Source organism: Streptomyces sp. NPDC058525 (assembly GCF_042719495.1).
Classification (GTDB): Bacteria; Actinomycetota; Actinomycetes; order Streptomycetales; family Streptomycetaceae; genus Streptomyces.
In genome coordinates this window covers 1-55412 of record NZ_JBHXNP010000041.1, presented here as the reverse complement: position 1 = coordinate 55412, position 55412 = coordinate 1, and the positions used below count along the sequence as shown (strand labels likewise).

Sequence of the window (55412 nt, the reverse complement as noted above, 5' to 3'; positions counted from 1 at the left end):
ATCGAGACGGTCCGGGGCTTCGGATACAAGCTCAAGGCATGAGACGGTTCACCCTCCGCACGGGGATCCGCTGGAAGATCACCATCGCCGTCGCCGCCGTGGGCGCCCTCACGGCCGTCGCGCTGAGCCTGGTGGTGCACAGCGCTGCCCGGGTGTCGATGCTGGAGAGCGCCCGCGACGTACAGCTGGACCGCGTGCAGTTCATCTCCCGCAACGCCGAGGCCGGGCGCAAGCCCCCCATGGGCGCCAAGCTCAACGACCCGGACCTGCCCGCCCCGCTGCGGGAGAAGGCGCGCTCCGGGCGGCGCGGCACCTACGTACAGGAGTCCGCGACGGGGGCGGCTCCCGAGGTGTGGGCGGCGGTGCCGCTCGAGAACGGGCAGGTGCTGTCGCTGCACACGCAGTTCCGGGAGAGCGCCAACATGGTGCGCGACCTGGACCAGGCGCTGGTCGTCGGCTCCCTGGCCGTGGTGGTCGGCGGCTCGGCGCTGGGCGTCCTCATCGGCGGCCAGATCTCCCGCCGGCTGCGCAAGGCCGCGGCGGCCGCGCAGCGGGTGGCGCACGGGGATCCCGAGGTACGGGTGCGGGACGCGGTCGGGGGCGTCGTACGGGACGAGACGGACGACCTCGCGCGGGCCGTGGACGCCATGGCCGACGCCCTCCAGCAGCGGCTGGAGGCCGAGCGGCGGGTGACCGCGGACATCGCGCACGAACTGCGGACCCCGGTGACGGGCCTGCTCACCGCGGCCGAACTGCTGCCTCCGGGCCGCCCGACCGAGCTCGTACGGGACCGTGCGCAGGCGATGCGCGCGCTGGTCGAGGACGTGCTGGAGGTGGCCCGGCTGGACAGCGCGTCCGAGCGGGCGGAGCTGCAGGACGTGGCGCTGGGCGAGTTCGTGAGCCGGCGGGTGACGGCGCTGATGCCGGAGGCGTCGGTACGGGTCGTCGCGGACGAGATCGTCAGCACCGACCCGCGGCGCCTGGAGCGGATCCTGGGAAACCTGCTGGCCAACGCCGCGCGGTACGGGCGTCCGCCGGTCCAGGTCGACGTGGAGGGCCGGGTCGTGCGGATCCGCGACCACGGGCCGGGCTTCCCGGAGGCGCTGCTGCGCGAGGGGCCGAGCCGGTTCCGCACCGGGTCGACGGATCGCGCGGGCGTCGGGCACGGGCTGGGTCTGACCATCGCGGAGGGGCAGGCGCGGGTGCTGGGCGCCCGGCTGACCTTCCGCAACGTGGCCGCCCCGGGCGGCTTCGACCGCGAGGGCCGGGCGGCGGGCGCCGTGGCGGTGCTGTGGCTGCCGGAGCACGCGCCGACGGCCACGGGCAGCTTCCCGGTGGTCAAGCCCCGGCAGTAGTCCGGTGGCGTGGAGGACCGGATCGGCACCGGGCCGTACGGCCGGGTAGGTCCGTGACTTAGCATCCGTGGAATGAGCGACGGCACGAATCCCCAGAGCAACCCGCAGCCCGAGCCCGCCCCGGGGAGCGGTGGCTACGGGTTCCCGCCGGGGCCCCCCGCCCAGGGCGGGTACGGCTTCCCGCCCGGGCCACCGCCCGCCCAGAGCGGCTACGGCTTCCCGCCCGGCCCGCCCGCGCAGGAGGGCGGCGGCTACGGCTACCCGCAGGCGGGCCCGCCGAACCCGTACCAGCCCGACGCGCACCAGCCGGACCCGTACCGGCAGGACGCCGGGGCGCAGCAGGCGCCGTGGTCGCCGGGACAGCCGGGCATACCGGGGCAGGGGCCGGGGCCGGGCGGTGACCAGCCGGACTGGGAGGCCATGGCCGACCGCTCCGCGGCAGAGCGGCGCAAGAAGCGGCTGTGGATGCTGGGCGGCGGCGTGACCGTACTGGCGCTGCTGGCCGGCGGCGGAACGTTCTTCCTGCTGGGCGGCGAGGAGGACCCGGAGGTCCCGACGGACGACCCCGCGGTCTCGGCGTCCGCCTCCCCGGGCGGCCCCTCGGGCTCGGCGGCACCGTACTCCCCCACCGTCGAGGGCGACGCGACGCTGCTGCGCGACAGCAACGGCAAGATCGGGATCCGGCTGGGCTCCGGCACGCAGATCGCCCCGGTGGGCAAGCGGTTCCAGATCGTCTCGAAGGGGACGTCGAAGTCCTACGCGCAGGCCTCCGAGGCGGCCGTGGACGTGACGAAGAGCTTCTCCGTCACGGCCCGCCTCTACAACTCGGCCGCCAAGGGCTCGCGGATCGCCGTGAGCCAGGGCGACGGCGAGTCGTTCTCGTTCGAGCTGGGCATCGACCAGGTGAACGGCAAGCAGGCCTGGATCTTCCGGGTGCAGACCGGGGACAAGGGCGCCGCGGCGACCACCCAGACCGTCGTCGCCGAGGGCCTCAACATGGTCAAGACGCCGACCACGGTGATCGGCGCCTACGACGCGGAGAAGAAGACGATCGCCCTCTACGTGGACGGCAAGAAGGCCGGCGAGGCCGCTGTGCCGGGCATCTGGCAGGCCCCCGGCCCGCTCCAGCTGGGCCGCTCGCGCCACCACGGGATCTGGTCCAGCGCGTGGCAGGGGGGCATGCACAACATCCGGATCTACGAGACGGCGTTCTCGCCCGAGCTGGCGGCCGCCTACAAGGAGGGCAAGATGCCCGCGGCGACGAAGCCCTCGCACTCCTGGCTGCTCTCTTAGGACCGGCCCTGGGCCGGTCCGGGACCCCGTCGGGTCAGATGGTGACGCCGACGGTGCGCAGGAAGGACACCGGGTTGACGGCCGAGCCGTAGTTCGGGGTGGTGCGGATCTCGAAGTGGAGGTGCGGGCCGCTGGAGTTGCCGGTGTTGCCGGACAGCGCGATCTGCTGGTCCACGGCGACCTTCTGGCCGATCTTGACCTGGATCTTCGAGAGGTGCGCGTACTGCGAGTACGTGTTGTTCGCGTGCTTGATCACGATGGCGTTGCCGTACGCGGGGCCGTCGCCGCCGCCGTTGGGGCCCGCCTTGACGACGGTGCCGGCGGCCACGGCGTCGACCGGGGTGCCGACCGGGACGGCGAAGTCCTGGCCGGAGTGCTTGCTGGACCACATGCTGCCGCCCTTGCCGAAGGTCGCGGACAGCGTGTACTTCTCGACCGGCTTGTCCCACAGGCCGCTCTTCGCGGCGGTGGCGGTCTTCGCCATCTCCGCGGTCTTCGCGGCGCCGGCGGCCTGGGCCGCGGCCTGCTCGGCGACCAGCTCGGCGGTCCCGGTGAGGGCGGTCTGCGTCGTGTCGGCGAAGGCGGCGGTCGTCCCGGCCCCAAGGGCCAGCGCCGCACCGAGAGCGGTTGCGCCGACGGCGATACGGGTACGGGTGGTGATGACGCGCTTCGCGGACATGAAGGAGACCTCCGGGGCCGGGGACAGGACGTGGTTCACGCCCGCCACGGGCATGAAGTGACCCGGCACGATCTGGCGTGTGCCGGGTGGGCTCATCCTTGGTAACCCGGGCCCCCGTACTTCCCCAAACCTCCCCATTACTACGCGAACTCGTAGACCTGGTGCGTGTGACGAACTCGTTTGACCAGGTCACCACTGGGTCACTGGTGGACAAATCGGGTGACTGGATCTACGAAACCTTCTAGTAGGTCCGATTTGCCCTGTGCGGCTTGTCACCGGCTCAGGACCTCCGCCCGGGCCCGTGCGGGTCCTTCGGCGGGCAACCGAAAGGGGCGGCCCTGGAACCTCTCGGTTCCGGGGCCGCCCCTTTTGTCCCGCTGTCGCTACCGCGCTTCGGCGGTCACGCGCCCTTCGACAGGTCCGGGCCGGAGCCCGTGGCCTCGATCGGGGGGAGGTCGGGCAGAGCCGACTTCTCCTCGCCGCGGAAGGTGAACTTGGCGTCCTCGCCCTCACCCTCCTTGCCGACGACCACGATGTGACCGGGACGCAGCTCGCCGAAGAGGATCTTCTCCGACAGGATGTCCTCGATCTCGCGCTGGATGGTCCGGCGCAGCGGCCGGGCACCCATGATCGGGTCGTAGCCGCGCTTGGCGAGCAGGAGCTTCGCGTCGCCGCTCAGCTCGATGCCCATGTCGCGGTCCTTCAGGCGCTCGTCCACCTTCGCGATCATCAGGTCGACGATCTGGACGATGTCTTCCTCGGTGAGCTGGTGGAAGACGACCGTGTCGTCGACGCGGTTGAGGAACTCGGGCCGGAAGTGCTGCTTGAGCTCTTCGTTGACCTTCGCCTTCATCCGCTCGTAGCCGGTCTTGGTGTCGCCCTGGGCCGCGAAGCCCAGGTTGAAGCCCTTCGAGATGTCCCGGGTACCCAGGTTGGTCGTCATGATGATGACCGTGTTCTTGAAGTCCACGACCCGGCCCTGGGAGTCGGTCAGACGACCGTCCTCCAGGATCTGGAGAAGGGAATTGAAGATATCCGGGTGGGCCTTCTCGACCTCGTCGAAGAGGACGACGGAGAACGGCTTGCGGCGCACCTTCTCGGTGAGCTGGCCGCCCTCTTCGTAGCCCACGTAGCCGGGGGGCGAACCGAAGAGACGGGAAACCGTGTGCTTCTCGCTGAACTCCGACATGTCGAGGGAGATCAGCGCGTCCTCGTCGCCGAAGAGGAATTCGGCGAGCGTCTTCGAGAGCTCGGTCTTACCGACACCGGACGGGCCGGCGAAGATGAACGAGCCACCCGGGCGCTTCGGGTCCTTCAGACCCGCACGGGTACGGCGGATCGCCTGCGAGAGCGCCTTGATGGCGTCCTTCTGGCCGATGACCCGGCGGTGGAGCTCGTCCTCCATGCGGAGCAGTCGCGAGGACTCCTCCTCGGTGAGCTTGAAGACGGGAATGCCGGTCGCGGTCGCGAGGACCTCGGCGATGAGCTCGCCGTCGACCTCGGCGACGACGTCCATGTCGCCGGCCTTCCATTCCTTCTCGCGCTTGGTCTTCGCCGCCAGCAGCTGCTTCTCCTTGTCACGGAGAGACGCCGCCTTCTCGAAGTCCTGGGAGTCGATGGCCGACTCCTTGTCGCGGCGCACGCCCGCGATCTTCTCGTCGAACTCGCGGAGGTCCGGCGGCGCGGTCATCCGGCGGATGCGCATCCTGGAGCCGGCCTCGTCGATCAGGTCGATCGCCTTGTCCGGGAGGAAGCGGTCCGAGATGTACCGGTCCGCCAGCGTCGCCGCCTGGACGAGGGCCTCGTCCGTGATGGAGACGCGGTGGTGGGCCTCGTAGCGGTCGCGCAGGCCCTTGAGGATCTCGATCGTGTGGGGGAGGGAAGGCTCCGCCACCTGGATCGGCTGGAAGCGGCGCTCGAGGGCCGCGTCCTTCTCGAGGTGCTTGCGGTACTCGTCGAGCGTCGTGGCACCGATGGTCTGGAGCTCACCACGGGCCAGCATGGGCTTGAGGATGCTCGCGGCGTCGATCGCGCCCTCGGCGGCGCCCGCACCCACGAGGGTGTGGAGCTCGTCGATGAACAGGATGATGTCGCCGCGGGTGCGGATCTCCTTGAGCACCTTCTTCAGGCGCTCCTCGAAGTCACCGCGGTAGCGGGAACCGGCGACCAGGGCGCCGAGGTCAAGCGTGTAGAGGTGCTTGTCCTTGAGGGTCTCGGGGACCTCGCCCTTGACGATCGCCTGCGCCAGGCCCTCGACGACGGCGGTCTTGCCGACGCCGGGCTCGCCGATGAGGACCGGGTTGTTCTTCGTACGGCGGGACAGCACCTGCATGACCCGCTCGATCTCCTTCTCGCGCCCGATGACCGGGTCGAGCTTGGATTCGCGGGCCGCCTGGGTGAGGTTGCGGCCGAACTGGTCCAGGACGAGCGAGGTCGAGGGCGTGCCCTCGGCCGGGCCGCCGGCCGTGGCCGACTCCTTGCCCCCGCCGGTGTAGCCGGAGAGCAGCTGGATGACCTGCTGCCGGACTCGGTTGAGATCGGCGCCCAGCTTCACGAGGACCTGGGCGGCGACGCCCTCGCCCTCGCGGATCAGGCCGAGCAGGATGTGCTCGGTGCCGATGTAGTTGTGGCCGAGCTGGAGGGCCTCTCGGAGCGAAAGCTCCAGGACCTTCTTCGCCCGCGGGGTGAAGGGGATGTGGCCGGACGGGGCCTGCTGCCCCTGACCGATGATCTCCTCAACCTGCTGGCGAACAGCCTCGAGCGAAATCCCGAGGCTCTCCAGGGCCTTAGCGGCGACACCCTCACCCTCGTGGATCAAGCCCAGGAGGATGTGCTCGGTGCCGATGTAGTTGTGGTTGAGCATCCGGGCTTCTTCCTGAGCCAGGACGACAACCCGCCGCGCGCGGTCGGTGAACCTCTCGAACATCGTTTATCGCTCCTCAGAGCGGTCGGGCAGTTCGGGGTCGGTCCCCGCCCTGTCCTTCCGCATGCTAGTCCCGCGGGGCGGGACAGCTCATTCCAACTGCCGACATCCCTCCGCGGCTCACCCCCGCATCAGCGGGGAAAACCGGCTTGCAGAGCCGACAACTGCTCCAACCCGATGGTGCGAGACGATGTTCCCGCAGGCCAGGCAGATACCCGTCATGCGTGTACGCCGATGGCGAACGGAAGCCCGTCAAATCAGCGTGTCGCCCCGATCCACTAGGAATGTCTTACCCGTAAGGACTGACACTCCATGCCGGTGGCACCGGTTCCCTCCGCTAAGGGCGAACAAGGTTCCGTCCCGAATGTGGGACTCCACCCCGCGGATGTTTACGTTCCGCATTGAACCGCGTGCGGTGCGTCATCCCCGCGCTCCCGCCGGGACGCGCCCCGGCCGTAACCAGGAGCCTCCGCGGAAGTTGCTCAGGGCATGGCCTCCAGCACCGTCGCAGCCCCCGCCGTCCCGCTGCCCCGCGTACCGGCCGGGGAGGCCGCGTACGCCGGGAGCGCCGCCCACGCCTCCTGGTACGAGCGCGTGCTCGGCTGGCCCGTCACGGGCGGCCCGCCGGTCCAGCTGGTCACCGGGGTCCGGTTCGACGTCCTGGAGCTGCCGTCCGATGCGGGGACGGCGCTCCTGCGCAGGCCGGTCGACACGGGCCCGGTCGCCCTCATGGGGCGCAGGATGCGGCTCCTGGTGGCCCCGGGGAGCGCGGAGGAGCTCGACGGGCTGCTCGACTGGCTGGAGTGGGGCGGGGTCGCCCTGGATCTGACCGCCCTGGGTGCGGGAGGCCGGATCACCGCCCCGGCTCCGCCGGGACCGCCCCCCGGCCCTCGGGAGGCCGCCGTGTGGCTGCGGCCCCCCGAGCAGGGGTGCGAGGCACTGCTGCCGGCCCTGCCGGGTCTCCCCGGGCCGGGCTCCGGGCCCGCCCGCGGGCCCGATCTCGTACGCCTCGTGGCGGCGGCGGCGACGGAATGCCACCGCGCGCGCCTGCGGCGCCGTGCGACGCGGTGCGGTCAGCCCTTGGCCTTCTCGTAGGCCTCGCGGATCTCGGCCGGGACGCGACCGCGGTCGTTCACGTTGTAACCGTTGTCCTTCGCCCACGCGCGGATCTCGGCGGTGTCCGGGTTACCGGTCGTCGCCGAGGCACGGCCCTTGGCGCGGGCCGCGGTCGCGCGCCCGCCGGTGCGGCGGCCGCCCTTGGTGTACGGGTCGAGCAGACCGCGGAGCTTTTCAGCGTTGGCGGTGGTGAGGTCGATCTCGTAGGTCTTGCCATCCAGAGCGAACGTCACCGTCTCGTCCGCCTCGCCGCCGTCGAGGTCGTCGACAAGAAGGACCTGAACCTTCTGTGCCACCGGGATTTCCTTTCATCGAAAAGCAGTACGCGGAAAGGAAACCGCTTTTGCCTGGAAAACACAAACCCCCGGGGAGAGGTTCAGGACGGCAACGGGGCGGGAAACGTGCGCGATTCGGACATAGGCCACAGGTGCGTGGAGCACCGGAAAAGCCGGGGCCATCGATCAGAGGTGCAGAAGCATCCGACTGTTGCCCAAGGTGTTCGGCTTCACTCGTTCGAGACCGAGGAACTCGGCGACACCCTCGTCATAGGAACGCAGGAGCTCCATGTAGACATCGGTCTCGACCGGGGTCTCCCCGATCTCGACGAAGCCGTGCTTCGCGAAGAAGTCCACTTCGAAGGTGAGACAGAAAACGCGGCTCACGCCGAGCTCGCGGGCCGTGCTCAACAACTGCTCCAGCACCAGATGACCGACGCCGGCTCCCTTGAGGTCGCGGTCGACGGCGAGAGTGCGTACTTCGGCGAGGTCTTCCCACATCACGTGGAGAGCTCCGCAGCCGACGACCTGGCCGCCGGACTCGCGTTCCGCCACCCAGAACTCCTGGATGTCCTCGTAAAGGACGACCGGTGCTTTGTCGAGCAGGATCCGCTGCTGCACGTACTGGTCGAGCAGGCGGCGCAGCGCGGGAACGTCACCGGTGCGGGCACGGCGGATCGTCACTGTTTCTGGATGTGCGGCGGAAAACTCTCCCATGGCCCGGACGTTATCGCCCCGGCCCCTCCGCACGCTCGCCGGACTCCCCTTCGGCCGGGGCCGACTCGGCCGGTGCGGCCGCTTCCGGCGCCTGCGCCGCGGCGGCGGCATCTGCGGCTTCGGGCGCCCCGGCCGCATCGGCCGCCTCGTCGTCGTGCTGGACGATCCGTACGGCGTCCCGGAGGGCTTCCCGCTGTTCCGCGGACATCATGCCGAAGAAGGCGACGAGGGCGGCCGCGGGGTTGTCACTGGTCGACCACGCTTCGTTCATCAGTGCGGCCGAGTATGCGGCGCGGGTGGAGACCGCCGTATATCGATAGGCGCGGCCTTCCGCTTCCCGGCGGACCCAGCCCTTCTGATGAAGATTGTCCATAACGGTCATGACCGTGGTGTACGCGATGGACCGTTCCTGCTGGAGGTCTTCCAGCACTTCCCGAACGGTGACCGGGCGGTTCCACTGCCACACCCGCGTCATGACGGCGTCTTCGAGTTCTCCCAAGGGGCGAGGCACAACAGCACGATAGTGCGGCTTGTGGTTAATTGCCCGACTATTCGCTCGGCAACGCGCGACAAAATCCGGGGCCCCGACGGGACCCCGGACGGAGCCGGTTACTTGCGCGGCTGGCGGGCGGCCTCGGCCCGGGCGATCACGGCGTCGACCGCTTCGTCCTCCTTGGCCTTGTTGGCGCCGCCCTGGGTCTTCACGATCGTCACGACGAGAGCGATGAAGAGCGCGGCCATCACGAAGGGGGGCACGAGCGCGGAAACGTAGTCCATGCCCCTCAGCGTAACTATCCGACCGCCCGGCCCTCCGCCGGGGGCGGGGTCGGCTTGCGGCGTGGCGGGAAGACCTCGCCGGGCGTCGGGATCGGCCGCGGCGGCTGGTCGGGCCGCGGCGGTTGCTCGGGCTGGGGCTTCGGGCCCGGCGCCGGCTCCTCCCGACCGCCGGCCAGGGCCAGCAGCCGGGTCCGCGGCGCGGGCGCGGTCGACAGCCGGCGGCGTACGGAGCGCTCCAGGGCGGCCTGGGCCCGGACCAGCAGCGCCGCGGCGACCGGGTTGGCCCGCAGGGCGCGCAGGGCCGCCAGATCGTCCGGCGCGGGCTCGTAGCCGGCGGCCAGGGCGTCCTGGAGCAGCTCCAGGTACCCGGAGAGGCTGCCGGGCAGGGCGCCCCGGTAGCGGGCCAGATCCTCCAGGAGGAAGGCTCTGAGCCGGCCCGCCTCCTGCACCACGTCGTCCACCGACTGCGCGAGGCGCAGGCAGTCCTGGACCTCCGAGGCCTTGAGGGGGGCCGAGGAGGACTGAAGGGCGTGGGCGAGCGAGCGCCTGAGCACGTGCAGCTCTGCGGCACTGAACGCCATGCCGCCGCGGGATCCGTAGGGCGTGGGCATGGGCCGAAGATACGCGCTAATCGGACAAAATCCCCTTTGGCGCGGCCGGTCGCTCAGCCGGACTCTTTCACCGCGGCAAGGAAATCGGCCCAGGCCGCCTGGGTCGTGGCGAGCACGAGGTGCGCGGGATCGGCGCGGTCGGCGACGCGCACGAGGGTGCCTGGGGCGGCGGATACATAGACGCAGGCGTCTTCCGCCTCGCCGCAGAACGAGGACTTCTGCCACTGGGGCCGAGCGGTCATGGTGTCTCCTCGCGGGTGTTTCCAGTGAGGGGACGGTATCTCCGTGTCCGCTCCCTGCCGGTGTCTTTAACGCAATTCGGCGATTCGCCGGTTCCCGCCGGGGGCCGTGTGCCACCGCGCGGGGACGTGGGGACGGCAGGGGCACGGACCTCGGCGGCGGCGCCCGGCCGGGGCTACAGGCGGGCGGCGAAGGCCGCCACGGCCTCGGCCACCTCCGCCCCGGTCCAGCTCAGCCCCGGCTCCGTGACCTCGACCTCGGTCACCGCGAGGCCGGGGACGGGCGCCGGCCACCAGCGGCGGAACAGCACCCGGCCCGTCTCCTCCGCGACGCGGACCGACACCTCCGTCAGGTGCTCCGGGTCGTACGGGAGCCAGACCTGGAACTGGTGGGTGTGCGGCGGCTCCGGATGGACCCGGGACCACGCGATCCCCGCCTCCGCGAAGGCCGGCCCCAGCGCCGCCGCGACCATCCGCGCCTGCGCCACGTACGAGGGCAGCCGCGGCAGCTCCCGCTCCAGCCCGGCCAGCGCGGCCAAGGCCTGCGGGAACTGCCGGAAGATCTGGCCGCCGTACCGGTGGCGCCAGACCCTGGTCTCCTCCACGAAGGCCCGCGGCCCGGCCAGCGCCGCCCCGCTCAGGCCGCCGAGCGACTTGTAGAACGAGACGTACACCGAGTCGGCGAGCCCCGCGATCTCCGCCAGCGGCCGCCCGAAGTGCACCGTGGACTCCCACAGCCGCGCCCCGTCGAAGTGGACCACCGCCTCCCGCTCCCGGGCCGCGTCGGCCAGCTCCTCCAGCTCCTCCCAGCTGGGCAGGAGGAAGCCCGCGTCCCGCAGCGGCAGCTCCAGCATCAGCGTGCCGAAGGGCTCCGCGAGCCCCGCGACCTCCTGCGCCGACGGCTGGCGCGCCTCCGTCGTCGGGTGCGCCACCCGCAGCCCCGAGACGGCCGAGAGCGCCCCGCCCTCCCACCGCTCGGGATGGCTCATCGGGTGCAGGGCCACCACCGGGTTCCCGGTCCGCCCCGCCCAGCAGCGCAGCGCGACCTGCTGGGCCATGGTCCCGCTCGGGAAGAAGGCGGCGTCCTCGGTGCCCAGCAGGTCCGCGACCCGCCGCTCCAGGTCGGCGACCACGCCGTCCCCGTAGAGGTCGGCCGGCTGGTCCATGTCGTACGGGGCCGCCGCGAGCGGTTCCAGCAGCTCCGCCACCGTGGCGTCGCGCAGGGAACGGGAGAGCATCCGCCCGGCCCCCCGCCACGCCGCCGCCTGCCGCTTCTCCCGCTCGGTGTCCTCGGTGCCCTCGGTGTCCTCAGTGCCCTCGGTGTCCTCGCTCATGGCACACGATCATCGCCGACCGGCAAAGGGGCCAGGAGCTAGCATGGCGGCGTATCGTCCGGTACCCCCCGCGGACTGGAACGGAAGGCCCTCCCCGCGTGAATCCATCACAGCAGCCACGCCCTGCCCGGCTGGCGGTCGGTGTCGTCGGAGCCGGCCGGGTCGGCCCCGCGCTGGCCCGCGCGCTCCAGCAGGCCGGGCACCTGCCCGTCGCCATGTCCGGCGTCTCCGACGCCTCGGTGCGCCGCGCCGCGCGGATGCTGCCCGACGTCCCCCTCGTCCCGGCCGAGCAGGTGTTCGAGAAGGCCGACCTGGTCCTCCTCACCGTCCCCGACGACGCGCTGCCCTCCCTGGTCGAGGGGCTCGCCGAGACCGGTGCGATCCGGCCCGGACAGCTCCTCGTCCACACCTCCGGCCGGTACGGGACCGCCGTGCTCGACCCGGCGCGCCGCGCGGGCGCCCTGCCGCTCGCCCTGCACCCCGTGATGACCTTCACCGGCACCGAGGTCGACGTGCAGCGGCTGGCCGGCTGCTCCTTCGGCGTCACCGCCCCCGAGGAGCTGCGGCTCGCCGCCGAGGCCCTGGTCATCGAGATGGGCGGGGAACCCGAGTGGATCGCGGAGGAGAACCGTCCGCTCTACCACGCGGCCCTCGCCCTCGGCGCGAACCACCTGGTCACCCTGGTCGCCCAGGCCATGGAGCTGCTGGGCAAGGCCGGGGTCGAGCACCCCGACCGGATGCTCGGCCCGCTGCTCGGCGCGGCCCTCGACAACGCCCTGCGCTCCGGGGACGCCGCCCTGACCGGCCCGGTGGCCCGCGGTGACGCCGGTACGGTCGCCGCGCACGTCTCGGAGCTGCGCAAGCACGCGCCCGGCACGGTCTCCGGCTACCTGGCCATGGCCCGCACCACCGCCGACCGCGCCCTCGCCCACGGACTGCTCAAGCCCGAGCTCGCCGAAGACCTGCTCGGCGTGCTCGCCGACACGGAACCGGAAGGGGGCACCGCCCCGTGAGCCGGCTGCTGCTCGACACCGCCGCGGAGCTCCGCGAGCTCCCCCGCACCGGCCGCCGGGCCGTGGTGATGACCATGGGCGCCCTGCACGAGGGCCACGCCACCCTGATCCGCTCGGCCCGCGAGCTGGCCGGGCCGCAGGGCCAGGTCGTGGTCACCGTCTTCGTCAACCCCCTGCAGTTCGGGGCGGGCGAGGACCTGGACCGCTATCCGCGCACCCTCGACGCCGACCTCGCGATCGCCGAAGAGGCGGGCGCCGACGCGGTGTTCGCCCCGGCCGCCGACGAGGTCTACCCGGGCGGCGACCCGCAGGTGCGGATCAGCGCCGGCCCCATGGGCGAGCGCCTCGAAGGGGCCACCCGCCCGGGCCACTTCGACGGGATGCTGACCGTCGTCGCGAAGCTGCTCCACCTCACCCAGCCCGACCTGGCCCTCTTCGGCCAGAAGGACGCGCAGCAACTGGCCCTGATCCGGCGGATGGTGACCGACCTGAACTTCCCCGTCGAGGTGGTCGGCGTACCGACCGTCCGCGAGGGCGACGGGCTCGCACTGTCCTCCCGCAACCGCTACCTCTCGCCCGCCGAGCGGCGCACCGCCCTGGCCCTGTCCCGCGCCCTGTTCGCCGGACAGGACCGGCTCGCCGCGCAGGCCGCGCTGCGGGCCCGCGCCGAGGCCGCCCCGGCCAGCGACGAGCGGGCCACCGCCCTGGCCCGGCTCGGCGAGGTCCGCGCCTCCGCCGACGCGCACGCCGTCTCGGCGGCGGGCGCCGGGCTGCCGGACGCCGTACGGGCCGCCGCGGGGCACGTCCTGGAGGAGGCGGGCCGCCACGAGCCGCCGCTCGTGCTGGACTACCTGGCGCTGGTGGACCCCTCGGACTTCACCGAGGCCGGACCCGGGTTCACCGGGCGGGCCGTGCTGGCCGTCGCCGCGAAGGTGGGCACGACCCGGCTGATCGACAACATCCCACTGGAATTCGGAGCACACTCGTGAGCACCCCAGGCAGAGGCCTCCCGTCGGGCGGCACCGGAGCGGGCCCGGGCACCGGCATACGGCTGCACGCACCCGCCCCCGGCTGGGCCGTCGACGCCGACGTCGTGGTCGTCGGCTCCGGCGTCGCGGGGCTGACCGCGGCGCTGCGCTGCGCCGCCGCCGGCCGCCGTACGGTCGTGGTCACCAAGGCCCGGCTCGACGACGGCTCCACGCGCTGGGCCCAGGGCGGCATCGCCGCGGCCCTCGGCGAGGGCGACACCCCCGAGCAGCACCTGGACGACACCCTGGTCGCGGGCGCGGGCCTGTGCGACGAGGCGGCCGTACGGCTGCTCGTCACCGAAGGACCGGACGCGGTACGGCGGCTGATGGCCACGGGCGCCGTCTTCGACACCTCCGCGGAGACCGGGGAGATAGAACTGACCCGCGAGGGCGGCCACCACCGGCGCCGGATCGCGCACGCGGGCGGCGACGCCACCGGGGCCGAGATCTCCCGGGCGCTCGTCGAAGCCGTGCAGGCCGCGGGGATCCGTACCGTCGAGAACGCGCTCGTCCTCGACCTGCTCCAGGACGCTCAGGGCCGTACCGCCGGGGTCACCCTGCATGTCATGGGCGAGGGCCAGCACGACGGCGTCGGCGCCGTCCACGCGCCCGCCGTGATCCTCGCGACCGGCGGCATGGGCCAGGTCTTCTCCGCGACCACCAACCCCTCGGTCTCCACCGGCGACGGCGTGGCGCTCGCCCTGCGCGCCGGGGCCGAGGTCTCGGACCTGGAGTTCGTGCAGTTCCACCCGACGGTGCTGTTCCTCGGCCCGGACGCCGAAGGCCAGCAGCCCCTCGTCTCCGAGGCGGTCCGCGGCGAGGGCGCGTACCTGGTCGACGCGGACGGGGTCCGCTTCATGGCCGGCCAGCACGAGCTCGGCGAGCTCGCCCCCCGCGACATCGTCGCCAAGGGCATCATGCGGCGCATGCAGGAGCAGGGCGCCCGGCACATGTACCTCGACGCCCGGCACTTCGGCGCCGAGATGTGGGAGCAGCGCTTCCCGACCATCCTCGCCGCCTGCCGGACGCACGGCATCGACCCGGTCACCGAGCCGATCCCGGTCGCACCCGCCGCACACTACGCCTCCGGCGGCGTACGGACCGACCTGCACGGCCGCACCACCGTCCCGGGCCTGTACGCCTGCGGCGAGGTCGCCTGCACCGGCGTGCACGGCGCGAACCGGCTGGCCTCCAACTCCCTGCTGGAGGGCCTGGTCTTCGCCGAGCGCATCGCCGACGACATCGCCGCGCAGGCGCGCTCCGGCAACGGCCCCGGCATACCGGTGCCCTCGACCGGCCCGCTGCAGCCCGCCGAGGCCCGGCACGAGATCCAGCGGATCATGACGGACGGCGCGGGCGTGCTGCGCTCCGCCGCATCCCTGCACACGGCCGCCGAGGCGCTCGAAGGCCTGTACGCCACCGCCCTGAACGCCCTCGAAGCCCACGGCAAGACCGCCGAACCGGGGGTGGACACCTGGGAGGCCACGAACCTGCTGTGCGTGGCCCGGGTGCTGGTCGCCGCCGCGCAGCGGCGCGTGGAGACCCGCGGCTGCCACTGGCGCGAGGACCATCCGGACCGGGACGATGCCGCCTGGCGCCGCCATCTCGTCGTCCGGCTGTCGGCGACCGAGAAGCGGGCGCTGGTCGTCACCCCCACCGACTCCGCGGACTTCCCGTCCGTGCACGTACCCCTCAGCACCCAGAGCCTGGAGCAGTGACCGTGAGCACCCCCGACGAACTTCCCCTGATCGACCAGCCCGCCGACAACGGCGTCGGCTGCGGCGACGACTGCGCCTGCGGCGACGGCGAGGAGACCGGCCTGGACCCGGCCCTGGCCCAGCTGCTCGCGGACGCCGGGCTGGACCCCGTCGAGGTCGAGGACATCGCCCACATGGCGCTCTCCGAGGACCTGGACGGCGGGGTGGACGTCACCACCGTCGCCACGGTGCCCGAGGAGGCCGAGGCGGTGGCCGACTTCATCGCCCGCGAGGACGGTGTCGTGGCCGGCCTGCGCATCGCCGAGGCGGTGTTCTCGGTGGTCTGCACCGAGGCCTTCGAGGTGGAGCGGCACGCGGAGGACGGCGACGCCGTCAAGGCCGGGCAGGTGCTGCTGTCCGTACGCTCGCGCACCCGCGACCTGCTGACGGCGGAGCGCAGCGCGCTGAACATCGTGTGCCGCCTGTCGGGCATCGCGACCGCCACCCGCCGCTGGGCGGACGTGCTGGAGGGCACCGGGGCCAAGGTCCGCGACACCCGCAAGACCACGCCGGGGCTGCGCGCGCTGGAGAAGTACGCGGTGCGCTGCGGCGGCGGCGTCAACCACCGCATGTCGCTGTCGGACGCGGCTCTGGTCAAGGACAACCACGTGGTCGCCGCGGGCGGCGTGGCGCAGGCCTTCAAGGCCGTACGGGAGACCTTCCCGGACGTTCCGATCGAGGTCGAGGTCGACACCCTGGAGCAGATCGGCGAGGTCCTCGAAGCGGGCGCCGACCTGATCCTGCTGGACAACTTCACGGTCGCGCAGACCGCCGAGGCCGTGGCCCTGGTGGCCGGCCGCGCGGTGCTGGAGTCCTCGGGCCGCCTGACGCTGGACAGCGCCCGGGCGTACGCGGAGACCGGCGTGGACTACCTGGCGGTCGGCGGGCTGACCCACTCCTCGCCGATCCTGGACATCGGCCTCGATCTGCGCGAGGCGGTGTAACCCGTGCTCCTCACCATCGACGTAGGCAACACCCACACGGTCCTGGGCCTGTTCGACGGTGACGAGATCGTCGAGCACTGGCGCATCTCGACCGACCCGCGCCGCACGGCCGACGAGATGGCCGTGCTGATGCAGGGCCTCATGGGCATGCACCCGATGCTCGGCAACGAGCTGGGCGACGGGATCCACGGCATCGCGATCTGCTCGACGGTGCCGTCGGTCCTGCACGAGCTGCGCGAGGTCACCCGCCGCTACTACGGCGACGTGCCGGCGGTCCTCGTGGAACCGGGCATCAAGACGGGCGTCCCGATCCTCATGGACAACCCGAAGGAGGTCGGCGCGGACCGCATCATCAACGCGGTCGCGGCGGTCGAGCTCTACGGGGGCCCGGCGATCGTGGTCGACTTCGGTACGGCGACCACCTTCGACGCGGTGTCCGTGAAGGGCGAGTACGTGGGCGGGGTCATCTCCCCCGGCATCGAGATCTCCATGGAGGCCCTCGGCGTCCGCGGCGCCCAGCTCCGCAAGATCGAGCTGGCCCGCCCGCGCAACGTGATCGGCAAGTCCACGGTCGAGGCGATGCAGTCGGGCGTGGTGTACGGCTTCGCGGGCCAGGTCGACGGGGTCGTGGGCCGGATGGCCAAGGAACTGGCCGGCCCGAACGGCGACCCGGACGACGTCCGGGTCATCGCCACGGGCGGCCTGGCCCCGATGGTCCTGGGCGAATCCTCGGCCATCGACGACCACGAACCCTGGCTGACCCTGATCGGCCTCCGCCTGGTCTACGAACGCAACGCCCCCAACTTCGAGTAACGGCACCGGGAGGGAGGCCGGGTCCCCGAGCACCGGCCGCCCCCTCCCGGTCAGGCCCGGAGTTCGACCCACAGCAGCTTCCCCCCGGTGTCCTGACCCGGCCCGGTCCCGCTGAGCGGGTAGCCGCCCCAGTTGGCGGCGAACGCCCGCACGAGAAACAGCCCGCGGCCTCGCTCGTCGTCCGCACGCGGTGTTCCGGTGACGGCGTCCGCGCCGAAGGGCGGGGGGATGTACGGGTTGCTGTCCCAGACGCTGATGCGCAGCCGCGCGGTCCCCATGGCCCGGAGCCGGAGGGCGTAGGGGCCGTCGGAGTAGAGGTAGGCGTTGGCCAGCAACTCTCCGGCCAGCAGCTCGGCCGTCTCGACGAGCGCGCCCATCGCGTGGGTGCGGAGCACGGAGCGCAGGGTCTGGCGGGCGAGGCCGGGGGCGCGGGGATCTTGCGGGAGTTGCAGGCCGTAGGCCCACGACGGAGATACGGTGGCGGGCATGGAAGTCTCCGATCACGGAGGGGGTTTGGTCGCGTTGCACGTGCTGCCCGGTGACCTTGCCGCTCCGTCGAGCGGGGTGCTTCCGGGTGAGGTGGCCTGGTCCCAGATTAGAGACAGTCAAAGATTCTTTGTATGAATCCAAGGAATTCGATGCCGAATTCCCTCGTGTGAGTGAGGAGTGAAGCGTGGTCACTCGCCCCGTGCCGACGGCCCGGCGTGCCCGGCTGGCGGCTGAACTGCGCAAACTCCGCGAGCGAGCCGGTATGACGGCAACCGAGGCCGCGGCTGCCATCGGCACGAGTTCGGGCCAGCTGAGCAATGTCGAGACGGCCAGATTCGGAGTAAGCCCTGAGCGCGTCCGTGCCATGGCACGCGTCTACTCGGTCTGCGACTCGCAACTGGTGGACGCGCTCGCCGCGATGGCTTCCGACCGGATGAACGGTTGGTGGGACCAGTACCGGGAGGTGCTGCCGCCCAGCCTCCTGGACCTGGCCGAGCTCGAACACCACGCGTTGGCGCTGCGCGCCGCCTACACCGCCCATGTGCCGGGCCTGTTGCAGACAGCGGACCACGCGCGGGAAGTCTTCCGACAGGTGGTGCCAGAGCTGACACCTCCCGAGGTCGAGCACCGGGTGTCCCACCGGATCAAGCGGCAGGACGTGCTCTACCGGAGCGACCCCATTCCCTACACCGCGATCATCCACGAAGCGGCCCTGCGGATGCAGTTCGGCGGACGCGCCGTCGTCAAGGGGCAGCTCGCCCACCTCATGGAAATGGGCCAACGGAGCCAGATCCGCATCCTTGTGATCCCGTTCGACGCGGGATCGTTTCCCGGTGCCGGACAGTCGATCTACTACGCCCACGGTCCCGTGCCGCAGCTCGACACGGTCCACCTGGACCAGTCACACGGCCCGGCACTGGTGGACGCCGAGGCCCGGCTGGACGGATACCGGCTCCTCCTAGGCCGTATGGAGGCCATGGCCCTCGGCCGCGAGGAGAGCAGCCAGTTCATCCACAGCATCCTGCGCACCCAGTGAAGGGAAGACCTCCATGTCCGTGCTCAGCTGGCAGAAGTCGTCCTACTGCGGCACCGGCGAAGCCTGCGTACACATAGCGACGGCCGGCCCCGACGCGGCCGTGAACGTATCCGGCGGCGCCGACCCCGGTGAGACGTACCTGACCGTCTCCCGGCCCGCCTGGTCGGCCTTCCTCCAGGCGGTCAAGTCCAGCTAGTCCAGGGCGGCCAGCACCTCGAACAGCGCCCGCCCCTCGGATGCGCCGCGCCGTAGCAACAGGCCAGCCACGGCGTGCAGTTCCCCCCAAGCGTGCGGTCGGCCCAATTCCGCGGCGTCAGGCACTGCCGCAAGCGCCGTCGTGAGAGCCGCCTCGGCCTCACCGCCGCCGGCATGGGCGTGCGCCAGACAAGCGCCGTACCAGGCCCGGTCACGACGGTACGAGAGGTCGAACCCGGCGAGGCCCGTCGCCAGGTTCTCCACCGCGCTGCCCCACCGGCTCAGGTGCAGGTCGGCCATACCGCGCTGGGCCGAGAACCAGGATTCACCGTAGAAGTACAGCCAAGGCGGAGCATCCGTGGCACCCGCGATGATGCGCTGAGCCTCGTCGAGCCTGCGGTACGCCGCGCCACCGTCGCCTTCCAAGGCGTACCCCCGCCCGGCCATCTGCACCGCCATGGCTCTGGTCGCCTCGCTCGCACCCGCCTTCGAAGCGGCAGCCTCGCCGAGCCGGACGCAGCGTCGCCCGTTCCCGCCCGACCATGCCAGGTGCGCCTTCATGCTCATCGTGGTGGCCGCCAAGTCCTCGTGCCCCGACTCCAGCGCCCAGTCGTAGGAGCGGTCGAACCAACCGAGGGCCACCGGGGCGTTGTCCTGGTCCTGAGCCATCCAGGCGAGGAACTGCGCGTACTCGGCCATCACCTTCACCAGACGGTCCGCCAATGGCCCGCGAGCCTGCCCGTAGAGCCCTGCCACCTGCTGGAATTGGGCAGCCACCACACCGAACATCGCGTGGGAGCCCAGAGTGTCCTCCGCCCTGCGGTGCGCGGCCAGTAAGCCCTCCAGCGAATCCAGCGACGCGGCGTCCAGACGCAGCCGGCCCTGTTTGACGCGCGTCAGCCGGTCCGCCGCCGCCTCGGAGACCACGCCCGGCAGCACGAGCGAGGGCATGGGCAGCTCCTCGGGCCCGACACCGAGCAACTCGGTCGGTACGCGCAGCCCTTCCAGGATCCTCTGGCGCACCTCGACCGACGTCACCGCGCGGCGCCGGTTCTCGATCGCCGAGACATCGGGCTGTGCCAGGCCCACCAGCGCACCGAGCTTGGTCTGGCTGACGCGGGTCAGCGTCCGCCACGTCCGCAGCACCGTCGACCAGTCGCCCGCAGCCACCGCAGCACGCAGACCAGGGTGTGCCCACACGTCCAGGTCCGGCTCCATCCCCGCAATATAGGACGGCCCTATAGGACGCGGCAGTGGATCGGTTCATCCCGCGAGGGCCATGGTGGTGGCTGCTCGAACCCGATCGAGAGGAGCACCACCGTGAGCACCACCCACGACACGAACAACACCACCGGAACGACCGAGGAGCAGGCGACTTCCATCGACCTGGGCGATGTCGCCGACTTGACCGAGGGCCAGGGCGGAGGCAGCAGCGAGGACAAGCGCCGGGCCTACAACTCCTGATCCTCACACATCGATCGCGGCCCTGGTCTTCGGCCCGGGGCCGCGATCGCCTCAACGGACCCGGAGGACTCCATGCCTGTCGGAGGATTCAGCACCACCCGGCCCGATCTCCCGCACCCGTTCGGTGCCGAGACCGTCATCCCTCCATCGTCCATGTGGCGGCTCGGTGACACCCCCGTGCGCACCACGCAACGCCCCGGCCGGCGCGTCCACGTCATCGGTCCGTGCGGGGCGGGCGATGAGGCCGTGCGGGACCTCGCCGAACGGCCCTTACCCGCCCAAACGGCCTGGCAGTGGCCGGGGAGGTACGCGGTCGTGGAGGAGCTGACGGACGGCTTGGTGCTCCACACAGATCCGGCCTCTGCGATGCCCCTCTACGCGATTGTCTGGAGGGGTACGTGGGCCTGGTCGACGTCGGCCCGCCACCTGGCCGCCCTGGCAGGCAAGGGCATCGACACGGGGCGTCTGGCGTGTGCCGTCCTCGCCCCGGCCCTGCCGATGCTGGCCGGTGGCCGCTCCTTCTTCACCGACGTCCGCCGACTCCCGCCCGGCAGCCGTGTCGCACTCCCCGCAAGTGGCGGTCCCTCCACGTGCAGCACCACATGGCGTCCCGATCCGCTCACCGGTCCACCTGCGTTCCTGCGTCTGCGCAACGCCCTGACCGCATCGGTGAAGCTGCGCGTGCAGGCCGACCCGGCACTGTCCAACGACCTCTCCGGCGGGCTGGACTCCACCACCCTCGCCGTCCTGGCATCCCGCGCGGCCCGTGACCCGATCAACGGGGTCACCGTCCACCCGCAGGACGTCCTCAACGGCGCAGACCTCCAGTACGCGCGTCTCGCCGCCGAGGCGTCCCAGGGCCGCATCCGCCACCAGCTCCTCCCACTCGGCGACGAGCACCGCCCGTACACCGGACTCAGGGAAGTCCCCGTGACGGATGAGCCCGCCCCCTCCGCGCTCACGCAGGCCCGTCTGAGGACCCAACTCCGCTGGATGCACCGCACGCTCGGAACGCGCACCCACCTGACCGGCGACGGCGGGGACAGCGTCCTCTTCCAGCCCCCCGCCCACCTCGCCGACCTCATCCGCCACCACCGGTACGGCCGGGCACTACGGGAGGCGTCGGGGTGGGCACGCTTGCGCCGCACCGCTGTCGCCCCCCTGCTGCGTGACGCCGCCCGCATGGCCACCAGCACCCGAGACCATGCAGCAGCCGAACTCGCTGCCGAACTGGCCGGTGGGAAGGAGAGGGGGCGGAATCGCGGAAACGTCGGATGGTTCCCGGCCCTCCCGCTACCGCCCTGGGCGCTCCCCTCCGCTGTACGCCTCCTCACCGAGGCCGCCGAGGAGTACGCCGCCGCTCCTGACCCGCTGCCGGGGTTGGACGCCTCCGTACGCATCCTCGTGGAGGAGATCAGGGAGGTGGCGCGCACAGCGGTGGCCGATGCCGAGCTGGCCGACACCTGCGGGGTCGACCTGCACAATCCCTTCCTCGACTCCTCCGTGGTGGACGCGGTGGTGCGTGCTCCGCTCGCCCAGCGCTCACCGCTCTACGCCTATAAACCACTGCTGACCAGGGCGTTCGGGGATATTCTCCCTTCCGCGCTCACGGCCAGGACCACGAAGGGTTCGTTCGAGGCCGACCACTACAGCGGGCTGCGCGCCGCACTTCCTGAACTCCTCGACACCGGAGGCGTGCATGTGGCCGAGATCGGCCTGCTCGACCGCCGGCGCCTTCGTGAGCAGATCCGCCAGGCTGCTGCTGGGGTACCCATGCCCCTCGCGACGCTCGAGCAGGCCCTGGCCGCCGACGCCTGGGTGCACGCCGTGGCCGGCTCCCGCGAACCCAGGTGGGCCGTGCCCCTGACCGGGAGGGCGATGTGATGCAGAGGTCCGTCGACTTCGGGCATGTCCAAGTCGTCATCGACTACGCCAACGGCCGCGTTCGCTGTCTGATCCCCGCCGAACCCGGACCGACGACCGCGCCGACGGCGAGCTGGGGCAGCGCCGAGCACCCGGCCGGACTCACCGTGCCGGGCGGAGCCTGGTGCCCCGCCGCTGCCGCTGCCCTGGCCGCCGTCCTCGTCATCAAGGCGGCAGGAAACCGGGGGACCGCCATGAAGCGCCTCATCGGGACTATTCGCAACGCCGCGTCGGCGACCACGAGACCGGCCACTCGCGAGCAGGCGACCGCGTCCGTCCACGCTGTCCGCCGCGCCGCCTGGTACTCCCCCGCCCGGACCGGCTGCCTGGAAGAATCCGCGGCTGTGGCCCTCCTGCTCGCCATGCGGCGCCGTTCCGTCATCTGGTGCCACGGTGTCGCCCCCGACCCGGTCAGGCTGCACGCATGGATCATGACCCACGACGGGACCGCCGCCGCAGAACCCCCATCGACCAGCGCCTACACGCCCGTCCTCACGATCGGAGAGCACCGTGACACCTTCTGAACCGATGCTGTGGATCGCTAGCAAGAGCTGTGGGCTCGGCCTCTACCGGGCCGATCTGGTCGAGACGTACTGGGCGTGGGAGCAGGACCCGGCGCTGCTGGTCGGCTACGGCCGTCAGGTACCGGAGTCCCTCGAAGCGCGGGCCGAGGGCATGACTCAGCAGCTGCGCGGCGCGAACGTGCGCTTCACGGTCTACGACCTGGCCGGCGACGAACCGGTACCCGTCGGTGTCACGACGCTACTGCCGGACGACGCCGTGCGAACGGCCGAGTTCGTCATCATGATCGGAAAAGAGGCCCGCGGCCGGGGTCTCGGTACCGAGGCGACCCGTCTGACCTTGGACTACGGCTTCCACGTGACCAACCTTCGCATGGTCTGGCTCAAGGTGCTGGCCCCCAACATCGGCGGTGTCACGGCGTACGAGCGGGCCGGTTTCCAGCGGGCCGGGGTCCTACGCGAGGCCGGGTACTGGCTGGGTGAGGTGTGCGACGAGGTGATCATGGATGCGCTGGCCCGCGAGTTCCCCGGGCCCTCCGTGGTCAAGGCACTGTTCGAGGGGTAGTCCCCACCCACCCAGGCGGCGCGAGCGGTCAGCAGGGGCGGGCCGGCAGGCGGTGGAGTGCGGCGCGCCCGGGGTAGCGGGCGGGGCGACCCTCCAGGACGGCGCGGGCCTGTTCGCAGGAGCGGGGACGCACAGCGGCGTCCCCGCAGACCAAACACGCAACCACGTCCCAACGACCGAGACGCGTACGCGAGCCGAGGACACGCCCCATCCCGGGGGAGCGGGGGCACGCAGGGGGGTCCCCGCAGGACGAGCGCGCAACCACGGCCCAACGGCCGAGACCCGCCCAGGTGCGCGAGCCGAGGACACGCCCCGTCCCGGGGGAGCGGGGGCACGCAGGGGGGTCCCCGCAGGACGAGCGCGCAACCAGGGCCCAGCGACCGAGACCCCGCCAAGTGCGCGAGCCGAGGAGACACCCCGGAGTGCCCCCGCGCACACACCGGCAGCCCGATCCCGCCCAAGTGACAACCCAGGCCAGGACCGGCAGCCCGATCCCGCTCAAGGGGCCAACCAGGCCAGGACCGGCAGCCCGATCCCGCTCGAGGGGCCAGCCCAGGCCAGGACCGGCAGCCCGATCCCGCCCAAGGCGCCAACCCACCCCAGGACCGGCAGCCCGATCCCGCGCAAGGGGCCAACCCACCCCGGGCCCGGCAGGCCGATCCCGCGCACGGAGGCCAAACCCAGCCCCGCCGGCGTTTGAGGCGCGGGGCCCGGGGGCAGCGCCCCCGCAACGGCGCCGCACCACCACACGGGGCCCGGGGCCCAGCCCCGGCGACGGAGGCGCGGCCGCGGCCGCACAGGGGCCCGGGGCCCAGCCCCGGGGGACGGGGTCCGGGGCCGGCCGGCCCCGTCACCGCCACCCCCAGCGGGAGCGCACCGGCAGAATGGCCCGATGAGCGTCACCATCCACATCGCCGGGCTCCCCGCCGAGCGCATCAGCTTCACCCCCTCCCCGCTCGCCGAACTCTGCATGGCCCTGCACGCGCTCTCCCAGCCCGCCCACCACCCCCGGCTCGCTTCCTGGAGCACCGCGACCGCCGCCTCGCTCGACCCGTGCCTCGCGGACCGGCTGCTGGAGGCCGAGTTCATGTGGCGCAGCTCCTTCTCCGACATCTTCATGCCCTTCGCGGGAGTCCCCGGCGGGACCGGCCTGCCCAGTGCCACCCTGGCCGAGGAGCTCGACGTACTCGACCGGATGGACGACGAGCGGTTCGTGACGGCCGCCCTCGAACACTGCTGGCTGGCCACGTACAACGACGGCGGCGGCCCCTCCCCGCTCACGGACCCGTCGAGCCGCGCCAAGGCGCTGGAGACGGCCGCCGCCCGCGGCCCCCGCCAGCTGGACTTCTCCATCCGGCTGCTGGACGACACCGCGGCCGTACGGGTGTGGATGCGCCGGCTCGTCGAGGACTGCGACGAGGCCTTCTTCGCCGAGATCTGGAAGCGCGTCGAGCCCGCGCAGGCCGCCGACGCCCGGCACAAGACCGAGCTGCTGCGCCGCAAGGGGCTGCCGGCCGCGCTCAAGGAGGTGTCGTCGGCGCTCGGCGTGGACGAGGGCCGCACGACGATCACCGCAGACAAGATGGTGGACGGCTCGACGACGGCCACGGACCCCGTCATAGGCACCGGCCTGGTGTTCATACCGACCAATTTCGGCTGGCCGCACCTGCTGGTGCTGCACGCACCGGGCTGGCGTCCGGTGGTCCACTACCCGCTCGGCTCCCCCGAACTGGACTCCACTCCCGGGTCGGTGGAACTGCTCCAGCGGCGCATGGAGGCACTGGCGCACCCCGTACGGATGATGCTGTGCCGCAGCCTGGCCCGGGCCCCGTACACGACCGGTGAGCTGGCGACCGTGTACGGGATCACCGCGCCGGAGGTGTCACGCCATCTGGCCGTCATGAAAAAGGCCGGTCTGATCCATACCCGACGCCAAGGCCGGTATGCCCAGCATCAGTTGGATCTGTCTGCGGTCGCACGCATTGGTTCGGACTTCATCGAGGGCATCCTGCGCTAGGCCAATTCGCCGATATCCGGATTTCATGAACCGGAATCAGTTGAAACTCTGGCCATGGCGGCTCCTTGCCGCTTAACGTGCGTCCACCGTTTGGCCCTGCTTGCACTTATGCCGTGGAAGGACCTTGCATGCCCTCACGCCGTATAGCCACTGCCACCGCCGCCCTGGCGGCCGCGGCCCTTGTCTCGCCCCTGCTGCTCGCCGGCCCGGCCGGCGCCACGAGCCCGCAGAGCGACGCCGCACGCGGTGACGCGCTGGCCAGGAAGCTGGTCAAGGAAGCGACCGGCAAGGGCGCCTACAACCACCTGAAGGTCCTACAGGCGATCGCCGACTACAACGACGGGACCCGCGTGGCCGGTTCCAAGGGCCACGTCCAGTCGGCGAAGTACGTCGAGGCCGTGATGAAGGCGGCCGGCTACAAGGTCACGAAGAACGAGTTCGACTTCGTGTACGTCGAGACCATCGCCGAGAAGCTGACGGTGAACGGCGCGAACGGACGCGACGTCCCGATCCACCTGATGACGTACACCACGAGCGGCCCGGAGGACGGCATCACGGCGCAGCTCGCCGTCGCCCCGGTCGACGCGGACGGCACGAACGGCTGCGAGCCGGGCGACTTCGCCGCGGGCGCCTTCACGGGCAAGATCGCCCTGGTCAAGCGCGGCGGCTGCACCTTCGCGGCCAAGCAGGCCAACGCGGCCGCGGCCGGTGCGGTCGGCGCGATCCTCTACAACAACACCGAGGGCGCCCTGAACGGCACCCTCGGCGACGCCACCGCGGGCAAGGTGCCCACCGGCGGCATCACGCTGGCGGAGGGCGAGAAGCTCGCCGCCGAGGCCGCGGCCGGCCCGGTCGAGGTCACCCTCGACATCCGCGAGTTCCGCGAGAACCGCAAGACCTACAACGTGGTCGCGGAGACCCGCGGCGGGGACGCGGACAACACCGTCTTCCTCGGCGCGCACCTCGACTCGGTCGCGGCGGGCCCGGGCATCAACGACAACGGCTCCGGCTCGGCCGGCATCCTCCAGGTCGCGCAGCGCCTCGCCAGCAGCCAGACGAAGATCAAGAACAAGGTCAAGTTCGCCTGGTGGTCGGCGGAGGAGTACGGCCTGCTCGGCTCCGAGGCGTACGTCGCGGGGCTGACGGAGGCCCAGAAGAAGCAGATCAAGCTCTACCTGAACTTCGACATGATCGCCTCGCCGAACGCCGCCTACTTCGTCTACGACGGCGACGACTCGGACGGCGTGGGCGCGGGCCCCGGCCCGGAGGGCTCCGCCCAGATCGAGAAGGGGATCACCGACTTCCTCGACTCCAAGAAGATCCCGCACGCGGGCACGGACTTCTCCGGCCGCTCGGACTACGGCCCGTTCATCGAGGTCGGCATCCCGTCCGGCGGTACGTTCACCGGCGCCGAGGGCATCAAGACCGCCGCGGAGGCCGCGAAGTTCGGTGGCCAGGCGGGTGTCGCCTACGACGTGAACTACCACGGCAAGGGTGACGACATCACGAACATCGACCAGAAGGCGCTCGACATCAACGTCGACGTCATCGCGGACGCGGTCGGCCACTACGCCCACGACCTGGCCCCGCTCTCGAAGCCGGTCGTCTCCGTCCCGACCCCGGGCGGCAGCGGCGGCGGCGGTGGCCTCCACGCGGGCCACGACGAGGTCACGCAGTAAGCACGACCTCTGAGGAAGGGGCGGAATCCAAACGGGATCCCGCCCCTTCCTGCTGCGCAAGCTGCATCCAGCGCACGGCAGCAGCCATATCCAGCCCCGCCGGCGTTTGAGGCGTGGGGGTCCCCCCGGACGGAGTCTGGGGGAGGGTCTGGGGCGGAGCCCCAGCGGCGGCCGCAGGGCCGCGTCAGCCCACCGCAGGGCCGCGTCAGACGCCCGGCCAGGCCGCCGCTATCCCCACCGGCCGGCAGAGCCACAGGAAGTCCCCCAGCCCCCCACGGGCCATCAGCTCAGCCGCCTCCCCCGCGGATCCGAGCGCCCGCACGTACCCCGCCGGATCCGAGGACGCCAGGGCCAGCGGCGGCCGGGCGCCCGAAACCCCGAGGGCGGCCAGGGCCTCCCGCTGGGTCAACAACACCGAGCCCGGCGCCGAGCCCGACCCCGCCCCCACCCCCGCACACGCGTCCATCGCCACATGCGCGGTGACATCGCAGCTGCCGTCGGGAACCGGCGGGACCTCCCGCCCCCCGCGAAAGCCCGTCAGCGTGCCGTACGGCGGCCTCGTCTCCCGAGTGTGCGCGTAGTCCACCGCCACCGCCAGGCCCCGCTCCACACCGGCCACCGCCGCCGCCCAGGCCTCGTCGCGCGCCCGGCCGATCTCCGCGCGGCCGCCGCCGGGCCACCACCGCTCCAGCCAGGCCAGGTCCGCCGCGTCCACCGGGCCGCCCGGGCTCTCCGTACCGTCGGGCGCGACCAGCACGTACCGCCCGTCCTCGGCGATGTCGAGCGGCACGTTGTCCAGCCATTCGTTGGCGAAGAGCAGCCCCGTCGTCCCCTCGGGCGGCGAAGCCGTCCAGCGGATCCGCGGGTCGAGCCCCGCCGGCGGCTCCGCGCGCTCCACGGCGTACGGGCGCACCCGTACGGCCACGTCCGCCGGCAGCGCGGCGAGCACCCCGGTCAGCAGCTCCGCCCGCCCGGCGCCCATGTCGACCAGGTCCAGGACGGCCGGGTGCCCGAGCTCCGCGTCCACCCACCGCAGCAGCCGGGCCACGGCTCCCGCGTACAGCCCGGAGGCGTGCACCGAGGTGCGGAAGTGCCCGGCGGGCCCGGGCCCGCCCGGGCGGACGTAGAAACCGCCGGGCCCGTACAGCGCGGCTTCCATCGCACTGCGCCATCGGACCGGGGTCGCGGGTGCATCCTGGGCGCTCATCCCACGAAGGTTATGCTCACCCTCCACCTTGGGGAGTACGCCCCCCGGGCCAGGTTGGAACCTCTGGTTGACTCCAGCACCTATCCACGTTCCCTACTCTGGGTTACGTGCAGCGCCTCTACGACTTCCTCCGCAGACACCCGACGGGCGTCGACAGCTTCTGGGCTGTCCTCCTCTTCGGGGTCTCGATGCTGAACGTCGCTGCCGAGAGCACCGTCGGCGCCCCCATGAAGCTGGCCGCCGTCCCCGTGGTGTTCGCCATGAGCACGGCCGTGGCCCTGCGGCGCAAGTGGACGCAGGCCATGTTCTGGCTCACCCTCGGCGCGGGGGTCTACCAGCTGGGCGTGGGCGTCATCGCCGGGTTCTACGACGTCGCCATGTTCGTGATCCTGTTCACCGTCGCCGCCAGCGAGGTCCCGCGCTGGGTCTCGCGCACCGCACTGGGCTGGGGGCTGGCCGCCGCGCCGCTCTACTTCGTGCGGCACGGCGTGGACAAGGGCACGAGCGACGTCGACAACATCCTCTTCGCCGTCTTCATGATCGTCCCCTTCGCCCTCGCCTGGGTGCTGGGCGACTCGCTGCGCACCCGCCGGGCCTACTACGCCCAGCTGATCGAGCGCAACCAGCGGCTGGAGAAGGAGCGCGAGGCCCAGTCCAAGGTGGCCGTGGCCGCCGAGCGCGCCCGGATCGCCCGCGAGCTGCACGACGTCGTCGCGCACAACGTCTCGGTGATGGTGGTCCAGGCCGACGGCGCCGCGTACGTCATGGACGTGGCACCCGAGCAGGCGAAGGAGGCCCTCCAGACCATCTCCGGCACCGGCCGCCAGGCCCTCGCCGAGATGCGCCGGCTGCTGGGGGTCCTGCGCACCGGCGAACCGCAGGAGTCCGAGGACTACGTGCCCCAGCCGGACGTCGAGCAGATCGAGGTGCTGGTCGAGCAGGTGCGGGCGGCGGGGCTCTCGGTGGACTTCGAGGTCGAGGGCGCGCCCCGGCGGCTGCCCAGCGGAGTCGAACTGACCGCGTACCGGATCGTGCAGGAGGCGCTGACCAATACGCGCAAGCACGGGGGCCCCGACGCGAAGGCGAGCGTCCGGCTGGTCTACTTCGACGACGGGCTCGGCCTGCTGGTCGAGGACGACGGGCGGGGAGCGGCACACGAGCTGTACGAGGACGGCGGCGCCGACGGCGCCGGGCACGGACTGATCGGCATGCGCGAGCGGATCGGTATGGTCGGCGGAACCCTGGACACCGGGCCACGGCCCGGCGGCGGCTTCCGGATCAGCGCGCTGCTGCCCCTGAAGAAGAGTTGAAGAGGACGAGGTAACGGATGTCCATCCGAGTGATGCTGGTCGACGACCAGGTGCTGCTGCGCACCGGCTTCCGCATGGTGCTCGCCGCCCAGCCGGACATGGAGGTCGTCGCCGAGGCCGGTGACGGCCTGGAGGCGCTGGAGGTGCTGCGGGCCACCAAGGTGGACGTGGTGCTGATGGACGTGCGCATGCCGAGGCTCGACGGGGTCGAGGCGACGCGGCGGATCTGCGAGCCGGAGGAGCACCCGAAGGTGATCATCCTGACCACCTTCGACCTGGACGAGTACGCGTTCTCCGGGCTGAAAGCGGGTGCGAGCGGCTTCATGCTGAAGGACGTGCCGCCGGCCGAGCTGCTGGCGGCGATCCGCTCGGTGCACAGCGGGGACGCGGTGGTCGCGCCGTCGACGACGCGGCGGCTGCTGGACCGTTTCGCCCCGATGCTGCCGACGACCACGCAGGAGCCGCAGAACAAGGAGATCGAGCGGCTGACGGAGCGCGAGCGCGAGGTCATGCTGCTGGTGGCCCAGGGCCTGTCGAACGGCGAGATCGCGGCGCGGCTGGTGCTCTCGGAGGCGACGGTGAAGACCCACGTGGGCCGCATCCTGACCAAGCTGAGCCTGCGCGACCGGGTGCAGGTGGTGGTCCTGGCGTACGAGACGGGCCTGGTCCGCGCGGGCGGCGGCGGCATCGGCTAGTCCTCGGCACCGGCGTCCCGGATGGCCCGGGCCCGGGCCATCCGGGACGCCGAACGCTCGGCCGACGCCCCGCCGTCCGGCCCTACGCCCCCGCCTCCCGTCCCGTCTCCGGCTCCGCCTCCGTCTCCGGATTCGTCTCCGGCTCCGCCTCCGGCTTCGTCATCCAGCGGTCCGGGCGGGCCGTGGCCCGGGAGGTGTGCGAGCGGGCCGCCTGGGCGCGCAGCAGTTCGGCAGCCTCGACGGCGGCCCGCAGCCGGGCCGTCACCGTGGCGTTCGCCCCGGTGTCCACGTGTACGTCGGCCAGGCCGCGGGCGCGCTCCCACGGGCCCTGGGTGAGCCGGACGCTCTGCACCTTGGCGTGCGGGACGATCTCCGTACGGCGGCACACCCGGCCGTGCCGGGCGGCGAACACGTCCGGGGAGACGGCCAGGGCGTAGCCCTTCCACCACACCGGGACCACCCAGCGCGAACCGGTGCCCGGCGAGCCGCTGAAGGACAGGGCGGCCAGGTCCACGCCCGGCAGCACCCGGGCGATCACGGCGTAGGCGGCGGTCCGCGAGGCCACCGGGACCAGCACGTCGTTCTTCGAGCCCGCCACGGCCAGCTCCACCCGGACCCAGTCCCGCCGCCGCCACAGCAGCGGTTCCACGATCCGTACGGTCTGCACGCGGCCCGGCGGCACGGTCTCGTGGGCCCGGTCGAGCAGACCGTGGTCCAGGCGCAGCCCGTCCGGGGACTCGGCGACCCGCCAGTCGTATTCGACGAGGAAGCGGCCCGCGCTGCCCGCCCACACCGCGCCGAGCAGCGGGAGCAGGGTGACGACGGCCGCCCACGGGCTGGAGCTGAGCCACCACACGACCACGGGCGCGGTCAGTCCGCCGGCCAGCGCCGCCCAGACGCCCAGGCTCAGCAGCAGCGACACGACGAGGTCGCGCGGGCGGACGCGCAGCAGCTCCCGGTCGGGGGCCTCGCCCAGGTTCACGGCCTCGTCGGGGGCGAAGCCGGCCGCCCGGGCCAGCAGCTCGGCGCGCAGGGCCACGGCCTCCTTCTCGGAGAGGAAGGCCAGCTCGTCCTTGTCCTCGGTGCCGATCACGTCGAGGCGCAGCTTGGCGACCCCCGCGACGCGGGCCAGCAGCGGCCGGGTGACGTCCACGGCCTGGATCCGGTCGAGCCGGATGTGCGCGGTGCGCCGGAACAGCAGGCCGGTGCGGATGCGCAGCTCGGTGTCGGTCACCGAGTAGTAGGTGACCCACCAGCTCAGGAACCCGTACAGGCCGAAGACGAGGACCAGGGCGGCCAGCGCCAGCAGGCGCAGCACGGCGGACTGGTCCGCTATCCACTGCTGTGCCTTGTCGCCCTGCTGGAGGACGACGCCGAGGGTCGCCGCGATCGGCACCCAGGCACGGCGCAGCGGGGTGAAGGGATGCAGCCGCCGCTCGCCGGTGACGCCGGGGGCGGTCCCCACCGGGGCGGCCTCAGCCGGAGCGGCCTCCGCCGGGTCGGGGGTCACAGGCCCGCCGACCTTGCCTGGCCGAGCTCGGTGAGCCGGTCGCGCAGCCGCTCCGCCTCGGCCGGCGCGAGACCGGGGATCTTGGCGTCCGTGGCCGCGGCGGCCGTGTGCAGCTGTACGGAGGCCAGCCCGAAGCGGCGCTCCAGCGGCCCCGAGGTCACCTCGACCAGCTGCATCCGCCCGTACGGGACCACGGTCTGCTCCCGCCACAGCACGCCCCTGCTGATCAGCAGGTCGTCCGCGCGCTCGGCGTACCGCCAGGACCGCCAGTTCCGGCCGGTCAGCTCCCAGCCCCACACCAGGAGGAGCAGCCAGAACACGCCGAGCAACGCCCAGACCGGTCCGATCAGCAGCCCGGCCACGACCGCCGTGGCCACCGCCGGTACCCCCGTCCAGACCACCAGCAGCATCCGGCGCAGCCTCAGCAGCCCGCCCGGCAGCCCCACCCACACAGGCCCGTCCGTCTCACCCGCAGTCCCCGTTTCCATTCCTCAAGCGTAGGGCTGAGACAATGCCGCCATGACGGAGACCACGGTCGGCATCGGCGGGGCGGCGGAGAGCACCGACATGGTGCTCAACATCGGCCCCCAGCACCCTTCCACGCACGGCGTGCTGCGCCTGCGTCTCGTCCTGGACGGCGAGCGGATCGTCAGCGCCGAGCCGGTGGTCGGCTACATGCACCGCGGCGCCGAGAAGCTGTTCGAGGCCCGCGACTACCGGCAGATCGTGATGCTCGCGAACCGCCACGACTGGCTGTCCGCGTTCTCGAACGAGCTCGGTGTGGTCATGGCCGTCGAGCGGATGCTCGGCATGGAGGTCCCCGAGCGGGCCGTGTGGATGCGGACCCTGCTGGCCGAGCTGAACCGGGTGCTCAACCACCTGATGTTCCTCGGCTCGTACCCGCTCGAACTGGGCGGAATCACCCCGATCTTCCACGCGTTCCGCGAGCGCGAGGAGCTCCAGGCCGTCATGGAGGAGATCTCCGGCGGCCGCATGCACTACATGTTCAACCGCGTCGGCGGCCTCAAGGAGGACCTGCCGGCCGGCTGGCTCGGCCGGGCCCGCGAGGCCATCGCCGACGTCCGCACCCGCATGGACGTCTACGACAAGCTGGTCCACGGCAACGAGATCTTCCGCGGCCGCACCCGCGGCGTCGGCGTGCTCTCCGCCGAGGGCGTCCACGCGTACGGGGTCTCCGGCCCCATCGCCCGCGCCTCCGGCGTCGACTTCGACCTGCGCCGCGACGAGCCGTACCTGGCCTACGGCGAGCTCCAGGACGTCCTGAAGGTGGTCACCCGCACCGAGGGCGACTGCCTGGCCCGCTTCGAGGTCCTGCTGGACCAGACCCACAACGCGCTCGACCTCGCCGTGGCCTGCCTGGACCGGATGGCCGAACTGCCGCCGGGCCCGGTCAACCAGCGCCTGCCCAAGGTCCTGAAGGCCCCCGAGGGCCACACCTACGCCTGGACCGAGAACCCCCTCGGCATCAACGGCTACTACCTCGTCTCCAAGGGCGAGAAGACCCCGTACCGGCTGAAGCTGCGCAGCGCCTCGTACAACAACATCCAGGCGCTGGCCGTGCTCCTGCCGGGGACGCTGGTCGCGGACATGGTGGCGATCCTGGGCTCGCTGTTCTTCGTGGTCGGCGACATCGACAAGTAGCGCGCACCACAGCCTATTTGACGGGAAATCCAGGCATGTGACCCATAGGGTGATCACATGACTTCTGGCATATTCGACGCGTATCTGCGACGACTGGGCGTGACCGCCCCCGCCGTGCCCTCCGCCGAAGGGCTCTTCGCCCTCCAGCGGGCCCATCTGGAGCGCGTCCCGTACGAGAACATCGACATCCAGCTCGGCCGGCCGCCCGGCATCGGCCCCGAGCTGTCGGCCCGCCGCTTCGCCGCCGGACGCGGGGGCTACTGCTTCCACCTCAACGGGGCCTTCGCCGCGCTCCTCGAACACCTCGGCTACGACGTCACCCGGCACGTGGGCGGCGTCTACGAGGAGACCGGCGCGCAGGACGTCAACGGCAACCACCTCGCGCTGACCGTGCGGGTCGGCGGCGAGGCGTACCTGGTCGACGTGGGTCTCGGCGACGGCCCCTACGAGCCGCTGCCGCTGCGCGAAGGCGCGTACGAGCAGGGCGGCTTCGGCTACCGGCTGGAGCGCCTTGCCGGGCCGGTGGAGGGCTGGACCTACCACAACCCGGGCAGCCCCTTCCCCCAGATGAACTTCCGGTCCGCCGCGGCCGGCATGGACGAGTTCGAGGCGGAGCACCTGAGGCTGTCCACGGCCGAGGACTCCTCCTTCGTGCGCACCCTGGCCCTGCTGCGCCGGGACGCCGAATCCATCGACCTGATGCGCGGGCGGATCCTGACCCGCATCGACGCGGTGAAGGGGCCGAGCGACCGGGAGCTGACCGGCCGGGAGGAGTTCTACGAGGTCATCGCGACCGTCTTCGGGCGGGAGCTGGACGATCTGACGCCGGCGGACCGGACCGCCCTGTGGGACCGGGTGTGCACGGCCCACGAGGCGTGGCTGGCGGCCCGGCAGGGCTGATGTCGGTGCGGCAGGGCAGACTTGGGGCCATGTCCTCTTCCCCCCGCCGGGCCTGCCCTGCCTGCGGCCGCGACTGCGCCGTCACCGGCGGCCGGATCGCCCGCCACGATCCTCCCGACGGGCGCGGCCGCGCCGACCTGGTCTCCTGCCCGGGCTCCCGGGCCCGGGTGGTGCTCGGCGCCTCGGCGCCGACCCTGTGGGGGCACCTCCCAGCGGTAGCTGGGGGAGGGTTCGTGCTCGGGCCGCATCCGGGGCAGTTGCCGCTGTTCTAGGAGATCTTCGCGGTCCTAGGAGATGGCGGTGCGCAGCCGGGCCACGTCGATCGGCTCGGTCTCGTCGTGCGCGGTCAGGTCGATGACCTGGGCCGCGGCGGGCGCCTCGTCCGCGGGCGCCTCGTCCGCGGGCGCCTCGTCCGCGGGCGCCTCGTCCGCGGGCGCCTCGTCCGCGGGCAGCTCGTCCTCAGGCGCCTCGTCCGCGGGCAGTTCGTCCGCCGGAGCAGCGTCCACCGGTTCGGCGGCCGGGGTGCGCGCCGACTCCGCCTCGTGGACCGCGAGGGCCTCCGCGCCGACCACGTCGGCCAGGTCCTCGTTCTGGACCGCCTCGATCGCCGCGCGGGCCTGCGCCGCGTTCTTGGTGCCGAAGAAGTCGAAGCCGCCCTCGGTGCGCGAGGCGGTGCGCCGCTGCGCCGCGTACGGGGCCACCGCCGCGGCCGGCCGGCGGGCCGGGACCGGGGCCGGAACCCGGGCCGCGGGGGCCGGGGCGGAGGGGGCCGGCGGCAGCGCGCGCGTCCGCTCCTTGCGGGCCAGCGCGCTCAGCGCCGCGTGGGCGCGGGCGTAGCCGACCGCGGTCGGCGCGCCCGCCGAGGTGCGCTCCTCGGAGCCCGCCGTCAGTTCCCTGGGCGCCGCGGCCGGGCCCGAGGTGGCCTCGATGGCCAGCAGCCGGCGGCCCTCAAGGGCGCTGGCGCGTTCGGTCTCGGCGGTGGCGTACCGCCGGAGCAGCGCCGCGTGCTCTCCGCGCAGTCCGGCCAGTTCGACGCGCTTGGCGCGCAGTTTGGCGTCCAGCCTGGCGCGCAGCATCCGGGCCTCTTCGAGGTCGGATTCGAGCTCGGCTATCCGCTCGTCCGTCTTCCACTCGTCCTTGACCCGCTCGCGCGCCAGCTCCGCGACGCGGCGGCCCGCCGAGCGGTCCCAGGCGCGCATCACGACGGCGCCCGCGACCCCGGCGGCGGCCGTGAGGGCCACGAGCAGCCTCAGCGCCACTGGTTCCGCGAGCAGCCAGGCCGCGCCGGCACCGGCGAGGGACACACCGGCGACGGCCGTCGGCGTGAGCAGCCGGTGCAGAGGTTCGGGATTGCGGTGGCGTCCACGGGGCATGGCCTGAAATTTACAGGGCGTAGAGGCCATGTGGGGTACCCGCCCGGCAATCTCTTGCCGGGCAGTTAACCCACAATTCTCCATCAACCCGGTAACTGCTACTTCTTGAGAAGGCCCTTCGACTCCAGGTAGGCCTTCGCCACGTCCGCCGGCTTGGCGCGCTCGGCGTCCACCTTGCGGTTCAGGTCGACCAGGTCGGCCGTCGTGAGCGCCTGGGTCACCTTGCCCAGCGCGGCCGCGATCTCGGGGGCGCCCGCGTCCTTGGCGTTGACCACGGGCAGCACATTGTCGGCGTTCTGGAGCTTCTTGTCGTCCTCGAGCAGGACCAGACCGTAGCTGTCGAGCGTGGCGTCCGTGGTGGTGGTCAGCACCAGCTGGTCGGTGCCGTCCTTCACCGCCTGCTTGGCCTGCGGGGTGCCGACACCCTTGGGGTCAATACCGGAAACCTGGATTCCGTACGTCTTCGTCAACCCGGGGGCGCAGAACGGGCGGACGGCGCATTCGTCACCCGCCGCGATCTTCACCTTCAGCCCGGACTTTCCAAGATCGGAAAGGGACTTCAGGTTGTTCTTCTGGGCGAATTCCTTGGTCACCGCGAAGGCGTTCTGGTCGACCGCCGAACCGGCGGGCAGCGCCTTCAGGCCGAGCGGGGCGGCGAGCTTCTCCAGGGCCGCCACCGTCGCCGCGACGTCGCTCGACGCGACGGGCTTCTCCTCGGGCGCCTTGGGGCCGTTCACCTTGGCGTTCAGGAACTCCGCGAGGGTGGCCGCGTACTCCGGGACGACGTCGATCTCGCCCTTCTCCAGCGACGGTTCGTACAGCTCGCGGTTGTTGACCGTCTTGATCGACGTGCTGTAACCGGCGTCCTTGAGGACCTGCGCGTACAGCTCGGCCAGCACGTTGGACTCGGTGAACCCGGCCGCGCCGATCACCAGGGCGCCCTTGTCGCCCCCGGAGGCGGAGGCCGAGCCGCCGTCCTTGCTCTTCTCCAGGCTGTCGCCGCCGCACGCGGCCAGCGACACCGTCAGGGCGAGGCCGCCCAGGGACGCGCCGAGGACGCGCGTGGTCTTGCTCATGGAGGTACTCCGTTCGAGGCGGGGAAAAGGGATCGGGGGATCGAGGGATCGGGGGATCAGCGGGACGTGGCGCCCGCCGGCCGCGGCAGCAGCCGCTCCGCCGCCACCAGGGCACCCTCCACCACCAGGGCCAGCGCCGCCACCAGCAGGGCGCCGGCGACGACCTGAGCGGTGTTGTACGTGTTGAATCCGGCGGTGATGATCCGGCCGAGACCGCCCTGGCCGACCATCGCCGCGATCGTGGCCGTGGCGATGACCTGCACAGCGCCCGAGCGCAGGCCGGTCATCACCAGGCGCCGGGCGAGCGGCAGCTCCACCCGGAAGAAGAGCTGGCCGCCGGACATGCCCATGCCCCGGGCGGCCTCCACCACCGAGCGGTCCACCTCGCGCATGCCCACGTACGCGTTCGTCAGCAGCGGCGGAACGGCGAACAGCACGAGCGCGGCGATGGTCGGCAGATAACCCGCGTTGCGCAGCGGGGAGACCATGAACAGGGCCAGCACCGCGAAGACCGGCACGGCGCGGCCGATGTTGGAGACGTTGACGGCGAGGGCGCCGCCCTTGCCGAGGTGGCCGAGGTACAGGCCGACGGGCAGGGCCACCGCGCAGGCGATCGCCAGAGCGATCCCGCTGACGTAGACGTGCTCGCCCAGCCGGTGCCAGACGCCGCTCTCCCCCGACCAGTTGGCACCGTCGGCCAGCCAGTCCCAGGCCCCTCCCAGCACGCCCATCGCCTCAGGCCCCCTTCAGGGACCGGGCGGTACGGACCCTGCGCTCGGGGCGGGCCGGACGGGTCCACGGCGTGAGCAGCCGCTGCACGCCGAGCAGCAGCAGGTCCGCCACGAGCGCGAGCAGCACGCACAGCACCGAGGCGGTGAGCACCTGGGCCTTGAAGGAGCTGTTCACGGCCGGGGCGATGAGATTGCCGAGGCCGCCCTTGCCCACGATGGAGCCCACCGTGGTCAGCGCGACCGTGGAGACGGTGGCGATCCGCACCCCGGCGAGCAGCGCGGGCAGCGCCAGCGGCAGTTCGACCTGCCACAGCAGCCGCCCCGGCCCGTACCCCATGCCGCGCGCGGCCTCCCGCACCTCCTCGGGGACGGCTTCCAGCCCGGCCAGCACATTGCGGACCAGGATGGTCAGCGAATACAGCACCAGGCCGGTCACCACGAGCGCCGCCGACAGCCCGAACACGGGCAGCAGCAGGGAGAACATGGCGAGCGAGGGGATCGTGTAGAGCAGCGTGGTGAAGGCGAGCACGGGCGCCGCCCAGCGCCGGCCGCGCCGCGCCAGCAGGGCGAGCGGAACCGACACGGCGATGCCGATGACGACCGACACGCCCGTGATCCAGATGTGCTCGAGGGTGGCGTCGGTGAGCTCCTGGGAGCGGGAGGAGACGTACTCCCAGCAGATCCAGTCGTTCGCCACGAGGCAGTTCTGCCCCGCCATGCCCTCACCCCCCGTCACCGGCTCGCGTACAAGTGCGACCCTAACCCCAGCCACGGACAATGGCCGGATCCCTTCGCACCGACGTAACACTCTCCTCATAAATCCTTCGCCGGTAAGGGCGAGCGGGTAGGGAAGGATGGGGATGTGATCCGATTCGAGCATGTGACCAAGCGCTACCCCGACGGGACGACGGCCGTCGACGACCTGTCCTTCGAGGTGGCGGAGGGTGAGCTGGTCACGCTCGTGGGACCGTCCGGCTGCGGCAAGACGACCACGATGAAGATGGTCAACCGCCTCATCGAGCCGACCTCCGGCCGGATCCTGCTCGGCGGCGAGGACATCTCCGCCGCCGACCCGGTCGAGCTGCGCCGCCGCATCGGCTACGTCATCCAGCAGGTCGGGCTGTTCCCGCACAAGACGGTGCTGGAGAACACGGCGACCGTGCCCCAGCTCATCGGCACCCCCAAGGCCAAGGCCCGCGCCCGGGCGGCCGAGCTGCTCGAACTGGTGGGCCTGGACCCGGCCGTGTACGGGAGCCGGTACCCGGAGCAGCTGTCGGGCGGGCAGCGCCAGCGCGTCGGCGTGGCCCGCGCGCTCGCCGCCGATCCGCCGGTACTGCTGATGGACGAGCCGTTCGGCGCGGTGGACCCGGTGGTGCGCGAGCGGCTGCAGAACGAGTTCCTGGCGCTGCAGAAGACCGTGCGCAAGACGATCCTGCTGGTCACCCACGACCTGGAGGAGGCGATCCGGCTCGGCGACCGCATGGCGGTCTACGGGGCGGGCACCATCGAGCAGTTCGCGAGCCCCGCGGCCGTGCTCGCCGCACCCGCCACCGACTACGTGGCCACCTTCGTCGGCTCCGACCGCGGCCTCAAGCGGCTCGCGGTCACCACGGTCGGGCCGGCCGACCTGGCCGCGGCCGACGCCGGCTCCCCCGCCCCGGCCGCGGCCGTGGAGCTGGGCGCGAGCCTGCGCGAGGCGCTGTCCGCCCTGCTCCAGGAGGACTCGGGCCGGATCGGGGTCACGGACCCGGACTCCGGCGAGCTGGTCGGCGTACTCACCCCGGAGGGCGTCCACCGGGCCCTGCGCCGGGCCCAGTTGCAGGAGGCCTGAGAACCACGGGAAAGGGAAAGGGGAAGGGCCCGGCCGGAGCCGGGCCCTTCCCCCTGTCCTGCGCACGCACGGCCGTCAGGCCTGGATGCGGCCGCTCATCCACGTCAGCATCGGCGGGATCTCGCGGCGCCACGTGTTGAAGTTGTGGCCGCCGCTGTCGAGGATGATCGAGGAGACCCGGTCCGGGCCCTTGACCAGCTTGATGAACTTCTTGGTGTCGGCGAGGTTCGGCTCGCCGATCTCGCTGCTGGTGACCAGGAAGGACGTACCCGTCGGCTTCTTGTCCTTGATGCTCTGCAGGACGTTCGCACGCTCCTTCAGCTTGGCGTCACCGTGGAACAGGTCACCGGTCGTCGGGTCGTCGGGGGCGTCGTAGTACGCGGACAGCCCGGCGGCGGCGCCGAAGGTCTGCGGGTAGTGCGCGGCGATCTTCAGGGCGCAGTAGCCGCCGGTCGAGTTGCCGATGAAGCCCATGTTCTTGGCTTCCTTGCCCACCCGGAAGGTGTCCTTGATGGCCTGCGGCAGGTCCACGCCGAAGAAGGTCTCCGTCTGCGGGCCGCCGGGTACGTCCACGCACTCGGTGTCGCGCGGCGGCGCGACCGTCGGCCGCAGCATGACCAGGATCATCGGCTTCATCTTGCCCGCCTTGGACAGGCTGAAGGCCTTCATCGGGTAGTCGAGCCCTTTGATCAGGTTCTCGGCGGTGCCCGGGTAGCCGGTCAGGACGATGGACGCGGGAAAGTTCTCGTCCTTGTGCTGCGGCTGGAAGTACTCCGGCGGGAGCCAGACGTAGCCCGGGCTCGTGATCTTCGACTTCTGCCCGGATATGGCAACCTTCAGGATCTGCCCGCCGACCTGGGGCTTGGCGCCGCCCGGCACGTCCAGCTTCTGCTTGTCGACGACCTTGATGTCCTTGCTGCTCATCGAGTGGTCGACGACCTTGCCCACGGACGTCTCCTGCCCGAGCAGGTCGGCCCAGGAACCGTAGAAGAGGAACGACTTGTTCGCCGCGAGGCCCACAGCCGAGAAGAGCGCCAGCTGGGTCGCCAGCAGGAGTCCGATCCGGCCGGAGAACGCGCGCCAGGTGCGGCCCGAGAGCTTCGGCCAGAACCAGACCGTGGCGGCGAAGAGCAGCACACCGGCGAGGACGGCCAGCGCCAGAACCGTATTACTGGTGAGACCCATGAGCAGACAGTCGACTTTCTGATGGCAGGACTGGAAATTTCCGACGGATGAGTGAACCCGCTGTCCGTCGATGTCGTCCTAAGGGACGCACCACACACCGGAGGCTGTCGCGGCCTTCGGCCACATGATCTCTCGCGGAGCAACGGGAAGCGATGTCTAGCAGGATAGATGGCGATAAGTCGGGACAGGTTCCGAGCAGGGTCCGCCGAATCCTCCGAGGCCCACAGCCGGAGTCGGTGCCCGGCCTCGTAGGTACGGCCGTCATGATCGTCGGCCTTCTGGACATCGCGGCGGGCGTCTTCCCGCGGTTCCGGCACAGCCGGATCCACGCCGTCACCGAAGTGCTGCCCGGTTCCCTGGGCCCCTTCGCCGCGGCCCTGTCCATCAGCGCGGGCGTACTGCTCCTGCTGCTCGCCCACGGCCTCAAGCGCCACAAGCGGCGGGCCTGGCGGGCCGCCGTGGTCCTGCTCCCCGCGGGCGCCGCGGCGCAGTTCACGTACCGGCACTCGGTCATCGGCGTGATCATCGCAGCGGTGCTCCTGGCCCTGCTCCTGCGCCACCAGAGTGAATTCAAGGCCCTGCCCGACCCGCGCAGCCGCTGGAAGGCGCTCGCGAACTTCGTCCTGATGAGCGCCGGCTCCATCGGACTCGGCCTGGTCATCGTGAACGTCCACCCGGGCAAGGTCGTCGGCAACCCGGGCCTGTACGAGCAGATCACGCACGTGGTCTACGGGCTCTTCGGCTACGAGGGCCCCGTGGACTACGCCGGCCGGGTGTCCTGGACCGTCGGCTACTCCCTCGGCGCCCTCGGCATGCTGACCGCGCTCACCACCATCTACCTGGCCTTCCGCCCCGAGCACCCGGCCGCCCGGCTCACCGAGGACGACGAGGCCAAGCTGCGCGGGCTCCTCGCCAAGCACGGCGGCCGCGACTCCCTCGGCCACTTCGCGCTCCGCCGCGACAAGGCCGTCGTCTTCTCCCCCAGCGGCAAGGCCGCCGTCACCTACCGCGTCGTCTCCGGCGTGATGCTCGCCTCCGGCGACCCCATCGGCGACGTCGAGGCCTGGCCCGGCGCCATCGAGCGGTTCATGGAGGAGGCCAAGGCCCACTCCTGGACCCCGGCCGTCATGGGATGCAGCGAGACCGGCGGCGAGGTCTGGACCCGCGAGACCGGGCTCGACGCGCTGGAGCTGGGTGACGAGGCGATTGTCGACGTCAAAGACTTCTCCCTCTCCGGCCGCGCCATGCGCAATGTCCGCCAGATGGTGAAGCGCATCGAGCGCAACGGCTACACCACCAAGGTCCGCCGGGTCAGCGAGCTCACCGAGACCGAACTCGAGCAGGTCCGCGCCGCCTCCGAGGCCTGGCGCGGCACCGACACCGAGCGCGGCTTCTCCATGGCCCTGGGCCGGGTCGGCGACCCGGGCGACGGCGACTGCTTCATCGCCACCGCCCACCGCGACGAGGAGGGCGACACCAGCCCCTTCGGCGACCTCAAGGCGATCCAGCACTTCGTGCCGTGGGGCAAGGACGGCATGTCCCTGGAGCTCATGCGCCGCGACCGCGGGGCCGACCCCGGCATGAACGAGCTGCTGATCGTCGCCTCCCTGGAGGCCGCCCCGGCCCTCGGCATCGAGAAGGTCTCCCTGAACTTCGCGATGTTCCGCTCGGCCCTGGCCCGCGGCGAGAAGATCGGCGCCGGCCCGGTCCTGCGGATGTGGCGCAACCTGCTGGTCTTCCTGTCCCGCTGGTTCCAGATCGAGTCGCTGTACAAGTTCAACGCGAAGTTCCGGCCCCGCTGGGAGCCCCGCTTCGTGGTCTTCCGCACCACCCGCGACCTGCCCCGCATCGGCTTCGCCGCCATGCAGGCCGAGGGCTTCGTCACGCTGGCACTGCCCCGCCTGTTCGCCAGCCGCCGCCGCCCCAAGCCGGTCCGCACCTGCGCCCACCACCACGTGCCGACCGTCCCCAAGCAGCAGGAACGCGAGGTCCAGGCGGCCTGACCCGCCCCCTCCCGCCTGCTGGGCTGGGGTCCCCCGCCAGGGACCCCAGCCCAGCAGGCGTTTACGAGCCGCCCCCGGCCCGCCACCGGCCCGCCACCTGCCCGCCCCCGGCCCCGCCGTCGATTGAGGCACCCCAAGCCGAGGGCTCTACCCTGAACCCATGAACAGCAACCGCGGCCCGGCCCCCCGGGGCCAGGTCACAGGCCTGCCCGACTGGGACCGCTGCGCGGTCATGGGCGTCGTCAACGTCACCCCCGACTCGTTCTCCGACGGCGGCCGCTGGTTCGACACCACCGCGGCCGTCAAGCGCGGCCTCGACCTCGCCGCCCAGGGCGCCGACCTCATCGACGTCGGCGGCGAGTCCACCCGCCCCGGCGCCTCCCGCGTCGACGAGGAGGAGGAGCTGCGCCGGGTCGTCCCCGTGGTGCGCGGCCTGGCCTCCGAGGGCGTCACCGTCTCCGTGGACACCATGCGCGCCTCCGTCGCCGCCCGGGCCGTCGCCGCCGGCGCGCGCCTGGTCAACGACGTCAGCGGCGGGCTCGCCGACCCCGGCATGATCCCGGCGGTCGCCGCGGCCGAGGTCCCCTTCGTGGTGATGCACTGGCGCGGCTTCAGCGACGGAATGAACCGCCTCGCCGTCTACGAGGACGTCCTCGCCGAGGTCACCGCCGAGCTCCGCACCCGCATCGACGCCGTCGTCGCCGGCGGAATCGCCCCCGAGCGGCTCCTCGTCGACCCCGGACTGGGCTTCGCCAAGAACGCCGAGCACGACCTCGCCCTCGTGGCCCGCCTGCCCGAGCTGCGCGCCCTCGGCTTCCCGCTGCTGGTCGCCGCCTCGAGGAAGCGTTTCCTCGGCCGGGTCCTGGCCGGCAGCTCCGACGCCGCCCCGCCGCCGGCCCGCGAGCGCGACGCCGCCACGGCCGCCGTCTCGGCCATCGCCGCCCACCAGGGCGCCTGGGCCGTACGGGTCCACGAGGTACGGGCGACCGCGGACGCGGTTCGGGTGGCCCGGGCCGTGGAAGGAGCGCTGTGACCACCGAACGAGAAGGAGCCCTGTGAGCAGAACCGACATCGAAGCCGTCGAAGAGGTCAACACGGCCTTCTACGAGGCCATGGAGCAGGGGGACTTCGACGCCCTGTCGGCACTCTGGCTCGACGACGAGATCTCCTGCGTACACCCCGGCTGGCCGGTCCTCTCCGGCCGCGGCGAGGTACTCCGCTCGTACGCGCTGATCATGTCCCACACCGACTACATCCAGTTCTTCCTCACCGACACCAAGGTCGCCCTCATCGGCGACACCGCCCTCGTCACCTGCACCGAGAACATCCTCAGCGGCGGACCCGCCGAGGACGGCGGGGAACTGGGCCCGCTCGTCGGCCAGCTGGTCGTCGCGACGAATGTGTTCCGACGCACATCCGAGGGCTGGCGGCTCTGGTCCCACCACGGTTCACCGGTGCTCACGGAGTCCGACGAGGACGAGGAGGAGGACACCTCCTGACCCCTACGGCGGGGTCATGGGTATTTCGCAGGTAAATTCGAAGACGGACGACGCCGACCGCACTCGGCGTAGGCCCATGGCCCCGGGAGTCCCGGGGCCGGAAGAACCTACGAAAGCAGGAGTGATTCGCGTGGATCGTGTCGCGCTGCGCGGCCTCAAGGCTCGCGGGCACCACGGCGTCTTCCCCCGGGAGCGCGAGGAGGGCCAGACCTTCATCGTCGACCTGGTGCTGCACCTCGACACCCGCCCCGCGGCGGCCGGAGACGACCTGGCGAAGACCGTGCACTACGGGGTCGTCGCCGAGGAGGTCGTCGACGTGGTCCAGGGAGAGCCCGTCGACCTGATCGAGACTCTTGCCGAGCGGATCGCCCAGCAGTGCCTCAAGCACGAAGCGGTGGCACAGGTGGAGGTCGTCGTCCACAAACCGGACGCACCCATCACCGTCCCCTTCGACGACGTGACCATCACGATCACCCGGAGCCGCGCATGAACAACGGACTGAACGCACAGAGCGACCCCACCGTCCAGCCGGTACCCGCCTCAGTCGTCGAGACCGTCGACGCGGCGGACACCACGCTGTCCAACCCGAAATGGGCCGTGATCGCGCTCGGCGCGAACCTCGGCAACCGGCTGGAGACCCTGCAGGGCGCCATCGACGCCCTCGGCGACACCCCGGGCCTGCGGGTCAAGGCCGTCTCCCCCGTCTACGAGACCGAGCCGTGGGGCGTCGAGCCCGGCTCGCAGCCCGCGTACTTCAACGCGGTCGTCAAGGTGCGCACCACGCTGCCCCCGTCCTCGCTCCTGGAGCGCGGCCACGCCATCGAAGAGGCCTTCGACCGCGTCCGCGAGGAGCGCTGGGGCCCGCGCACGATCGACGTCGACATCGTCTCGTACGCCGAGGTCGTCTCCGACGACCCGGTCCTCACCCTGCCGCACCCGCGCGCCCACCAGCGCGCCTTCGTCCTGGCCCCGTGGCACGACATCGACCCGGAGGCCCAGATCCCGGGCCACGGAGGCGTCAGCACCCTCCTGGCCGGAATCGGCCTCACGGGCGTCACGCCGCGCCCCGACCTGGAACTCCGCCTGCCGGAGTAGTCGTTCGCGTCTCTGATCGGCTGGCTGATCCTGCGGCCGGACGCGTGTCCGGGAGCGGAATCTCCCACCGTGGAGGGCTGGCGTGGGCGTGCAGGTGGAATCCCGCACCCAGGGTTGCTCCTCGCGGCCGGTGCCGGCTGCTGGTGGGTGTGCCGATCGCCGTCACGCCCTGGTATCGGTGGGCTGCGCGAGGCAGCCGTACCGACTCCGTGTGAGCGTGTCCCTCCGGACGCTTTCCCGCCGGCCCCGAGGGCCCGGCGGGGGAGGGTGCCCTGCGTCGCCTGGGCGCGGGGCATGATGCCTGCTGCCGTGTGGAGCCGGTCTTGGACCGGTCCGGTCGGCTGGTTCTCGTCGCTCAAGGCGGTGTGCTTGGCCGCCAGGGCGTGCTGCCCGTCGCCGGCGATGAGGCGCCGGCAGCGGTCGGCCTTGGCCTGCAGGAACTCGGACAGTCGGCGCAGTCGGTGCTGCTTGGCGAGCACACCCCCTGCCGACCGGTGCTGTCATCCGATCAACGACGACCCCGCCGAAAGGGCACGCATTCGACCCGCGAACTCCTATGCGACCTCAACGCAGTACAGACATCACGGCCAGAACCGGACACGATCGCTACGGATGCACAGCGAATTGTGCGAGCCTGTGGACTGCTGACGGTTGGCGCAGAAAGCGGGGATCTGGCAAGTGAAGCAATTGAGGCCGGCGGTCCTGGCGGGCATCTTCGCCGCCTCCGGGGTGCTGTCCTGGGCGGGCGCTCGGCTGTGGAACGCGTACGGCACGCTGCCGGGCGTTCCGCTGGCCGCCCCCATCGTCCTGGGCGTCATCGCGGCGGTCCTGCTCGCGACGGCGCTGTCGATGCGCTCCCGGCTCAAGGCGCAGCGTGAGCGCCGGCCCGAGGCCAAGGGTGTGGAGCCGCTGATGGCGGCCCGTGCGGTGGTCTTCGGGCAGGCCAGTGCGCTGGTCGCGGCCCTGGTCGCGGGCGCGTACGGCGGTGTCGGCGTCTTCCTGCTGACCGAGGCCCTCGACGTGCCCGCCCGCCGCGACCAGGCCTGGTACGCCGGCTTCTCGGTCCTGGCGGGCGCGGCGGTCGTCGCCGCGGCGCTCTTCCTGGAGCACGTACTGAAGCTCCCGGAGGACGACGACACCCCGGAGGCCCCGGCCCGGGCCTGAGTCGTCAGCCGGGAGCGCGGACCAGGTGGCCGTTCACGAGGAAGCCGGGGTATGGGTCGAGGTCGTAGGTGTAGAGGGTGAAGGGCTTGGCGCCGGTGGCGGTGTGGGGCCGGACCTCCAACACGTTGGCCTGCATGGACTCCTTGAGCAGGAGGGGGTGCTCCTCGCGTTGGAAGGTGCCCCGCTGCCTCCAGGTATCGGAGATGTAGAGGCGCGATGCGCGCCCGGGAGCGCCGGCAGGTGTGAACTTCGCCCCGATGACCTCTGCCCATTCCCGCAGGAAGGGCACATTGGCGCTCGTCACGACCCGGCACCCCCAGTCTCCGCGGATACGGTGCCCGTCACCGTCCACGTAGCCGTCGAGGAAGCCATCGAAGGTTGCATCATCCCGCAGCACAACTCGGGGGAAACGCTGCCGCATGTGGTGGGCATCACCGCCCACGTACTGCCTCATCAGATCGGCGAGGTAAGACGCGACGACGCGCACTCGGAAGCCTGGGAGATCCCGCTGGAGATAACCCGAGGGCCGGGTGACCGGCTCCAAGCGGGCAGCGAGGCCGGTCGCCACCGTCAGGCACCCCGCATACCGGCTGGCAAAGCCCGCGTCATTGACGATGAGGGACACATAGTTCTTCCCGACCGTCCCGTCGGCACAGGTTGCACCCACCCAGTAGCCGAACTCATAACCGGACCGGGCCTTGAGCCGCTGGCGACACAATTTGCGCGGTGGAGTCCAGGCTACGGCGCTGCCCGCGGCCTCTGCCGCAGGCAGCCACCCGGCAGAGGTGGCCAGGAGCTGGTCCGGAGCCACGCGGAACGTCTGCCGGTCCGTAACCACATCCACGACTTCGCGGGCTTTGACGGCCTGCACCGCCGTCACAGTCGTCTGCACCGTCCGCGACCCGGTGAGCGTCCACAGTCGGTCACCCACGCTGACGGTTCCGGCCCGAGCGCGCCCGTCCACCCCGTTCACCACCTGCTTGCTCGGCAGCCCACCCATCCCGCCCCCTGATCAGCGATGATTCACCTGATCAACGACGTTATCGGACAGGTCTGACAATCCGGCTAGCGAGCCATGATCAGTGACATCGCCTCGTTGCGCGTCGCGGGGTCGCGGAGCTGGCCGCGGACCGCCGAGGTGATGGTCTTCGCGCCGGGCTTGCGGACGCCTCGCATGGTCATGCACATGTGCTCGCACTCGATGACCACGATGCACCCGCGCGGGTCCAGGATCTCCATCAGGGAGTCCGCTATCTGCGTGGTCAGCCGCTCCTGCACCTGGGGGCGGCGGGCGAACACGTCCACCAGGCGGGCCAGCTTGGACAGGCCGGTGATCTTGCCGTCCGTGGAGGGTATGTAGCCGACGTGCGCCACGCCGTGGAACGGGACGAGGTGATGTTCGCAGCTGGACATGACCTCGATGTCCTTCACCAGGACCATCTCGTCGTGGCCCAGGTCGAACGTCGTGGTCAGGACCTCTTCGGGCTTCTGGTAGAGGCCGGCGAATATCTCCTTGTAGGCCCGCGCCACGCGCGCCGGGGTCTCCAGGAGGCCCTCGCGGTCCGGGTCCTCGCCGACCGCGATCAGGAGCTCACGGACCGCCGCCTCGGCGCGCTTCTCGTCGAACACGCCGATCGTGCCCTCGTCGCCGGTCAGGGTCACTGGGTCCGTCATTGCTTCCTCGTTCCTGTAAAAGTGCCGCGCCCCCCAGGCTAGAACCTGGGGGGCGCGGCTTCCATTCCGGGTGGATCAGGCTTCGGGGCGGTCCTCGGGGGCCACCTCGATGCCCTTCTCCGTCGAGACCGGCGTGACGGCGGCGGCCGCCGACGTGCCGTTCGCGGAGTTCGTCAGCTGGAGCTCCTTGGGAGAGAGCACCGGCGGACGGGTGGAGGGGGTGCGGCGGGAGGAGCCGGTCCACGCGGGGCGGGCCGGACGCTTCACGATCGTCGAGAAGATCTCGGCGATCTGCTCCTTGTTCAGCGTCTCCTTCTCCAGCAGCGCGAGGACCAGGTTGTCGAGGATGTCACGGTTCTCGACGAGGATCTCCCAGGCCTCGTTGTGCGCGGTCTCGATGAGCTTCTTGACCTCTTCGTCGACCAGCGCCGCGACCTCTTCCGAGTAGTCCCGCGGGTGCGACATCTCGCGGCCCAGGAACGGCTCGGTGTTGTCGCCGCCGAACTTGATGGCCCCGAGGCGCTCGGTCATCCCGTACTGGGTGACCATCGCGCGGGCCGTCGCCGTGGCCTTCTCGATGTCGTTCGCCGCGCCCGTGGTCGGGTCGTGGAAGACCAGCTCCTCGGCCGCGCGCCCGCCCAGCATGTACGCGAGCTGGTCGAGCATCTCGTTGCGCGTGGTCGAGTACTTGTCCTCGTCGGGCAGGACCATGGTGTAGCCCAGTGCCCGGCCGCGGGACAGGATCGTGATCTTGTGGACCGGGTCGGAGTTCGGCGAGGCCGCCGCGACCAGGGCGTGTCCGCCCTCGTGGTACGCGGTGATCTTCTTTTCCCGGTCCGACATGATCCGGGTCCGCTTCTGCGGGCCCGCCACGACACGGTCGATGGCCTCGTCCAGCGAGTGGTTGTCGATCAGCTTCTTGTCCGAGCGGGCCGTGAGGAGCGCGGCCTCGTTCAGGACGTTGGAGAGATCGGCACCGGTGAAGCCGGGCGTGCGACGGGCGACCGCGCCCAGGTCGACGTCCGGGGCGACCGGCTTGCCCTTCTGGTGGACCTTGAGGATCTCCAGACGGCCCTGCATGTCCGGACGGTCGACCGCGATCTGCCGGTCGAAGCGGCCCGGGCGCAGCAGCGCCGGGTCGAGGATGTCGGGACGGTTCGTGGCGGCGATCAGGATGACGCCGCCCTTCACGTCGAATCCGTCCATCTCGACCAGCAGCTGGTTGAGGGTCTGCTCGCGCTCGTCGTGGCCGCCGCCGAGACCCGCACCGCGGTGCCGGCCGACGGCGTCGATCTCGTCGACGAAGACGATCGCCGGCGCGTTGGCCTTGGCCTGCTCGAACAGGTCACGGACACGCGAGGCACCGACACCGACGAACATCTCGACGAAGTCGGAACCGGAGATCGAGTAGAAGGGGACGCCGGCTTCACCCGCGACGGCGCGCGCGAGCAGGGTCTTGCCGGTGCCGGGCGGGCCGTACAGCAGCACGCCCTTGGGGATCTTGGCGCCGACGGCCTGGAACTTCGCCGGCTCCTGGAGGAACTCCTTGATCTCGTGGAGTTCCTCGACGGCCTCGTCCGAGCCCGCGACATCGGCGAACGTCGTCTTCGGGGTGTCCTTGGTGATGAGCTTGGCCTTGGACTTCCCGAAGTTCATGACTCGGGAGCCGCCGCCCTGCATCTGGTTCATCAGGAACAGGAAGACCACGACGATGAGGACGAAGGGCAGGAGCGAGAGCAGCACGCTCAGGAACGGGCTGGTCTTGTCCGGAGTGACGGAGTAGCCGTCCGGGATCTGACCGGCTTCGTACTTGGTCTGGAGGTTCTGGGCGAGCTGTACGCCCTGATCCCCGATGTAGTTGGCCTGGAACTTGGTGCCGTCGTGCTTGCCGAGCTTCTGGCCGTCGCTCAGCTCGATCTTGATCATCTGGCTGTCGCCGGTGGTCAGCTTGGCTGTCTCCACCTGGCCACTGTTGATCGCCTTGATGACCTCGCTGGTGTCCACCGACTTGTAGCCGCCGCCGGAGCCGACGACATTCATCAACACGACCACGGCGAGGACGGCCAGCACGATCCACATGACCGGCCCACGGAAGTATCGCTTCACGTCCATCCATACGGGGCGCAGAGCACCCCGTCCCTCCTGCCCGTAGGTAAATGCTGCTGTGAGTAAAGACTGTTCTTCGGAATGTACCCCTGTATTGTCACCCGCGGCCTCGTGGGACGGCTGACAGACCCGCCTTCCCCTGCTTCAACGGCGGGAATCGCCCCCAGGTTCCCCGGAGCTTCCGGGGCGCGCCGGGGGCGCGGGGCGGGAGCGGGGTCAGCCGCCGTAGACGTGCGGGGCGAGCGTGCCGACGAACGGCAGGTTGCGGTACTTCTCCGCGTAGTCGAGGCCGTAGCCGACGACGAACTCGTTCGGGATGTCGAAGCCGACCCACTTCACGTCGATCGCGACCTTCGCGGCGTCGGGCTTGCGCAGCAGCGTGACGACCTCGAGGGAGGCCGGCTGGCGCGAGCCCAGGTTCGACAGCAGCCAGGACAGCGTGAGGCCCGAGTCGATGATGTCCTCGACGATCAGGACGTGCTTGTCCTTGATGTCGGTGTCCAGGTCCTTGAGGATCCGCACCACACCGGAGGACTGGGTCCCGGCGCCGTACGAGGACACCGCCATCCAGTCCATGGTGAGCGGGGTGGACAAGGCACGCGCCAGGTCCGCCATCACCATCACCGCGCCCTTGAGGACGCCGACGATGAGCAGGTCCTTGCCCGCGTACTCCGCGTCGATCTTCGCGGCCAGCTCGGCCAGCTTCGCGTCGATCTCTTCCTTGGTGATGAGCACCGACTGGAGGTCGCCGCCCATGTCCTTCTCGTCCACCCGCATCACTTTCGTTGTCGGCCGGGGCTCCGGGGGTGCCCCCGGAGGACTCAGCCGTGTTTCAGCACCAATCAGCCCTGCCGGATGACAAGTCTGCCACCCTGCCGCTGGGCCTCGACCCGGCCGGGCAGGTTGATGGCGCCCTGACCGCGCCATCCGGTGATGAGGCGGTCGACTTCCTCGATGTGGCGGGCGAAGAGGGAGCCCGCGGGGGAACCGGCGGCAACCACGGCCCTGCGCAGCACCCGGCGGCGGACGGCCGGGGGCAGGGCGTACAGCTTGGCGCACTCCAGACGGCCGTCCTCGTCGCGTACGCCGCTCTCCGCCTCGGCGGCCCAGGCGTCCAGGGCGTCGGCGTCGTCGCGGGAGAGCTGGGCGGTGCGGGCGAGCGCTTCGACGACGCCCTTGCCCAGCGCCTTCTCCAGGGCGGGCAGTCCTTCGTGGCGCAGGCGGGAGCGGGTGTAGGCGGGGTCGATGTTGTGCGGGTCGTCCCAGACGGGGAGGGACTGGACCATGCAGGCCTTGCGGGCGGTCTGCCGGTCGACCTGGAGGAAGGGGCGGCGGTAGCGGTGGCTGCGGCCGGGTCCGCCGCTGACCTCCGCCATGCCGGAGAGGGAGCGGATGCCGGAGCCGCGGGCGAGGCCCAGCAGGACGGTTTCGGCTTGATCGTCCCGGGTGTGTCCGAGCAGCACGGCGGAGGCGCCCAGCCGGTCGGCGGCCTCGTCGAGGGCGCCGTAGCGGGCGTCGCGGGCCGCGGCCTCGGGACCGCCGTCGCGGCCGACGCGCACGGCGACGGATTCCACCGGGTCGAGGCCGAGGGCGGTCATGCGGATGACGACCTCGGCGGCGCGGAGGTCGGAGCCGGGCTGGAGTCCGTGGTCGACGGTGATGCCGCCGGCCCGGATGCCGAGCTTGGGCGCCTCGAAGGCCAGGGCGGAGGCGAGCGCCATGGAGTCGGCGCCGCCGGAGCAGGCGACGAGGACGAGTGGCAGGGGCCCGGTCGCGGTGCGGGGGCCGGCGACGGTGCCGGCACCGGACGGGATCCGGGGATGGCCGGTGAGGTCGGTGAGGACGTCGTGGAGTGCGCGGCGGACCGCCAGGCGTATCGCCGCGACCGCAGGATGGGGACCCATGTCCGGTGCCCTTCGATGGAGTTCGGATGCCTCGGAGGCTTCGGGGGGTGGAGCGTCGGGGGTGGAGCGTCGGGGGTGCCGGGGGGCGGCCCCCGCAGGGCGGGTATGTCACTCAGAGTGCGTCGATGGTGACAGAGCCGAGCCGTTCCCCGAGCATCGCACGCCCTTCCACGGCCCACGGTCCCTCGGACGGGTGATGCTGCTTCCCCCAACGAGACATGTTTACGCCCCCTGCGTCACGCCTATTCGCTCTCTTCGCTCCCCTTGCGGTGTACGCGGGCCACCCACTCCGCCGGCCTGGCGATCTCGGACTTCGTCGGCAGTGTGTTCGGAGAGGTCCAGACGCGGTTGAAGCCGTCCATGCCGACCTGGTCGACGACGGCGCGCACGAACCGCTCGCCGTCGCGGTACTGGCGCAGCTTGGCGTCGAGGCCGAGGAGCTTGCGCAGCGCGGCGTCGAGGCGGCCGGCGCCGCTGGCCCGGCGCTGCTGGAACTTCTCGCGGATCTCGGCGACCGAGGGCACCACCTGGGGGCCGACCCCGTCCATGACGAAGTCGGCGTGTCCCTCCAGCAGCGACATGACGGCGGTGAGCCGGCCCAGCACCTCGCGCTGCTCGGGGGTCTGCACGATCTCGACGAGGGAGCGGCCCTCGTCCCCGCGCTCGGCGTCGGGGCGGGCGCCCGAGAAGGACTGGGCGGCCTCGCGCAGCCGCTCCAGGACGGTGACGGGGTCGACTTCGGTGGCGCCGAGGAACGTCTGGATTTCGCCCTCGAGGTGGTCGCGCAGCCACGGGACGGCCGTGAACTGGGTACGGTGCGTCTCCTCGTGCAGGCAGACCCACAGCCGGAAGTCGTGCGGGTGCACCTCCAGCTCGCGCTCGACGTGAACGATGTTCGGGGCGACGAGCAGCAGCCGGCCGCCGCCGGCGGTGGAGCCGGGCAGGTCGCGGGAGACCGGCGCGAAGGTCTCGTACTGGCCGAGGACCCGGGAGGCCAGGAAGCTCAGCAGCATGCCCAGCTCGACGCCGGTGACCTTGCCGCCGACCGCGCCGAAGACGGCCGCTCCGGGGGTGCCCGCGCGGCGGTCCTGCAACTTGCCGAGGAGCGGCTGGAGCAGCTCGCGGAAGCCGGCCACGTTGGCCTTGACCCAGCCGGCCCGGTCGACGACCAGGACGGGGGTGTCGTTGACCGGTGTCCCGTCCGGGATCATCCGGGTGAACTCGCGTACGTGCCGTTCCGAGGTCCTGGCGTGTCCGCGCAGCTCCGCGACGACGGCCCGGGCCTCGTCCCGGCTGACCTCCGGGCCGGGCCGCACCAGCCGGGTCGCGGTCGCCACCGCGAGGTTCCAGTCGACCATCTCCGCACCACCGATGCTCGTCATGCGTCAACCGTACGTGGACCTTCGCCCGGGCGGACCCCCTACGGCGCGGCCGCCACCGCCGCAGCCAGCTTGTCGAGGCCCTTCTCGGCGGCCGTGCCGTCCGCGCTGCCCGCCGTCAGGAAGGCGAAGGCGAGGAGCCGGCCGGAGCGGTCGACGACGGTGCCGGCGAGGGAGTTCACTCCGGTCAGGGTGCCCGTCTTGGCGCGGAGCAGGCCGGCGGCCGGTGAGCCGCCGGAGTTGCGGGCGCGCAGGGTGCCGGTGAATCCGGCGACGGGCAGGCCGGTGAGGACGGGCCGCAGCTCGGGCCGCTGCGGGTCGGCGGCCTTGGCGAGCAGGGCCGTCAGCAGGCCGGTGCTGACCCTGTCGGCGCGGCTGAGCCCGCTGCCGTCGGCGAAGCGGGAGCCGGAGACGTCGACGCCGAGGGCGGCGAGCCTGGCGGTGACGGCCTTCTCACCGCCTTCGAAGCTGGCGGGCTCGCCGGAGGCGAGGGCGGTCTGGCGGGCGAGGGCCTCGGCGATGTCGTTGTCGCTGTGGGTCAGCATCCGCTCGACGAGTCCGGCCAGCGGGGTGGAGTGGGTGGCCGCCAGCGGCTGGGCGCCTTCGGGGGCCTTGGCCCGGGCGGGTGCGCCGGTGACCTTGATCCCGCGCTCGGTCAGCAGGCCGGCGAAGGCCCGGGCGGCGTCCCCGGACGGGTCGCCGGTGCGCTCCACGGGCCCGGAGGTGGAGTCGTCGGGGCGGCCCTCGTCGGCCATCAGGGCGGTGACGGGCGCGATGTTGGGGTTGTTGTCGCCGATCGGGTGGCGGACGGGGCCGGTGTAGAGGCCGTCGTCGTAGCCCAGGCTCACGCTGTCGGTGCCGGCGGCCTTGAGGGCCTGGGCGGTGTCGGCGGCGAGGGCGACCAGGCTGCCGCCGGATCCGGCCGGGCTCTTCTTCTTGGCGGTGAGGGAGGGGTCGCCGCCGCCGACGAGGAGGATCTGGCCGGGGGCCGCGCCGGGCACGACGGCGGTGCGGATCCGGTGCTCGGGCCCCAGGGCGGCCAGGGCCGCCGCCGCGGTGGCGATCTTGATGGTGGAGGCGGGGGTCATCGCGTTCCGCGCCCCCGACTCGTACAGCACCTGCCCGGTGGCGGTATCGACGACGGAGGCGGTGCGGACGGTGCCGAGCGCGGGGTCGGCGAGCAGCGGCCGCAGGGCCGCGGCGAGGCCGTCGGGGGCCGCGGCCGCCTGGGGGCGCGGGGCTCCGGGGCCGATCGCGCCGAGCACCCCGGGGGCACTGGGGGCGGCCTGCGGGAAGGTGCCGGAGCCGGGGCCGGCACCGTGATCTGCGCCACCCGTAAGACTCCAGGAGGCGGCCCTGTCCCGCTCGGCCTTACGCTGGCCGGAGTCCCACGGACCGGAGGCGGTCACCACTGCCGCCGACAGGGCGAGGCCGGCGGCGGCCGAGCCCGCGACGAGCTGCCACGTCTTGATCAATGGCACCTCGGACCAGCCCCTTTCGCGATCACACATATGCGTGAGGGACACTTAACCACTGCGTCTTGCCGCGAGCATGGCACCCCACCCGCAGGGTGGGGCCGGACGCGCGCGTATTTGAATCAAATGCCGTCCCGAAGCGATTCGGACTGCTGAAGCTGATCATGGAGGAGCAGGACGTGGAGTTCGACGTCACCATCGAGATCCCCAAGGGTTCGCGGAACAAGTACGAGGTGGACCACGAGACCGGCCGGATCCGTCTGGACCGTCGCCTCTTCACCTCGACCAGCTACCCGGCCGACTACGGCTTCGTCGAGAACACCCTCGGCGAGGACGGCGACCCGCTGGACGCGCTGGTCATCCTCGACGAGCCGACCTTCCCGGGCTGCCTGATCAAGTGCCGCGCCATCGGCATGTTCCGCATGACGGACGAGGCGGGCGGCGACGACAAGCTGCTGTGCGTGCCGGCCTCCGACCCCCGTGTCGAGCACCTGCGCGACATCCACCACGTGTCCGAGTTCGACCGCCTGGAGATCCAGCACTTCTTCGAGGTCTACAAGGACCTGGAGCCGGGCAAGTCGGTCGAGGGCGCGAACTGGGTCGGCCGGACCGAGGCCGAGGCCGAGATCGAGGCCTCGTACAAGCGTCTCGAGGCGCAGGGCGGCCACCACTAGGCTCCGCCGGTGAGCAGGTCGGTGGGGGTTCCCCCCGCCGGCCCCTCTGGCTCGACTGCGGGCGGCACCCCTTGACGGGGGTGCCGCCCGCAGTCGCGTTCATGCCCAGTCTCTTATACACAACTGACGCAGCCGACGATAGGGAGGGAGTAGATCTCGAAGGTCGCCGTATCATAAAAAACCCGGGGCGGGGGCG

General features: G+C 71.6%; 56 protein-coding genes (1 of these 56 running past the window's edge). 30 read left to right on the top strand and 26 right to left on the bottom strand.

Annotated elements, in window-relative coordinates; translation table 11 throughout:
* From cseB to ACFWP3_RS20290, 3 genes are all read left to right on the top strand, one after another.
* Positions 1 to 42 carry the 3' portion of a two-component system response regulator CseB gene (gene cseB / locus ACFWP3_RS20300; protein WP_384222827.1) on the top strand. It extends 672 nt beyond the left edge of the window, so the window shows 42 of its 714 coding nt (coding positions 673-714); the start codon falls outside the window, past its left edge; the stop codon is at positions 40 to 42.
* On the top strand, positions 39 to 1355 hold the full coding sequence (gene cseC / locus ACFWP3_RS20295) for a two-component system sensor histidine kinase CseC (protein WP_384222825.1): 1317 nt from the start codon (positions 39 to 41) through the stop codon (positions 1353 to 1355). The genes cseB and cseC overlap by 4 nt, the downstream gene beginning before the upstream one ends.
* 72 nt (positions 1356 to 1427) lie before the next feature.
* Entirely contained in the window at positions 1428 to 2648 is a 1221-nt protein-coding gene (locus ACFWP3_RS20290) for a LamG-like jellyroll fold domain-containing protein (RefSeq protein ID WP_384222822.1), read from the top strand.
* 34 nt (positions 2649 to 2682) lie between these two features.
* Here ACFWP3_RS20290 and ACFWP3_RS20285 read toward each other — a convergent pair whose 3' ends face one another.
* Both ACFWP3_RS20285 and ACFWP3_RS20280 read right to left on the bottom strand, forming a co-directional pair.
* A complete protein-coding gene (locus ACFWP3_RS20285) occupies positions 2683 to 3327 on the bottom strand; it encodes a M23 family metallopeptidase (RefSeq protein WP_384222866.1) in 645 nt (214 codons plus the stop codon).
* A gap of 400 nt (positions 3328 to 3727) precedes the next feature.
* Positions 3728 to 6253, bottom strand: a complete 2526-nt coding sequence (locus ACFWP3_RS20280) for an ATP-dependent Clp protease ATP-binding subunit (RefSeq protein ID WP_384222819.1) — start codon at positions 6251 to 6253, stop codon at positions 3728 to 3730.
* Positions 6254 to 6739: 486 nt separating this feature from the next.
* On the opposite strand from ACFWP3_RS20280, the gene ACFWP3_RS20275 reads away from it, so the two are divergent.
* Positions 6740 to 7345: an SCO3374 family protein gene (locus ACFWP3_RS20275; RefSeq protein ID WP_384222817.1), complete on the top strand. Its 606-nt coding sequence runs from the start codon at positions 6740 to 6742 to the stop codon at positions 7343 to 7345.
* Here ACFWP3_RS20275 and ACFWP3_RS20270 read toward each other — a convergent pair.
* From ACFWP3_RS20270 to ACFWP3_RS20240, 7 genes are all read right to left on the bottom strand, one after another.
* On the bottom strand, positions 7324 to 7662 hold the full coding sequence (locus ACFWP3_RS20270; protein WP_384222814.1) for an Lsr2 family protein: 339 nt from the start codon (positions 7660 to 7662) through the stop codon (positions 7324 to 7326). The two genes, ACFWP3_RS20275 and ACFWP3_RS20270, sit on opposite strands and share 22 nt — an antisense overlap.
* 165 nt (positions 7663 to 7827) lie before the next feature.
* On the bottom strand, positions 7828 to 8358 hold the full coding sequence (locus ACFWP3_RS20265; RefSeq protein WP_384222812.1) for an amino-acid N-acetyltransferase: 531 nt from the start codon (positions 8356 to 8358) through the stop codon (positions 7828 to 7830).
* 10 nt (positions 8359 to 8368) lie between these two features.
* A complete protein-coding gene (locus tag ACFWP3_RS20260; protein ID WP_384222810.1) occupies positions 8369 to 8869 on the bottom strand; it encodes a BlaI/MecI/CopY family transcriptional regulator in 501 nt (166 codons plus the stop codon).
* 98 nt (positions 8870 to 8967) lie between these two features.
* On the bottom strand, positions 8968 to 9135 hold the full coding sequence (locus tag ACFWP3_RS20255; RefSeq protein ID WP_384222808.1) for a hypothetical protein: 168 nt from the start codon (positions 9133 to 9135) through the stop codon (positions 8968 to 8970).
* A gap of 14 nt (positions 9136 to 9149) precedes the next feature.
* Positions 9150 to 9746: a hypothetical protein gene (locus ACFWP3_RS20250; RefSeq protein ID WP_384222806.1), complete on the bottom strand. Its 597-nt coding sequence runs from the start codon at positions 9744 to 9746 to the stop codon at positions 9150 to 9152.
* Positions 9747 to 9799: 53 nt separating this feature from the next.
* Entirely contained in the window at positions 9800 to 9988 is a 189-nt protein-coding gene (locus ACFWP3_RS20245) for a DUF397 domain-containing protein (RefSeq protein ID WP_384222803.1), read from the bottom strand.
* 173 nt (positions 9989 to 10161) lie between these two features.
* The gene (locus tag ACFWP3_RS20240) at positions 10162 to 11319 is read right to left on the bottom strand and encodes a threonine aldolase family protein (protein ID WP_384222801.1); all 1158 of its coding nucleotides are present in this window, start codon (positions 11317 to 11319) and stop codon (positions 10162 to 10164) included.
* A gap of 98 nt (positions 11320 to 11417) precedes the next feature.
* On the opposite strand from ACFWP3_RS20240, the gene ACFWP3_RS20235 reads away from it, so the two are divergent.
* From ACFWP3_RS20235 to ACFWP3_RS20215, 5 genes are read left to right on the top strand one after another with little or no spacing between them, the layout of a single operon-like run.
* Positions 11418 to 12332, top strand: a complete 915-nt coding sequence (locus ACFWP3_RS20235) for a Rossmann-like and DUF2520 domain-containing protein (RefSeq protein ID WP_384222798.1) — start codon at positions 11418 to 11420, stop codon at positions 12330 to 12332.
* A complete protein-coding gene (gene panC / locus ACFWP3_RS20230; RefSeq protein WP_384222796.1) occupies positions 12329 to 13321 on the top strand; it encodes a pantoate--beta-alanine ligase in 993 nt (330 codons plus the stop codon). Before ACFWP3_RS20235 ends, panC begins: the two co-directional genes overlap by 4 nt.
* Complete coding sequence (locus tag ACFWP3_RS20225; protein ID WP_384222794.1) at positions 13318 to 15078, top strand: L-aspartate oxidase; 1761 nt, start codon at positions 13318 to 13320, stop codon at positions 15076 to 15078. The genes panC and ACFWP3_RS20225 overlap by 4 nt, the downstream gene beginning before the upstream one ends.
* A 2-nt stretch (positions 15079 to 15080) precedes the next feature.
* On the top strand, positions 15081 to 16061 hold the full coding sequence (gene nadC, locus ACFWP3_RS20220; RefSeq protein ID WP_384222792.1) for a carboxylating nicotinate-nucleotide diphosphorylase: 981 nt from the start codon (positions 15081 to 15083) through the stop codon (positions 16059 to 16061).
* Between the two features lie 3 nt (positions 16062 to 16064).
* Positions 16065 to 16874, top strand: coding sequence for a type III pantothenate kinase (locus ACFWP3_RS20215; protein WP_384222789.1), 810 nt, complete (start codon positions 16065 to 16067; stop codon positions 16872 to 16874).
* A 50-nt stretch (positions 16875 to 16924) separates the two neighbouring features.
* Here the strand turns inward: ACFWP3_RS20215 and ACFWP3_RS20210 are convergent, their stop codons facing one another.
* Entirely contained in the window at positions 16925 to 17362 is a 438-nt protein-coding gene (locus tag ACFWP3_RS20210) for an ATP-binding protein (RefSeq protein WP_384222787.1), read from the bottom strand.
* A gap of 185 nt (positions 17363 to 17547) precedes the next feature.
* On the opposite strand from ACFWP3_RS20210, the gene ACFWP3_RS20205 reads away from it, so the two are divergent.
* Positions 17548 to 18399, top strand: a complete 852-nt coding sequence (locus ACFWP3_RS20205) for a helix-turn-helix transcriptional regulator (protein ID WP_384222785.1) — start codon at positions 17548 to 17550, stop codon at positions 18397 to 18399.
* Between the two features lie 13 nt (positions 18400 to 18412).
* On the top strand, positions 18413 to 18595 hold the full coding sequence (locus ACFWP3_RS20200; protein WP_384222782.1) for a DUF397 domain-containing protein: 183 nt from the start codon (positions 18413 to 18415) through the stop codon (positions 18593 to 18595).
* Here the strand turns inward: ACFWP3_RS20200 and ACFWP3_RS20195 are convergent.
* Positions 18592 to 19812: a helix-turn-helix domain-containing protein gene (locus tag ACFWP3_RS20195; protein WP_384222780.1), complete on the bottom strand. Its 1221-nt coding sequence runs from the start codon at positions 19810 to 19812 to the stop codon at positions 18592 to 18594. The genes ACFWP3_RS20200 and ACFWP3_RS20195 overlap by 4 nt on opposite strands.
* Positions 19813 to 19914: 102 nt before the next feature.
* Between ACFWP3_RS20195 and ACFWP3_RS20190 the strand changes: the two genes are divergently transcribed.
* The 6 genes from ACFWP3_RS20190 (at position 19915) to ACFWP3_RS20165 (ending at position 26763) form a co-directional block, all read left to right on the top strand.
* On the top strand, positions 19915 to 20058 hold the full coding sequence (locus tag ACFWP3_RS20190; RefSeq protein WP_384222778.1) for an albusnodin family lasso peptide: 144 nt from the start codon (positions 19915 to 19917) through the stop codon (positions 20056 to 20058).
* 72 nt (positions 20059 to 20130) lie between these two features.
* On the top strand, positions 20131 to 21942 hold the full coding sequence (locus ACFWP3_RS20185; RefSeq protein ID WP_384222776.1) for an albusnodin/ikarugamycin family macrolactam cyclase: 1812 nt from the start codon (positions 20131 to 20133) through the stop codon (positions 21940 to 21942).
* Complete coding sequence (locus tag ACFWP3_RS20180; protein WP_384222774.1) at positions 21942 to 22505, top strand: lasso peptide biosynthesis B2 protein; 564 nt, start codon at positions 21942 to 21944, stop codon at positions 22503 to 22505. The genes ACFWP3_RS20185 and ACFWP3_RS20180 overlap by 1 nt, the downstream gene beginning before the upstream one ends.
* A gap of 4 nt (positions 22506 to 22509) precedes the next feature.
* Positions 22510 to 23067 carry a GNAT family N-acetyltransferase gene (locus ACFWP3_RS20175; RefSeq protein WP_384222771.1) on the top strand — a complete coding sequence of 186 codons (558 nt, stop codon included), beginning with the start codon at positions 22510 to 22512 and terminating at the stop codon, positions 23065 to 23067.
* A gap of 892 nt (positions 23068 to 23959) precedes the next feature.
* A complete protein-coding gene (locus ACFWP3_RS20170) occupies positions 23960 to 25084 on the top strand; it encodes a DUF5937 family protein (protein ID WP_384222770.1) in 1125 nt (374 codons plus the stop codon).
* 128 nt (positions 25085 to 25212) lie between these two features.
* The gene (locus ACFWP3_RS20165) at positions 25213 to 26763 is read left to right on the top strand and encodes a M28 family metallopeptidase (protein ID WP_384222768.1); all 1551 of its coding nucleotides are present in this window, start codon (positions 25213 to 25215) and stop codon (positions 26761 to 26763) included.
* Positions 26764 to 26968: 205 nt separating this feature from the next.
* Here ACFWP3_RS20165 and ACFWP3_RS20160 read toward each other — a convergent pair whose 3' ends face one another.
* Positions 26969 to 27970: an SAM-dependent methyltransferase gene (locus ACFWP3_RS20160; RefSeq protein ID WP_384222763.1), complete on the bottom strand. Its 1002-nt coding sequence runs from the start codon at positions 27968 to 27970 to the stop codon at positions 26969 to 26971.
* A 107-nt stretch (positions 27971 to 28077) separates the two neighbouring features.
* On the opposite strand from ACFWP3_RS20160, the gene ACFWP3_RS20155 reads away from it, so the two are divergent.
* Entirely contained in the window at positions 28078 to 29280 is a 1203-nt protein-coding gene (locus ACFWP3_RS20155) for a sensor histidine kinase (RefSeq protein WP_384222760.1), read from the top strand.
* A gap of 17 nt (positions 29281 to 29297) precedes the next feature.
* The gene (locus ACFWP3_RS20150) at positions 29298 to 29975 is read left to right on the top strand and encodes a response regulator transcription factor (protein WP_069920799.1); all 678 of its coding nucleotides are present in this window, start codon (positions 29298 to 29300) and stop codon (positions 29973 to 29975) included.
* Positions 29976 to 30057: 82 nt separating this feature from the next.
* On the opposite strand, the gene ACFWP3_RS20145 is transcribed toward ACFWP3_RS20150, so the two are convergent.
* Positions 30058 to 31485 carry a PH domain-containing protein gene (locus ACFWP3_RS20145; protein WP_384222757.1) on the bottom strand — a complete coding sequence of 476 codons (1428 nt, stop codon included), beginning with the start codon at positions 31483 to 31485 and terminating at the stop codon, positions 30058 to 30060.
* Positions 31482 to 31973 (bottom strand): PH domain-containing protein, encoded by a 492-nt coding sequence (locus tag ACFWP3_RS20140; protein ID WP_384222755.1) that lies wholly within the window; start codon positions 31971 to 31973, stop codon positions 31482 to 31484. The genes ACFWP3_RS20145 and ACFWP3_RS20140 overlap by 4 nt, the downstream gene beginning before the upstream one ends.
* A 31-nt stretch (positions 31974 to 32004) precedes the next feature.
* Between ACFWP3_RS20140 and ACFWP3_RS20135 the strand changes: the two genes are divergently transcribed.
* From ACFWP3_RS20135 to ACFWP3_RS20125, 3 genes are read left to right on the top strand one after another with little or no spacing between them, the layout of a single operon-like run.
* Positions 32005 to 33147 carry an NADH-quinone oxidoreductase subunit D gene (locus ACFWP3_RS20135; RefSeq protein WP_384222753.1) on the top strand — a complete coding sequence of 381 codons (1143 nt, stop codon included), beginning with the start codon at positions 32005 to 32007 and terminating at the stop codon, positions 33145 to 33147.
* A 57-nt stretch (positions 33148 to 33204) separates the two neighbouring features.
* Positions 33205 to 34047, top strand: coding sequence for an arylamine N-acetyltransferase (locus ACFWP3_RS20130; RefSeq protein WP_384222751.1), 843 nt, complete (start codon positions 33205 to 33207; stop codon positions 34045 to 34047).
* A 29-nt stretch (positions 34048 to 34076) separates the two neighbouring features.
* Positions 34077 to 34319, top strand: a complete 243-nt coding sequence (locus ACFWP3_RS20125) for a hypothetical protein (RefSeq protein WP_384222749.1) — start codon at positions 34077 to 34079, stop codon at positions 34317 to 34319.
* 15 nt (positions 34320 to 34334) lie between these two features.
* Here the strand turns inward: ACFWP3_RS20125 and ACFWP3_RS20120 are convergent, their stop codons facing one another.
* The 4 genes from ACFWP3_RS20120 to ACFWP3_RS20105 form a co-directional block, all read right to left on the bottom strand.
* Positions 34335 to 35420, bottom strand: a complete 1086-nt coding sequence (locus tag ACFWP3_RS20120) for a hypothetical protein (RefSeq protein ID WP_384222747.1) — start codon at positions 35418 to 35420, stop codon at positions 34335 to 34337.
* A gap of 98 nt (positions 35421 to 35518) precedes the next feature.
* Positions 35519 to 36496 carry an ABC transporter substrate-binding protein gene (locus tag ACFWP3_RS20115; protein WP_384222744.1) on the bottom strand — a complete coding sequence of 326 codons (978 nt, stop codon included), beginning with the start codon at positions 36494 to 36496 and terminating at the stop codon, positions 35519 to 35521.
* A gap of 56 nt (positions 36497 to 36552) precedes the next feature.
* On the bottom strand, positions 36553 to 37227 hold the full coding sequence (locus tag ACFWP3_RS20110) for an ABC transporter permease (protein ID WP_384222742.1): 675 nt from the start codon (positions 37225 to 37227) through the stop codon (positions 36553 to 36555).
* 4 nt (positions 37228 to 37231) lie between these two features.
* On the bottom strand, positions 37232 to 37945 hold the full coding sequence (locus ACFWP3_RS20105) for an ABC transporter permease (protein WP_384222740.1): 714 nt from the start codon (positions 37943 to 37945) through the stop codon (positions 37232 to 37234).
* A gap of 144 nt (positions 37946 to 38089) precedes the next feature.
* On the opposite strand from ACFWP3_RS20105, the gene ACFWP3_RS20100 reads away from it, so the two are divergent.
* Positions 38090 to 39058, top strand: a complete 969-nt coding sequence (locus tag ACFWP3_RS20100) for an ABC transporter ATP-binding protein (protein WP_384222737.1) — start codon at positions 38090 to 38092, stop codon at positions 39056 to 39058.
* A gap of 75 nt (positions 39059 to 39133) precedes the next feature.
* On the opposite strand, the gene ACFWP3_RS20095 is transcribed toward ACFWP3_RS20100, so the two are convergent.
* The gene (locus tag ACFWP3_RS20095) at positions 39134 to 40243 is read right to left on the bottom strand and encodes an alpha/beta hydrolase-fold protein (protein WP_384222734.1); all 1110 of its coding nucleotides are present in this window, start codon (positions 40241 to 40243) and stop codon (positions 39134 to 39136) included.
* 152 nt (positions 40244 to 40395) lie between these two features.
* On the opposite strand from ACFWP3_RS20095, the gene ACFWP3_RS20090 reads away from it, so the two are divergent.
* The 6 genes from ACFWP3_RS20090 (at position 40396) to ACFWP3_RS20065 (ending at position 46004) form a co-directional block, all read left to right on the top strand.
* Positions 40396 to 42246 (top strand): phosphatidylglycerol lysyltransferase domain-containing protein, encoded by a 1851-nt coding sequence (locus ACFWP3_RS20090; protein ID WP_384222732.1) that lies wholly within the window; start codon positions 40396 to 40398, stop codon positions 42244 to 42246.
* Between the two features lie 160 nt (positions 42247 to 42406).
* A complete protein-coding gene (gene folP, locus ACFWP3_RS20085; protein WP_384222730.1) occupies positions 42407 to 43279 on the top strand; it encodes a dihydropteroate synthase in 873 nt (290 codons plus the stop codon).
* Between the two features lie 22 nt (positions 43280 to 43301).
* Positions 43302 to 43745, top strand: a complete 444-nt coding sequence (locus ACFWP3_RS20080; protein ID WP_384222727.1) for a nuclear transport factor 2 family protein — start codon at positions 43302 to 43304, stop codon at positions 43743 to 43745.
* A 130-nt stretch (positions 43746 to 43875) separates the two neighbouring features.
* Positions 43876 to 44235, top strand: coding sequence for a dihydroneopterin aldolase (gene folB, locus ACFWP3_RS20075; protein WP_030010912.1), 360 nt, complete (start codon positions 43876 to 43878; stop codon positions 44233 to 44235).
* The gene (gene folK, locus ACFWP3_RS20070) at positions 44232 to 44840 is read left to right on the top strand and encodes a 2-amino-4-hydroxy-6-hydroxymethyldihydropteridine diphosphokinase (RefSeq protein ID WP_384222725.1); all 609 of its coding nucleotides are present in this window, start codon (positions 44232 to 44234) and stop codon (positions 44838 to 44840) included. Before folB ends, folK begins: the two co-directional genes overlap by 4 nt.
* A gap of 678 nt (positions 44841 to 45518) precedes the next feature.
* Complete coding sequence (locus tag ACFWP3_RS20065; RefSeq protein ID WP_384222722.1) at positions 45519 to 46004, top strand: DUF3180 domain-containing protein; 486 nt, start codon at positions 45519 to 45521, stop codon at positions 46002 to 46004.
* 4 nt (positions 46005 to 46008) lie between these two features.
* Here the strand turns inward: ACFWP3_RS20065 and ACFWP3_RS20060 are convergent, their stop codons facing one another.
* The 7 genes from ACFWP3_RS20060 to dacB form a co-directional block, all read right to left on the bottom strand.
* A complete protein-coding gene (locus ACFWP3_RS20060) occupies positions 46009 to 47004 on the bottom strand; it encodes a hypothetical protein (protein WP_384222721.1) in 996 nt (331 codons plus the stop codon).
* A 65-nt stretch (positions 47005 to 47069) separates the two neighbouring features.
* Positions 47070 to 47678 (bottom strand): GTP cyclohydrolase I FolE, encoded by a 609-nt coding sequence (folE, locus tag ACFWP3_RS20055; protein ID WP_384222719.1) that lies wholly within the window; start codon positions 47676 to 47678, stop codon positions 47070 to 47072.
* Between the two features lie 75 nt (positions 47679 to 47753).
* Positions 47754 to 49790: an ATP-dependent zinc metalloprotease FtsH gene (ftsH, locus tag ACFWP3_RS20050; RefSeq protein ID WP_384222717.1), complete on the bottom strand. Its 2037-nt coding sequence runs from the start codon at positions 49788 to 49790 to the stop codon at positions 47754 to 47756.
* Positions 49791 to 50000: 210 nt separating this feature from the next.
* Positions 50001 to 50561, bottom strand: a complete 561-nt coding sequence (hpt, locus tag ACFWP3_RS20045) for a hypoxanthine phosphoribosyltransferase (protein WP_362394741.1) — start codon at positions 50559 to 50561, stop codon at positions 50001 to 50003.
* A gap of 65 nt (positions 50562 to 50626) precedes the next feature.
* Positions 50627 to 51688, bottom strand: coding sequence for a tRNA lysidine(34) synthetase TilS (gene tilS, locus ACFWP3_RS20040; RefSeq protein WP_384222714.1), 1062 nt, complete (start codon positions 51686 to 51688; stop codon positions 50627 to 50629).
* 242 nt (positions 51689 to 51930) lie between these two features.
* Positions 51931 to 53070, bottom strand: coding sequence for a zinc-dependent metalloprotease (locus ACFWP3_RS20035; protein ID WP_384222712.1), 1140 nt, complete (start codon positions 53068 to 53070; stop codon positions 51931 to 51933).
* 38 nt (positions 53071 to 53108) lie between these two features.
* Positions 53109 to 54548 (bottom strand): D-alanyl-D-alanine carboxypeptidase/D-alanyl-D-alanine-endopeptidase, encoded by a 1440-nt coding sequence (gene dacB / locus ACFWP3_RS20030; protein WP_384222709.1) that lies wholly within the window; start codon positions 54546 to 54548, stop codon positions 53109 to 53111.
* 173 nt (positions 54549 to 54721) lie between these two features.
* Between dacB and ACFWP3_RS20025 the strand changes: the two genes are divergently transcribed.
* Positions 54722 to 55216, top strand: a complete 495-nt coding sequence (locus ACFWP3_RS20025; protein WP_008742522.1) for an inorganic diphosphatase — start codon at positions 54722 to 54724, stop codon at positions 55214 to 55216.
* Positions 55217 to 55412 lie beyond the last annotated feature (196 nt).

Bases quoted from the DNA above. Each gene is read 5' to 3' on its own strand.
- ACFWP3_RS20150 (WP_069920799.1), top strand. From the start codon at position 29,298: ATGTCCATCCGAGTGATGCTGGTCGACGACCAGGTGCTGCTGCGCACC.
- folP (WP_384222730.1), top strand. From the start codon at position 42,407: ATGAACAGCAACCGCGGCCCGGCCCCCCGGGGCCAGGTCACAGGCCTG.
- tilS (WP_384222714.1), bottom strand. From the start codon at position 51,688: ATGGGTCCCCATCCTGCGGTCGCGGCGATACGCCTGGCGGTCCGCCGC.
- ACFWP3_RS20185 (WP_384222776.1), top strand. From the start codon at position 20,131: ATGCCTGTCGGAGGATTCAGCACCACCCGGCCCGATCTCCCGCACCCG.
- ACFWP3_RS20140 (WP_384222755.1), bottom strand. From the start codon at position 31,973: ATGGAAACGGGGACTGCGGGTGAGACGGACGGGCCTGTGTGGGTGGGG.
- ACFWP3_RS20285 (WP_384222866.1), bottom strand. From the start codon at position 3,327: ATGTCCGCGAAGCGCGTCATCACCACCCGTACCCGTATCGCCGTCGGC.
- ACFWP3_RS20200 (WP_384222782.1), top strand. From the start codon at position 18,413: ATGTCCGTGCTCAGCTGGCAGAAGTCGTCCTACTGCGGCACCGGCGAA.
- ACFWP3_RS20110 (WP_384222742.1), bottom strand. From the start codon at position 37,227: ATGGGCGTGCTGGGAGGGGCCTGGGACTGGCTGGCCGACGGTGCCAAC.
- ACFWP3_RS20280 (WP_384222819.1), bottom strand. From the start codon at position 6,253: ATGTTCGAGAGGTTCACCGACCGCGCGCGGCGGGTTGTCGTCCTGGCT.
- ACFWP3_RS20090 (WP_384222732.1), top strand. From the start codon at position 40,396: ATGTCTAGCAGGATAGATGGCGATAAGTCGGGACAGGTTCCGAGCAGG.
- ACFWP3_RS20250 (WP_384222806.1), bottom strand. From the start codon at position 9,746: ATGCCCACGCCCTACGGATCCCGCGGCGGCATGGCGTTCAGTGCCGCA.
- ACFWP3_RS20135 (WP_384222753.1), top strand. From the start codon at position 32,005: ATGACGGAGACCACGGTCGGCATCGGCGGGGCGGCGGAGAGCACCGAC.
- ACFWP3_RS20210 (WP_384222787.1), bottom strand. From the start codon at position 17,362: ATGCCCGCCACCGTATCTCCGTCGTGGGCCTACGGCCTGCAACTCCCG.
- ACFWP3_RS20165 (WP_384222768.1), top strand. From the start codon at position 25,213: ATGCCCTCACGCCGTATAGCCACTGCCACCGCCGCCCTGGCGGCCGCG.
- folK (WP_384222725.1), top strand. From the start codon at position 44,232: ATGAACAACGGACTGAACGCACAGAGCGACCCCACCGTCCAGCCGGTA.
- ACFWP3_RS20125 (WP_384222749.1), top strand. From the start codon at position 34,077: ATGTCCTCTTCCCCCCGCCGGGCCTGCCCTGCCTGCGGCCGCGACTGC.
- folE (WP_384222719.1), bottom strand. From the start codon at position 47,678: ATGACGGACCCAGTGACCCTGACCGGCGACGAGGGCACGATCGGCGTG.
- ACFWP3_RS20095 (WP_384222734.1), bottom strand. From the start codon at position 40,243: ATGGGTCTCACCAGTAATACGGTTCTGGCGCTGGCCGTCCTCGCCGGT.
- ACFWP3_RS20035 (WP_384222712.1), bottom strand. From the start codon at position 53,070: ATGACGAGCATCGGTGGTGCGGAGATGGTCGACTGGAACCTCGCGGTG.
- ACFWP3_RS20060 (WP_384222721.1), bottom strand. From the start codon at position 47,004: ATGGGTGGGCTGCCGAGCAAGCAGGTGGTGAACGGGGTGGACGGGCGC.
- ACFWP3_RS20240 (WP_384222801.1), bottom strand. From the start codon at position 11,319: ATGAGCGAGGACACCGAGGGCACTGAGGACACCGAGGGCACCGAGGAC.
- ACFWP3_RS20255 (WP_384222808.1), bottom strand. From the start codon at position 9,135: ATGGACTACGTTTCCGCGCTCGTGCCCCCCTTCGTGATGGCCGCGCTC.
- ACFWP3_RS20105 (WP_384222740.1), bottom strand. From the start codon at position 37,945: ATGGCGGGGCAGAACTGCCTCGTGGCGAACGACTGGATCTGCTGGGAG.
- ACFWP3_RS20170 (WP_384222770.1), top strand. From the start codon at position 23,960: ATGAGCGTCACCATCCACATCGCCGGGCTCCCCGCCGAGCGCATCAGC.
- ACFWP3_RS20275 (WP_384222817.1), top strand. From the start codon at position 6,740: ATGGCCTCCAGCACCGTCGCAGCCCCCGCCGTCCCGCTGCCCCGCGTA.
- ACFWP3_RS20115 (WP_384222744.1), bottom strand. From the start codon at position 36,496: ATGAGCAAGACCACGCGCGTCCTCGGCGCGTCCCTGGGCGGCCTCGCC.
- ACFWP3_RS20290 (WP_384222822.1), top strand. From the start codon at position 1,428: ATGAGCGACGGCACGAATCCCCAGAGCAACCCGCAGCCCGAGCCCGCC.
- ACFWP3_RS20195 (WP_384222780.1), bottom strand. From the start codon at position 19,812: ATGGAGCCGGACCTGGACGTGTGGGCACACCCTGGTCTGCGTGCTGCG.
- ACFWP3_RS20180 (WP_384222774.1), top strand. From the start codon at position 21,942: ATGCAGAGGTCCGTCGACTTCGGGCATGTCCAAGTCGTCATCGACTAC.
- ACFWP3_RS20265 (WP_384222812.1), bottom strand. From the start codon at position 8,358: ATGGGAGAGTTTTCCGCCGCACATCCAGAAACAGTGACGATCCGCCGT.
- cseC (WP_384222825.1), top strand. From the start codon at position 39: ATGAGACGGTTCACCCTCCGCACGGGGATCCGCTGGAAGATCACCATC.
- hpt (WP_362394741.1), bottom strand. From the start codon at position 50,561: ATGCGGGTGGACGAGAAGGACATGGGCGGCGACCTCCAGTCGGTGCTC.
- ACFWP3_RS20130 (WP_384222751.1), top strand. From the start codon at position 33,205: ATGACTTCTGGCATATTCGACGCGTATCTGCGACGACTGGGCGTGACC.
- ACFWP3_RS20160 (WP_384222763.1), bottom strand. From the start codon at position 27,970: ATGAGCGCCCAGGATGCACCCGCGACCCCGGTCCGATGGCGCAGTGCG.
- ftsH (WP_384222717.1), bottom strand. From the start codon at position 49,790: ATGGACGTGAAGCGATACTTCCGTGGGCCGGTCATGTGGATCGTGCTG.
- ACFWP3_RS20175 (WP_384222771.1), top strand. From the start codon at position 22,510: ATGCTGTGGATCGCTAGCAAGAGCTGTGGGCTCGGCCTCTACCGGGCC.
- ACFWP3_RS20245 (WP_384222803.1), bottom strand. From the start codon at position 9,988: ATGACCGCTCGGCCCCAGTGGCAGAAGTCCTCGTTCTGCGGCGAGGCG.
- ACFWP3_RS20120 (WP_384222747.1), bottom strand. From the start codon at position 35,420: ATGCCCCGTGGACGCCACCGCAATCCCGAACCTCTGCACCGGCTGCTC.